Annotated in this window: 53 protein-coding genes (2 of these 53 only partly in view); 35 read left to right on the top strand and 18 right to left on the bottom strand. The window is 64.7% G+C overall.

The genetic code is table 11. From position 1 onward, the window contains the following. A protein-coding gene (locus tag ACNJYA_RS26075) for a M20/M25/M40 family metallo-hydrolase (RefSeq protein WP_212259617.1) crosses the window boundary here: on the top strand, positions 1-1,274 show its 3' portion. The gene continues 121 nt to the left of window position 1, outside the view; 1,274 of the gene's 1,395 nt are visible here — the last part of the coding sequence; its start codon lies off the left edge, out of view; the stop codon is at positions 1,272-1,274. 291 nt (positions 1,275-1,565) lie between these two features. Here the strand turns inward: ACNJYA_RS26075 and ACNJYA_RS26070 are convergent, their stop codons facing one another. Then, entirely contained in the window at positions 1,566-2,345 is a 780-nt protein-coding gene (locus ACNJYA_RS26070; RefSeq protein WP_212256968.1) for a class II aldolase/adducin family protein, read from the bottom strand. 193 nt (positions 2,346-2,538) lie between these two features. Next, entirely contained in the window at positions 2,539-4,188 is a 1,650-nt protein-coding gene (locus tag ACNJYA_RS26065) for a glycosyltransferase family 39 protein (RefSeq protein WP_212256967.1), read from the bottom strand. Between the two features lie 329 nt (positions 4,189-4,517). On the opposite strand from ACNJYA_RS26065, the gene ACNJYA_RS26060 reads away from it, so the two are divergent. Together ACNJYA_RS26060 and ACNJYA_RS26055 are read left to right on the top strand one after the other, a co-directional pair. Beyond that, entirely contained in the window at positions 4,518-5,390 is an 873-nt protein-coding gene (locus ACNJYA_RS26060) for a DUF308 domain-containing protein (protein WP_212256966.1), read from the top strand. A 145-nt stretch (positions 5,391-5,535) separates the two neighbouring features. After that, complete coding sequence (locus tag ACNJYA_RS26055; protein ID WP_172784182.1) at positions 5,536-5,952, top strand: MucR family transcriptional regulator; 417 nt, start codon at positions 5,536-5,538, stop codon at positions 5,950-5,952. 131 nt (positions 5,953-6,083) lie between these two features. Here ACNJYA_RS26055 and ACNJYA_RS26050 read toward each other — a convergent pair whose 3' ends face one another. Both ACNJYA_RS26050 and ACNJYA_RS26045 read right to left on the bottom strand, forming a co-directional pair. Further along, positions 6,084-6,512: a SufE family protein gene (locus ACNJYA_RS26050; RefSeq protein WP_212256964.1), complete on the bottom strand. Its 429-nt coding sequence runs from the start codon at positions 6,510-6,512 to the stop codon at positions 6,084-6,086. A 68-nt stretch (positions 6,513-6,580) separates the two neighbouring features. Next, positions 6,581-7,024: a DUF5330 domain-containing protein gene (locus ACNJYA_RS26045; RefSeq protein WP_212256963.1), complete on the bottom strand. Its 444-nt coding sequence runs from the start codon at positions 7,022-7,024 to the stop codon at positions 6,581-6,583. Between the two features lie 412 nt (positions 7,025-7,436). On the opposite strand from ACNJYA_RS26045, the gene ACNJYA_RS26040 reads away from it, so the two are divergent. The 3 genes from ACNJYA_RS26040 to ACNJYA_RS26030 are packed head-to-tail and all read left to right on the top strand — an operon-like array spanning position 7,437 to position 10,426. Then, positions 7,437-9,299, top strand: a complete 1,863-nt coding sequence (locus ACNJYA_RS26040) for a PAS domain-containing sensor histidine kinase (protein WP_212256962.1) — start codon at positions 7,437-7,439, stop codon at positions 9,297-9,299. After that, a complete protein-coding gene (locus tag ACNJYA_RS26035) occupies positions 9,292-10,023 on the top strand; it encodes a peptidoglycan-binding domain-containing protein (protein WP_439363737.1) in 732 nt (243 codons plus the stop codon). Before ACNJYA_RS26040 ends, ACNJYA_RS26035 begins: the two co-directional genes overlap by 8 nt. 58 nt (positions 10,024-10,081) lie before the next feature. After that, positions 10,082-10,426, top strand: coding sequence for a DUF1491 family protein (locus tag ACNJYA_RS26030; protein WP_172784189.1), 345 nt, complete (start codon positions 10,082-10,084; stop codon positions 10,424-10,426). Positions 10,427-10,577: 151 nt separating this feature from the next. Here ACNJYA_RS26030 and ACNJYA_RS26025 read toward each other — a convergent pair whose 3' ends face one another. Continuing rightward, positions 10,578-11,555 carry a DUF2336 domain-containing protein gene (locus tag ACNJYA_RS26025; RefSeq protein ID WP_439363736.1) on the bottom strand — a complete coding sequence of 326 codons (978 nt, stop codon included), beginning with the start codon at positions 11,553-11,555 and terminating at the stop codon, positions 10,578-10,580. 251 nt (positions 11,556-11,806) lie between these two features. Here ACNJYA_RS26025 and ACNJYA_RS26020 point away from each other — a divergent pair, with 251 nt between their 5' ends. The 6 genes from ACNJYA_RS26020 to ACNJYA_RS25995 all read left to right on the top strand — a co-directional run bounded on the left by ACNJYA_RS26020 (position 11,807) and on the right by ACNJYA_RS25995 (position 17,838). Beyond that, the gene (locus ACNJYA_RS26020; protein ID WP_172784191.1) at positions 11,807-11,995 is read left to right on the top strand and encodes a hypothetical protein; all 189 of its coding nucleotides are present in this window, start codon (positions 11,807-11,809) and stop codon (positions 11,993-11,995) included. 16 nt (positions 11,996-12,011) lie between these two features. Then, positions 12,012-12,773 (top strand): hypothetical protein, encoded by a 762-nt coding sequence (locus ACNJYA_RS26015; RefSeq protein ID WP_212256960.1) that lies wholly within the window; start codon positions 12,012-12,014, stop codon positions 12,771-12,773. Positions 12,774-12,949: 176 nt separating this feature from the next. After that, positions 12,950-16,369: a CHAT domain-containing protein gene (locus tag ACNJYA_RS26010; RefSeq protein ID WP_439400950.1), complete on the top strand. Its 3,420-nt coding sequence runs from the start codon at positions 12,950-12,952 to the stop codon at positions 16,367-16,369. 25 nt (positions 16,370-16,394) lie between these two features. Then, positions 16,395-16,838: a hypothetical protein gene (locus ACNJYA_RS26005; protein WP_172784193.1), complete on the top strand. Its 444-nt coding sequence runs from the start codon at positions 16,395-16,397 to the stop codon at positions 16,836-16,838. Then, entirely contained in the window at positions 16,835-17,071 is a 237-nt protein-coding gene (locus tag ACNJYA_RS26000; protein ID WP_439400949.1) for a hypothetical protein, read from the top strand. Before ACNJYA_RS26005 ends, ACNJYA_RS26000 begins: the two co-directional genes overlap by 4 nt. Positions 17,072-17,073: 2 nt before the next feature. Then, complete coding sequence (locus ACNJYA_RS25995; protein WP_439400948.1) at positions 17,074-17,838, top strand: hypothetical protein; 765 nt, start codon at positions 17,074-17,076, stop codon at positions 17,836-17,838. A 27-nt stretch (positions 17,839-17,865) separates the two neighbouring features. On the opposite strand, the gene arsC is transcribed toward ACNJYA_RS25995, so the two are convergent. From arsC to ACNJYA_RS25975, 4 genes are read right to left on the bottom strand one after another with little or no spacing between them, the layout of a single operon-like run. Continuing rightward, positions 17,866-18,267, bottom strand: coding sequence for an arsenate reductase (glutaredoxin) (gene arsC, locus ACNJYA_RS25990; protein ID WP_260382913.1), 402 nt, complete (start codon positions 18,265-18,267; stop codon positions 17,866-17,868). Then, positions 18,264-18,965: an aquaporin gene (locus ACNJYA_RS25985; RefSeq protein WP_439400947.1), complete on the bottom strand. Its 702-nt coding sequence runs from the start codon at positions 18,963-18,965 to the stop codon at positions 18,264-18,266. Before ACNJYA_RS25985 ends, arsC begins: the two co-directional genes overlap by 4 nt. After that, positions 18,965-19,492, bottom strand: coding sequence for an arsenate reductase ArsC (locus ACNJYA_RS25980; RefSeq protein WP_439400946.1), 528 nt, complete (start codon positions 19,490-19,492; stop codon positions 18,965-18,967). The genes ACNJYA_RS25985 and ACNJYA_RS25980 overlap by 1 nt, the downstream gene beginning before the upstream one ends. Next, on the bottom strand, positions 19,485-19,847 hold the full coding sequence (locus ACNJYA_RS25975) for an ArsR/SmtB family transcription factor (RefSeq protein WP_212256954.1): 363 nt from the start codon (positions 19,845-19,847) through the stop codon (positions 19,485-19,487). The genes ACNJYA_RS25980 and ACNJYA_RS25975 overlap by 8 nt, the downstream gene beginning before the upstream one ends. Positions 19,848-19,971: 124 nt before the next feature. Between ACNJYA_RS25975 and ACNJYA_RS25970 the strand changes: the two genes are divergently transcribed. From ACNJYA_RS25970 to ACNJYA_RS25930, 9 genes are all read left to right on the top strand, one after another. Continuing rightward, positions 19,972-20,289, top strand: coding sequence for an ArsR/SmtB family transcription factor (locus tag ACNJYA_RS25970; protein ID WP_439403474.1), 318 nt, complete (start codon positions 19,972-19,974; stop codon positions 20,287-20,289). A 48-nt stretch (positions 20,290-20,337) separates the two neighbouring features. After that, entirely contained in the window at positions 20,338-21,699 is a 1,362-nt protein-coding gene (locus ACNJYA_RS25965) for an NAD(P)-binding domain-containing protein (RefSeq protein ID WP_439400945.1), read from the top strand. Beyond that, positions 21,696-22,871, top strand: a complete 1,176-nt coding sequence (locus ACNJYA_RS25960) for an MFS transporter (protein ID WP_439400944.1) — start codon at positions 21,696-21,698, stop codon at positions 22,869-22,871. Before ACNJYA_RS25965 ends, ACNJYA_RS25960 begins: the two co-directional genes overlap by 4 nt. A gap of 60 nt (positions 22,872-22,931) precedes the next feature. After that, positions 22,932-24,119 (top strand): MFS transporter, encoded by a 1,188-nt coding sequence (locus ACNJYA_RS25955; protein ID WP_439403473.1) that lies wholly within the window; start codon positions 22,932-22,934, stop codon positions 24,117-24,119. A 151-nt stretch (positions 24,120-24,270) separates the two neighbouring features. Continuing rightward, positions 24,271-24,633 (top strand): hypothetical protein, encoded by a 363-nt coding sequence (locus tag ACNJYA_RS25950; RefSeq protein ID WP_439403472.1) that lies wholly within the window; start codon positions 24,271-24,273, stop codon positions 24,631-24,633. Positions 24,634-24,729: 96 nt separating this feature from the next. Beyond that, positions 24,730-25,122 carry a FixH family protein gene (locus tag ACNJYA_RS25945; RefSeq protein ID WP_439400943.1) on the top strand — a complete coding sequence of 131 codons (393 nt, stop codon included), beginning with the start codon at positions 24,730-24,732 and terminating at the stop codon, positions 25,120-25,122. Positions 25,123-25,201: 79 nt separating this feature from the next. Then, positions 25,202-26,623: an efflux RND transporter periplasmic adaptor subunit gene (locus ACNJYA_RS25940; protein ID WP_439400942.1), complete on the top strand. Its 1,422-nt coding sequence runs from the start codon at positions 25,202-25,204 to the stop codon at positions 26,621-26,623. Continuing rightward, the gene (locus ACNJYA_RS25935) at positions 26,620-29,811 is read left to right on the top strand and encodes an efflux RND transporter permease subunit (protein ID WP_439400941.1); all 3,192 of its coding nucleotides are present in this window, start codon (positions 26,620-26,622) and stop codon (positions 29,809-29,811) included. The genes ACNJYA_RS25940 and ACNJYA_RS25935 overlap by 4 nt, the downstream gene beginning before the upstream one ends. Before the next feature lie 62 nt (positions 29,812-29,873). Then, the gene (locus tag ACNJYA_RS25930) at positions 29,874-30,353 is read left to right on the top strand and encodes a DUF411 domain-containing protein (RefSeq protein ID WP_439363734.1); all 480 of its coding nucleotides are present in this window, start codon (positions 29,874-29,876) and stop codon (positions 30,351-30,353) included. Positions 30,354-30,659: 306 nt separating this feature from the next. Here the strand turns inward: ACNJYA_RS25930 and ACNJYA_RS25925 are convergent, their stop codons facing one another. Both ACNJYA_RS25925 and ACNJYA_RS25920 read right to left on the bottom strand, forming a co-directional pair. Continuing rightward, the gene (locus tag ACNJYA_RS25925; protein WP_439363733.1) at positions 30,660-31,067 is read right to left on the bottom strand and encodes a GFA family protein; all 408 of its coding nucleotides are present in this window, start codon (positions 31,065-31,067) and stop codon (positions 30,660-30,662) included. A 132-nt stretch (positions 31,068-31,199) separates the two neighbouring features. Next, positions 31,200-32,282, bottom strand: coding sequence for a Cj0069 family protein (locus tag ACNJYA_RS25920; RefSeq protein WP_439363732.1), 1,083 nt, complete (start codon positions 32,280-32,282; stop codon positions 31,200-31,202). Between the two features lie 456 nt (positions 32,283-32,738). Between ACNJYA_RS25920 and ACNJYA_RS25915 the strand changes: the two genes are divergently transcribed. The 9 genes from ACNJYA_RS25915 (at position 32,739) to ACNJYA_RS25875 (ending at position 40,529) form a co-directional block, all read left to right on the top strand. Continuing rightward, positions 32,739-33,623, top strand: a complete 885-nt coding sequence (locus ACNJYA_RS25915) for a DUF1259 domain-containing protein (protein ID WP_439363731.1) — start codon at positions 32,739-32,741, stop codon at positions 33,621-33,623. 161 nt (positions 33,624-33,784) lie between these two features. After that, positions 33,785-34,378 carry a family 16 glycoside hydrolase gene (locus ACNJYA_RS25910; RefSeq protein ID WP_439400940.1) on the top strand — a complete coding sequence of 198 codons (594 nt, stop codon included), beginning with the start codon at positions 33,785-33,787 and terminating at the stop codon, positions 34,376-34,378. 28 nt (positions 34,379-34,406) lie between these two features. Beyond that, positions 34,407-34,907 carry a GlcG/HbpS family heme-binding protein gene (locus ACNJYA_RS25905; RefSeq protein WP_439363728.1) on the top strand — a complete coding sequence of 167 codons (501 nt, stop codon included), beginning with the start codon at positions 34,407-34,409 and terminating at the stop codon, positions 34,905-34,907. A 210-nt stretch (positions 34,908-35,117) separates the two neighbouring features. Continuing rightward, positions 35,118-35,588, top strand: a complete 471-nt coding sequence (locus ACNJYA_RS25900) for a DUF2147 domain-containing protein (protein WP_439363727.1) — start codon at positions 35,118-35,120, stop codon at positions 35,586-35,588. A gap of 187 nt (positions 35,589-35,775) precedes the next feature. After that, complete coding sequence (locus ACNJYA_RS25895; RefSeq protein WP_439363726.1) at positions 35,776-36,606, top strand: oxidoreductase; 831 nt, start codon at positions 35,776-35,778, stop codon at positions 36,604-36,606. A gap of 9 nt (positions 36,607-36,615) precedes the next feature. Beyond that, positions 36,616-37,632: an AraC family transcriptional regulator ligand-binding domain-containing protein gene (locus ACNJYA_RS25890; protein ID WP_439363725.1), complete on the top strand. Its 1,017-nt coding sequence runs from the start codon at positions 36,616-36,618 to the stop codon at positions 37,630-37,632. A 93-nt stretch (positions 37,633-37,725) separates the two neighbouring features. Then, positions 37,726-38,880, top strand: coding sequence for an L-dopachrome tautomerase-related protein (locus ACNJYA_RS25885; RefSeq protein ID WP_172784213.1), 1,155 nt, complete (start codon positions 37,726-37,728; stop codon positions 38,878-38,880). A gap of 129 nt (positions 38,881-39,009) precedes the next feature. After that, positions 39,010-39,858, top strand: a complete 849-nt coding sequence (locus ACNJYA_RS25880) for an SDR family NAD(P)-dependent oxidoreductase (protein WP_172784214.1) — start codon at positions 39,010-39,012, stop codon at positions 39,856-39,858. 62 nt (positions 39,859-39,920) lie between these two features. After that, complete coding sequence (locus ACNJYA_RS25875) at positions 39,921-40,529, top strand: class I SAM-dependent methyltransferase (RefSeq protein WP_172784215.1); 609 nt, start codon at positions 39,921-39,923, stop codon at positions 40,527-40,529. A 7-nt stretch (positions 40,530-40,536) separates the two neighbouring features. Here the strand turns inward: ACNJYA_RS25875 and ACNJYA_RS25870 are convergent, their stop codons facing one another. From ACNJYA_RS25870 to ACNJYA_RS25850, 5 genes are all read right to left on the bottom strand, one after another. Beyond that, positions 40,537-41,319, bottom strand: a complete 783-nt coding sequence (locus ACNJYA_RS25870; RefSeq protein WP_212256936.1) for a sulfite exporter TauE/SafE family protein — start codon at positions 41,317-41,319, stop codon at positions 40,537-40,539. A 193-nt stretch (positions 41,320-41,512) separates the two neighbouring features. After that, entirely contained in the window at positions 41,513-42,151 is a 639-nt protein-coding gene (locus ACNJYA_RS25865) for a cation transporter (RefSeq protein WP_439363723.1), read from the bottom strand. Positions 42,152-42,495: 344 nt separating this feature from the next. Beyond that, positions 42,496-43,080, bottom strand: coding sequence for a DUF1254 domain-containing protein (locus ACNJYA_RS25860; RefSeq protein ID WP_172784216.1), 585 nt, complete (start codon positions 43,078-43,080; stop codon positions 42,496-42,498). Further along, positions 43,077-43,655 carry a DUF1214 domain-containing protein gene (locus ACNJYA_RS25855; RefSeq protein ID WP_172784217.1) on the bottom strand — a complete coding sequence of 193 codons (579 nt, stop codon included), beginning with the start codon at positions 43,653-43,655 and terminating at the stop codon, positions 43,077-43,079. The genes ACNJYA_RS25860 and ACNJYA_RS25855 overlap by 4 nt, the downstream gene beginning before the upstream one ends. 9 nt (positions 43,656-43,664) lie before the next feature. Then, complete coding sequence (locus ACNJYA_RS25850; RefSeq protein ID WP_439363722.1) at positions 43,665-45,941, bottom strand: transglycosylase domain-containing protein; 2,277 nt, start codon at positions 45,939-45,941, stop codon at positions 43,665-43,667. Between the two features lie 292 nt (positions 45,942-46,233). Between ACNJYA_RS25850 and ACNJYA_RS25845 the strand changes: the two genes are divergently transcribed. The 5 genes from ACNJYA_RS25845 (at position 46,234) to ACNJYA_RS25825 (ending at position 53,157) form a co-directional block, all read left to right on the top strand. Further along, positions 46,234-46,743, top strand: coding sequence for a YcgN family cysteine cluster protein (locus tag ACNJYA_RS25845; RefSeq protein WP_172784219.1), 510 nt, complete (start codon positions 46,234-46,236; stop codon positions 46,741-46,743). A gap of 135 nt (positions 46,744-46,878) precedes the next feature. Then, complete coding sequence (locus ACNJYA_RS25840; RefSeq protein ID WP_439363721.1) at positions 46,879-48,012, top strand: patatin-like phospholipase family protein; 1,134 nt, start codon at positions 46,879-46,881, stop codon at positions 48,010-48,012. An 11-nt stretch (positions 48,013-48,023) separates the two neighbouring features. Then, on the top strand, positions 48,024-50,045 hold the full coding sequence (locus ACNJYA_RS25835) for a S8 family peptidase (RefSeq protein WP_439363720.1): 2,022 nt from the start codon (positions 48,024-48,026) through the stop codon (positions 50,043-50,045). Between the two features lie 11 nt (positions 50,046-50,056). After that, positions 50,057-51,379, top strand: a complete 1,323-nt coding sequence (locus ACNJYA_RS25830; RefSeq protein WP_439363719.1) for a hypothetical protein — start codon at positions 50,057-50,059, stop codon at positions 51,377-51,379. Between the two features lie 194 nt (positions 51,380-51,573). Continuing rightward, positions 51,574-53,157 (top strand): MDR family MFS transporter, encoded by a 1,584-nt coding sequence (locus ACNJYA_RS25825; RefSeq protein ID WP_260382931.1) that lies wholly within the window; start codon positions 51,574-51,576, stop codon positions 53,155-53,157. Positions 53,158-53,160: 3 nt separating this feature from the next. Here ACNJYA_RS25825 and ACNJYA_RS25820 read toward each other — a convergent pair whose 3' ends face one another. Together ACNJYA_RS25820 and ACNJYA_RS25815 are read right to left on the bottom strand one after the other, a co-directional pair. Continuing rightward, positions 53,161-55,656, bottom strand: coding sequence for a GAF domain-containing protein (locus ACNJYA_RS25820; RefSeq protein WP_439363718.1), 2,496 nt, complete (start codon positions 55,654-55,656; stop codon positions 53,161-53,163). 104 nt (positions 55,657-55,760) lie between these two features. Beyond that, on the bottom strand, positions 55,761-56,252 hold the 3' portion of the coding sequence (locus tag ACNJYA_RS25815) for a thiamine pyrophosphate-requiring protein (RefSeq protein WP_260382933.1). The gene runs 1,143 nt beyond the window's last position; only the last 492 of its 1,635 coding nucleotides appear in the window; its start codon lies off the right edge, out of view — the gene reads right to left on this strand; its stop codon occupies positions 55,761-55,763.

Raw genomic sequence — 56,252 nt, 5'->3', positions numbered from 1 at the left:
ATGATTGCAAGGCTGCCGCCGAGCATCTCGCCAAGGACATCGCCAGCCTCGGTGTGGCCACCGAGGTGAGGCCGACCGCGGGCCATCCCGCCGTCGTCGGCAGGACCGGCGCGGGCGGACGGCCGCACGTGCTGTTCTACGGCCATTACGACGTGCAGCCGGTCGACCCGCTCGATCTCTGGCACCGTCCGCCGTTCGAGCCCGTCGTCACCGATCATGCCGATGGCCGCAAGATCATCGTCGCGCGCGGCGCCGAGGACGACAAGGGCCAGGTGATGACGTTCGTCGAGGCCTGCCGTGCCTGGAAGAAGGTGACGGGCTCGCTGCCGGTCGACGTCACCTTCCTGATCGAGGGCGAGGAGGAGGTCGGCTCGAAGAACTTCGTGCCCTTCATCGAGGCCAACAAGGACGAGTTCAAGGCCGACTACGTGCTGGTGTGCGACACCGGCATGTGGGATCCGAGCACGCCGGCGATCACGACCTCGCTGCGCGGCCTGCTCTATGAAGAGCTGAAGATCACCGCCGCCAATCGCGATCTGCATTCCGGCGTGTTCGGCGGCACCGCGATGAACCCGATCCGCCTGCTCACGAAGATCCTGGGCGGCCTGTTCGACGACGACAACCGCATCACCATTCCCGGCTTCTATGACGGCGTGAAGGACACGCCGCCCGACATCCTGGCGCAGTGGAAGAAGCTCGATTTCACGCCCGAGAGCTTTCTCAAGCCGATCGGGCTGTCGCTCCCGGCTGGCGAGAAGGGCAGGCTGCTGGTCGAGCAGGCCTCGACGCGTCCGACCTGCGACGTCAACGGCATCTGGGGCGGCTATATCGGCGAGGGCTCCAAGACCGTGATTCCCTCACATGCCTCGGCCAAAGTCTCGTTCCGTCTGGTCCAGGGCCAGGACCCGCAAAAGATCCGCAAGGCCTTCCGTGATTACGTGACGGCGCGCATTCCCGGCGACTGCAAGGTCGAGTTCGGCGACCATTCCGCCGCGCCCGCGGTCGCGCTCGACTGGACCATGAAGCCGCTTGCCGCCGCCAGCAAGGCGCTGACGGAGGAATGGGGCAAGGAGACCGTGCTGATGGGCTCCGGCGCCTCGATCCCGATCGTCGCCGACTTCAAGCGCACGCTCGGCCTCGACTCGCTGCTGGTGGGGTTTGGCCTCGACGACGACAACATCCACTCGCCCAACGAAAAATACGACCTGCAGAGCTTCCAGAAAGGGATCCGCTCCTGGGCTCGCATCCTCGCCGCGCTGGCGGAGGTGAAATAGGCACGGTGCCGTAGGGTGGGCAAAGGCGCAACGCGCCGTGCCCACCATTCGTCCCGGATCGCGAGAGAAGGCGTGGGCACGCTCCGCTTTGCCCACCCTACAAGACCTCTTCCCGTCATTGCGAGCGCAGCGAAGCAATCCAGAATCTTCCGCGGCGACAGTCTGAGTGCTTCGCTGCGCTCGCAATGACGACCGGCCTCAAATAAAAACGCCGCCCGGGATTGGGCGGCGTTTCATTCCAAAAGGCGTAGAGGTTCGTTGAGTGTTACTCTACGCCAAATCCCGAAAATCTCAAGACCTGTAGCCGGGATTGACGCGGTCGAGCTTGCGCAGCAAGGGCGGCCACACGAGGTTGTTCGCGCGCAGCTCGGCGCGGTCGCGGTTGGATAACAGCTCGGTGTTCTTCTCGATCGCGATCTCCTCGACCGGATAGACCGGCGTGCCCAGTGCGCGCGTGCGCACCTGCATCGAGCAGGCGCGTTCGAGGTGGTACATGCGCTCGAAAGCGGAAGCGACCGAGCGGCCGACCGTCAGCGTGCCGTGATTGCGCAGGAGCATGTGGTTGTGGTCGCCGAGATCCTTCTGCAGCCGCGGCCGCTCCTCGTGGTCGAGCGCGATGCCTTCATAGTCGTGATAGGCGAGGTCGTGGGTGACGAGCTGGGCGGTCTGGTTCAGCGGCAGCAGCCCTTCCGCGCTGCTCGACACCGCGGTGCCGTCGAGGGTGTGGAGATGCAGCACGCAGATGGCGTCTTCGCGCACCTCGTGGATTGCCGAATGGATGGTGAAGCCGGCGGGGTTGATGCTGTACTCGCTCTCGGAGAGCTGGTTGCCGTGCAGGTCGACCTTGACGAGGCTGGAGGCCGTGATTTCCTCGAACATCAGCCCGTAGGGATTGATGAGGAAGTGATGGTCGGGGCCGGGCACGCGCGCGGAGATGTGGGTGTCGACCAGATCGTCCCAGCCGTACAGCGCGACCAGGCGATAGCAGGCGGCGAGATTGATCCGTTGCTGCCACTCCGCCTCCGTCATGTTGGAGGGCACTTCCCTCACGCGGGCTTCTGCTGGCGACATGGCTGATCTCTCCGAACGTCGTTGTTGCGGGAAGCGAGCGTAGTCGCGGGTGAGGCTGGCGGCAAGGCGCAAGGAGCGTGGCTGTCGCGCGTAGCCCGCATGGAGCGAAGCGGAATGCGGGGCAGCTCGCACGACGCCACAGGTCCCCGGATTACGCTTCGGTCCATCCCATCTACGGAAACGGAGAATAATCCTACGGCGCCGGGATCGAAAGCAGGCTGGAAATGCCGCGGCCGCGGATGTCGTAGACGCGGGCGAACACCACGTCGTCGCGCTTGATCTCGACCATGACCGGCGCCGTGAGGCCCTTGCAGTAGAACTCGCCGAGCGTCATGGCGAAATCGGCGGCATTGGAATCCCAGCCGATGGTGAAGTCCGGCCCGAGCGCGACCTGGGCCGGGCGCTGCGGTCCGCACACCGCGACCTTCCATTTGCGGTTGATCGGTGGCACTTCCTGGCGCTCGACGAGCTGCTCGCGCAATCCGTCCGAGGCCTGCTTCAAGGCGAGACCCCAATAGTCCAGCATGAAGCGGTCGTCGGCGCCGCGCACCGTGCCCGCGATGTGGTTGAAGTGCGTGTACTGGTAGGGGTGCAGCCGGATCATCTCGGCGAGCGACAGCGCGAGGCCGAAGCAGAAGGTGGCGAGCACGACCGGCTGCCAGGTGCGGTGGTTGGCGCGCAGGCGCTCCATGGTCCAGGCGAAGGCGACGCCGCCGAGCACCGCCATCGGCGGGATCACGAAGACGAAATGGCGGATGCCGTTGTAGAGCGCCGGGCGCTTCACCATCGCGATCGCGAGCGGCAGCGTCGCAGCCAGCGTCAGCATCAGGAGGATGGTCTTGCGGCGCGCCGGAACCTCGCGCCGCGGCAGCATGGCGAAGGTGCTGACGATGGCACCGCCCATCAGCACCAGCATCACCTCGGGCAGCTGCAGCGCGAACAGCGTCGGCAGATACGACCAGGGCATGTCGGGCACCGACACGATCGCGCCGTCGAACATCTCCTTCCATGGCTTCTCGAAGAAATGCGAGAAGTAGGTCAGCGCCTCGAAGGGATTGCCGGGCTCCATGATCGACCACGGCCAGATCAGGCCCATCACGAGGTAGCCGAGCACGAGGCCGGGCAGCAGCACATAGACGACATGGGCGAAGCGGCGAACCGACTCGCGCAGACCTTCGCTGCGCAATTCCTCCAGCAGCAGCGGCATGAACCCGACCGTGGCGTAGACCAAAGCGAGCCCGCCGAGAACGCGGCAGCCGAGCGAGAGGCCGGCCCCCAGGCCGACGATCAGGATCGTGCGCGGCGACGGCTGCGGATATTCCTCGGCGAGCCGCACGAGGCCGAGCATGAGGATGATCATGGCGACCGCGAAGGGCGCATCCTTCGGGTTCATGAACATGTGGCCGTAGAAGATCGGGCAGAGCGCGAGCAGGAGCAGCGCGGCGAGGCCTGCGAGCGGTCCGCCGATGCGGCGGCCGAGCCGCCACGTCACGGCAAGCCCGATCACGCCGACGATGGCACCGACCAGACGGCGCGTCTCGAACAGCTCGAGCGGAATGACCTTGTGCAGCAGGGCCGCGACCATGTCGAAGCCGCCGCCATACATGTAGAGATTGGCGAAGGAGAGCGCCGCGGTATCCTTGAAGCCGGAACCGAACATGCGCAGCAGCAGGTCGGCGTATTCGGCGTGGGTGTAGTCGTCCCAGCCGAGCCCGTAATCGCGGAAGGTCAAGCCTGCAATGACGGCGACCGCGGCCAGCACCAGCATGGCGAGATCGTCGCAAGTCCGCTCGACCGAGCGCCGTGAAGGCGTGTCGATCGCCGAAGTCGTGATGGATGTCATGGCTATCGGTGCCCCGGAATCCCCTCTTGGCCCTGCTGGTGCGCGCGGGCCTCAACCCCGGACTCCCTATAGCGCAGTTCCATTACCAAGTAATTGGGCATTATGGCTAAATTCCTGATGCGACGCAGCAATTCCGGTTGGCACCAATTCCGATGACTTGAGAGCAGCTCTAGCAGTAGCGAGCCGCAGCTGAAGGGAATGTGAATAAGTCCCTGATTTCCTTCCCTTTAGGAACACCGCCCAGAATTGGCCGTTGGCGTGGAACAGCGTATGACGGTATCGTGGCGTAGCGGTTCTCGCGTGCAGATGCGCGGCCGGGGGTGAGTTCGATGAATTTGGCATTGCTGATCGTGGGGATTTGCGCCGTCCTGGCGGGTCTCCTCGCGATCATTTTCGGCATGACGATCAGGGAATTCAGTCTCGGTGGGACTCTCATAATCTCCGGCACCATTGGCGTCTGCTCCGGAATGTTACTGGTCGGCCTGCGTCTGGTGCTGCTCGAGCTCAAGGGCCTCGCCCGCCGGCTGGCCGGTGCGGTCGTGCCATCCGAGGTTCGGGTCAGGCCCGTGCTGCCGGGTCTCGCCGCGCCTGGCGCAGTCGCCCCCGAGCCGGTGCCCGCTGCGGCGGTGAGAGCCGAGCCGGCGCCGCCGCCACCGCCCGCAAGTCCGCCGCCGTGGCAGAGCGAAGCTGCTGCGCGCGAGCGTCCGCGTGCCGAGGCACCGCAGCAGGAACCGGAAGCACCGACGCCACCTGCCGCTCCGGAAGCGCCGCGCCGGCGCAACCTGCTGTTCGCCTCGACCTCGCGCAAGGAACGCGAGCGCGCCGAGGCGAAATCCGGTGAGGCGGCGCCGCCGCCTGTGGAGCCCAGTGAGGCCCCGAACCTTCCGCCAGCGAGCTTTGACGTGGCCTGGCCGAAGCCGGACCGTACGCGCCCGCCAGAACCGCCGGCCGCCCCGCGCCGTCCGCCGCCGCCGCCGCCGCGCTCGCCGTCGACCTTCGCGGAGACCGCTCCGGCGCCGGCGCCCGAGCCGCCGCCGCCCGTGGAGTCCGCACCACCCGTGACGGTGCTCAAGTCCGGCATCGTCGATGGCATGGCCTATTCGCTCTATTCCGATGGTTCCATCGAGGCGCAGATGCCGGAGGGCATGATGCGCTTTGCCTCGATCGACGAGCTCCGCGCCCATCTCGACCAGCGCGGTTGAGGCGGCCGGCATTCAAGTAGAGCGGCGCCCTTCACCAGTAATCAGCGCATCGCCCTCAGTCGTCGTGTTTCAGCCGAATGTATTCTTGACAGGGAATACTTCGGTGTCGTCAATCCCGTGACCACAAGCGGGAGAAGGGGGGCGCATGTCGGATGCGGGGGCGAAGAATTTCATCGAGCTGACCGCGAGTATCGTGTCGGCCTATCTCAGCAACAATCCGACGCCGGCGGCCGAGATTCCGAACCTGATCAATCAGGTGCACGGCGCCTTGGTGCGGGTCTCGTCAGGCCGCACCGAAACCGCGCCGCTGGAGCCGGCCAAGCCGGCCGTGTCGCTGAAGAAGTCGATCGCGCCCGATTATCTCGTGTGCCTCGAAGACGGCAAGCGCTTCAAGTCGCTGAAGCGCCATCTGCGCACGCAGTACAACATGACGCCGGAGCAATACCGCGAGAAGTGGGGCTTGCCGGCCGACTATCCGATGGTGGCCCCGAACTATGCGGTGGCGCGCTCGCAGCTCGCCAAGCAGATGGGTCTCGGGCAGCAGCAGCGGAAGCGGAAGTAGTCGGGGGATCTTGTAGGGTGGGCAAAGCAAAGCGTGCCCACCAGCTCCAGCGCAATCGAAGAAAAATGGTGGGCACGGCGCAAGGGCGCGTTTGCCCGCCCTACGGCGCTCCTCACGCGAGGGGGCGTTCTTTACGAAACTTCGGCGAGCGCTTCTTTCGCATCGGTCTTGATGCGCTCGACCATCGAGCGCAGGCCGTTGGAGCGCTGCGGCGTCAGATGGTCGCGAAAGCCGAACTCGTTGAACACGGCGATCGCGTCGGTATCGAGGATCTCCCGCGGCGTGCGGCCCGAATACAGCGCGAGCACGATCGCGACCAGCCCGCGCACGATGTGGGCGTCGCTGTCGCCGCGATATCTCAGGACCGGCTCGCCATTGCCGCGGTCGACCAACTTCTGCAGCCAGACCTGGCTGACGCAGCCCTGCACCTTGTTCTCGGCCGAGTGTTCCGCCTCCGGCATCGGTTCCAGAGTGCGGCCGAGCTCGATGACGTACCGGTAGCGGTCGTCCCACTCGTCCAGAAGCTCGAAATTGTCCCTGATGTCGTCGATCGTCGTCATATCGGCCCACAGTTCCTGTTAAGGCCAATATAGAGATGCGAAGCCCTGAAATCGATAGGGTTTGGGCGCTAATTCGCCGGCCCTGGTCCGCGCCATTCGAGCGCAAGATCATCCTGGGTCAGGGTATCGCGCGGCGCCTCGCTCGCGGCAAGATCGCCTTCGCCGGCCAGCGCGATCGAGCCGGTATGGTCGGGCGCCTTCTTGTTGTCGTTCTTGCTGCCGTCGTTCTTGTCGTTGGTGATCTGCTCTTTCTTGTCGTTGATGATCTGATAGAGCTTCTTCGCGCCGTCCTGGGCGCGCTGGCCGATGATGGTCGCGGCCTGGCCGCCGACCTCGCAGGCCGCCGGCTGGCGCTTGCAGAACTGGGTCATGTCGGAAACGGCCGCGGTCGCGGCCTGCACCGCATCGGCGGCGCCGATCTGCGGCAGCTTGTCCGATTCGGGCGTCTTGTCCCGCGGCAGGAGCACCAGCACCAGCCCGAGCCAGAATGTGATGCGGAGCAGAAAGCGCATCTTATCGACCTGTACGTTAGATCCCGCCGCGGCGATCCCCGCAGAGCGCGTCGGACCTAGCAACCCTCGATAAATCGCAAGTGATTGCCTTGAGCTTAATTCGCGGAAAATAGACGCAAAAAACTTTGCAGAGCCCGGTCTCGTAAATTTTCCATTGATGCCGCGGCCCGTGACCTTCCGGAGAAGGTCTATCCACCATTTCGAAACCATGCGGAGGACCGTGAAACCCTGTGTTCACCATCCGCAGCGAAGACGTCGCCAAATCGTCTAAAAAGCTCCGCGATAACGCGGTGTCCGGCCGCGCGCTGTGCCGCCTTAGCACTCGTTTAAGGTCGCTCTGACACGGTGGCGCAACGACAAGGAGGCGTTCCGGCGCGTCTTCTCAAGACGATTGAGCCGAAGCGCGAGACCCGTGACAGTTTTGAGTATCATCCGCGATTGTCTCGATGCACTGCTGCATCCCTCCGCGCGCTACGATGCGCTGACGCGCGCGCGCCATCGCGCCTTCATGGCACCGCGGCTGCTCGGCAGCCTCGCCGCCTTTGCCGCATTCCCGGTCTATCTCGCCATGCGCGGCGCGCCGAGCGCGATCGAGGTCGCGGCCTTCGCCTGGCTGATCGCGCCGATCATGTTGTCCTGGTTCCTGTCACGCACTGGCCGCTACGAGGGTGCGCATGTGCTGTCGTCGCTGGCGCTCGCCGGCCTGATCATGGCCGTCGCGGTCACGACGGGCGGCATCGAATCCTTCGCCGCGGTCTGGCTGGTCGTGGTTCCGCTCGAAGCTGCGCTGTCGGCTTCGCGCCGCGTCGCGGCTTTCGCCTCGCTGCTCGCGCTGTCCTGCGCCGGAATGCTGATCCTGGTCAGCCAACTCGGCTGGCTGCCGGTGGCGGAGCCGAGCGCGGCCGAGCGCGGCGTGCTGATGGCGTTCGGCGTTGCCTCGGCTACTCTCTATGCCGCGGGCCTCGCCTTCGGCGCGGAATCGCTTGCGCGCACCAGCGTCGCGCTGCTGTCGCGCGAGGAGGAGCGCTATCGCCTGCTCGCGCGCAACATGAGCGACGTTATCTCACGGCATCAGCGCAACGGCGCGGTGCAGTTCATCTCGCCGGCCGCCGAGACCATGCTCGGCATGCAGGTGGCGCAACTGCTCGGCCACGGCCTGTTCGACCGCGTCCATGTCGCCGATCGGCCGGCTTATCTCACCGCGTTGTCGGATGCGGCGCGCGGCGAGGTGCGCAGCGTCGAGTTCCGGTTGCGGCGCGAGCCCGTCTCCGAGAGGGGTCAGGTCGATTTCATCTGGGTCGAGATGCGCTGCCGTCCGCTCGACCAGGACAGGGCGCGTGACGTCACGTGCGAAGCCGAAGTCGTCGCCGTGATGCGCGACGTCACCGACCGCAAGCTTTTCGAGCAGGCACTGGACCAGGCGCGCAGCGCCGCCGAGGCGGCCGATGCCGCCAAGACGCGCTTCCTCGCCACCATGAGCCACGAGCTGCGCACGCCGCTCAACGCCATCATCGGCTTCTCCGAGATGATCGCGCAGGAGCAGAGCCTGATGCTGGGTGCGGCCCAGCGCAAGGAATACGCCCAGCTGATCAACGATTCCGGCCAGCACCTGCTGTCGGTCGTCAACGGCATCCTGGACATGTCGAAGATGGAATCGGGCACATTCGAGATCGCGTCCGAGCCGTTCGCGCCGCGCGCCTCGCTGCTCCATTGCTGCAATCTGCTGGCGCTGAAGGCGCGGGAGAACGGCATCGACCTGATCACCGACGCGCCGCAGGACCTGCCCGTCATGACTGGCGATCCCAGGGCTTTCAAGCAGATCGTGCTCAACCTCGTCGCCAACGCCATCAAGTTCACCGAGCGCGGCGGTCAGGTCTGCGTCTCTGCCGCGGTGTCCGGCTCGCAGCTGACGCTGCGCATCAGCGACACCGGCGTCGGCATCGCGCCCGACGATCTCAAGCGCATCGGCGCGCCGTTCTTCCAGACCGGCACGACCTATCAGCGCCGTCACGAGGGCACCGGCCTTGGACTTTCGATCGTGAAGAGCCTCGTGGCGTTGCATCTCGGCGAATTGACGGTACAAAGCCGGTTGGGCGAGGGCACGGCGGTCACCGTCAAGCTGCCGCTCGTCTACACGCCGCCGCAAGTCAAGCCGGCCGAGCGCAAGATCGCGACGCTGACGCCGGCGCTGCGCCAGGATATTCAAGACCAAGCTCACGACCAGTCCCAGGACCAACCTCAGGATCAACCCGCTCTGGTGAAGAAAAGTGCCTAAGAAGTCTGCCAAGGACGAAGCCGCTCCGCGCCGCCGTGGCGCCAAGGCCGCGGTCATCGATGTCGAGACCGAGCGCAACCTCGTGATGCGCGTGCTGCTGCACAGCCCCAAGGATACGCTGGCCGGTCTCGTCGCCGTCGCCGCGATCGCCGCGATCGTCGCCAATGCGCTGTTCCTCCAGACCGGCCGGCACCCCGCGCCGATGTTCGGCACGGTGATCAATCTTCCCGCGCCGTCCTCCGTGCCGCTGTCGAACCCGTTGCCGCGTCCGCGCCCCGTCGGCGCCGATACCTCGCCGCTCGAGCCGCGCGCGACCGAGTTCCGCGTCGAGCCCAAGCCTGCTGAGCCCAAGCCTGCCGAGTCCAAGGCTGCCGAGCGTGCCGCCGAGAAGGCGACCGAAAGGCCGGTCGAGGCGACCGCCTCGACGCGCTCCAACGATCCGATGACCAATCTGGTCAAGGCGACGACCTCGACGCCGCCGGCGGCCGTGCGTCCGCCGGCGCCGATCCCGGCGCAAAGCCCGGCCGCGCGGCGCATTGCCGGCGTGCAGCGTGCGCTGTCCGAATATGGCTACGGCAATTTGAAGATCACGGGCAGCATGAGCAGCGAGACCCAGTCCGCGATCCAGAAATTCGAGCGCGAGCACAAGATGCAGGTCACCGGTCAGGTCTCCGACCGCCTGCTGCGCGAGCTCGCCGCTGCGATCGGCCACCCGGTCGAATGATTGTCACGCTTCGGAGCGAGGCTGGTGCTGATGGCGGCACTGGCCTATCGTGCGTTTCATGCGATTGAAATCCAACATTTGGGTCGCGGCCTATTTGCGCCGCTGCCAGACCGAGGGCGTGTTCGGCGCCGTGCGGCGACGTGGTGCCGAGGAGGCGGGCGCGGTGTTCGTCAAGGTGTCGCTGCTCGACGGCAATGCGATGCTGTACGCGCCGGCGCCGCAGACCGTCTATGACGACGGCCGGCCCATCGATCGCTTCTTCGTGCCGGTCGCGCCGCAGCCGCTGCCGGAGCACACGATCGAGGAGCGGCTGACCAAGGAAATCCGGTTCGATCCGGATGCCTGGATCGTCGAGACCGAGGATCGCGCCGGGCGGCATTTTCTGGAATTGGCGAAGGCTTAGCGCCAACCGTCATTGCGAGGAGCGAAGCGACGAAGCAATCCAGAAGCTCTCTGCGGAGGGACTCTGGATTGCTTCGCTACGCTCGCAATGACGCGCTTGGGGCAGGCGTCGCGCACTCTCCATCCAATGTCGCTGCGTCTGAAGGCCGGCCTTATCGCTCCGACGACCCGCCGGTACCGGTCTTCACCCCGGGCGCCGAGCCCGGCTGCACGCCGGGGCGCGTCTGGCTTGCGCCGGCACGGGCGCGCTGGCGTTCGCCGTCGTGTAGCGCGGATTGATACTTCGCGCGGGTGACGGCGAGCGTCGAGCCGCGCCAGGCCGCCAGCATCACCAGCGCCGATCGCTCGGGGAGGCGGTCGTAGAGCCGCGACAACCGGTACACCGTGTTCACGGACGTTCCGATCTCCGGCTTGAAGAACAACAGGATGCGCTGGAACACCGGGCTCGGCATGTCGAGCGCGCGCGCGGCGATCGCAAGCGCCTCGCCGCCGGCATCGTCGACGATCTGGGCTGCGACGCGCGAGGGCAGGATCAGGCTGTCGCCGAGCTCGAAGGTGAAGTTTTCGATATCGCCCGCGATCGCCGCCATCTCCAGGATCTGGATCGCGCGCTTGGCGCGCACGGTCGGAATCCGGGGGGCGGCCTTCAGCGGGGTCTGCGCCAGATTGTGCAGGATCAGCGCGCGCTCGGAGGCGCCGGCGCGGAAGAACATGTCGTGGATCTCGGCCGCCTCTTTTGGCTGCATCGCCATGTTGGCGGCCATGCGCTGCTCGGCCTCGGTCGGCACGCGTGCCGATGCGGGCGTGCGCGGCGGAGCGGGGATCTCCCGGGCCAATGGAACCCTGCGGCCTTCCTGGGTCGCGACCAGGCCGAGCTTCTGCAGGATCGGGACGGGCGTCTGCGGATAGACCGCGAGCCGCGCCTTGACGGCCGCGCGCGTCGCATCGTCGACCTGGTCGATCAGCCGCGTGGCGAGCTCGACGAACTGCCGCTGCTCGTCGTCGCTGTGGGTGCTCGTCTGGACGTAAAGGTCGGTCAGCACGCGCAGCAGCGTCGGACGGACGTCGACACCTTCGCGACGGGACAGGGTCATCAGCCCGTCGAATCCGGGAAACAGCGACTTGGTCATGGAGGCGTACGCAACTCGGGAAAGAGACTTGGGGGCGAGCCTAGCGCAGGTTCTTTTAAAGCCTCGTTAAGGAAAACGATGCGTGAAGCCGGCCCTGCAAATTCAGCAATTGTCGTGCCGCAACGGGACGGCGCGGTCCGTGCGGTTACGGTCGAAGGGGCGCGTTTACACCCCGTTAACCATGAACTGATCTTAATGAAATGCATGTTGCAGGGGCGCGTTCGGTCGCGCGGCAATTGAAGAGAGCTGACATGGGGACCATCATCGAATTTCCGGCCGGTCGCCGGGTGGGCTCGTCGGGGGATGTCGCTCCGCGCGCGGACATGGGAACGGTCGTGATCCTTCCCGTGATCCGTATCGAGCGTGAGGCGGACGAAACCAGTGGCGATCGCGGGCCGGAGCAGGGCACAGCGCCGGGGCGCCGTCGTCGCCGCCGCTGACATCCGGCTTCATGCAATGCCGGGCTCCATCCGCCAGATCCGGCCTGTCCTATCGGCCGTCCTGCTCACGCTGCTGGGCGCCTTGCTCGCGGCGTGCAGCGGCGGCGACTTCGGCCGCACCCGCGAGAGCATGCGCAGCGACGACATGCATCGCTGGCTCGGTGCGGAGGTCACCTCCAGCGTCGGCCTGAAGCCCTCGCAATTCCAGCTCACCGACGAAGAGCGCCAGCTTCGCGATCTCGCCTATCCCATGATCGAGCCGCCGCTGTCGCGCCCGGCATGGAAGAGCGTGTTCGGCGACTACAAGGCGCTGCCCTCGCCGTGGCGGCAGAAGATCGTGTTCGACCGCACCATGTACGGACGCACGCTGATCGACGAGCCGCACCGCTCGCATTCCTCGCGCTATGCGCAGCTGATCGAGGACGTGCGCAACGACATCACCCGCTTCGAGCCGTTCTTCGCCAGCGCGATCCGCGTCATCGACCTCGACAGGAAGCGCGATGCCAGCATGGCGCGCGTCTCCGCGCTCTCGCCGAGGGAGAGGGACGATGCGGTCGCGCGCATGCAGGAGAATTCGCTGATCGTGCAATGGGTGCAGCAGTGCCTGGAGCAGCGCGTCTCGTCCTACCGCTGGGCGCTGGAGCGCCTGGTGATCCAGGCCCCCGACGGCATGGCCGCCGATGCCGACCGCCTGATCGGCGAGCTCGCCGCCCAGACCGCCAACCCGCCGGTCGCAGGCCAGCCGCCTTACGGCCGCGCGGTGATCTCGAAGGGCTGAGCGCCGGTCCTCACGCCTGCCAGTTCCGCCGGGACGGTGCTGCCGCACGCGCGCCCGCCGCGGGCCTCGCGGTTCAGCATAATGGGCGAATCGCCCCGATTGGCGCTTGTTCTCCCCGGCCGTAGCGATAGGATTGCGCTGTTACACCAAGTCATTTTGCACGAAGGTCTTTTGCGATGAGCAGCAATTCCGGGATGCGGCTTGAGGTCCGTCGAAATTCCACACTTGCGCGAAAACTGCCAATTCTTGCCATTCTCTTCGGATCAGCCGGCCCGGCCGCCGCGCTGACCCAGGAGGCCGCGCTCGAGAACTGCCGGATGACGGTCGGCAAGCCGATCGTGCAAGCCTGCATGCAGGCACAAGGCGGCCGCAAGGCCGGTGCCGATATCGAGGGTTGCCGCGCCAAGGCCAAGCCGCAGGTCAAGGCCTGCGTGATGGCGGCTCTCAACGCCGCCAATGGCCGGGCCAATGTCGCCGTCGAGCTGCCGAAGGAAGCGGCGCCGAAGCTGGAGCCCGGCACCGCACTGCCGAAGGGCTTCATCGCGCCGCCCCGCACCATCGCCGACATCACGGCGATCCTCGATAGCGAGAAGCCGAACGAGAAGCTGATCGTGGAGCTGAAAGCGGACGCCGATTCCACGCCAAAGGGCAAGGAATCGCGCGAAGATCTCGCGCAGTTCTATTTCGATCGAGCCAATGCGCGTGCGCAGCTTGGTCGGCTTGCTGAATCCATTGCGGATGCCAGCAAGGCCGTCGAGGTCGGCCGCGGCGCCGTCGAGCCTCGGCTGATGGGCCGCATGCAGCAGCTCCTCTCGCTGCAATACGCCGCAGCCGGCGACCCAAAGCGGTCGATGGATGTGATTCAGAAGTTGTTGCGTGAGACCGCCACCCAGCCGGGCGCAAAAGGATACCAATTGAGCGCCAACCGGTCCGTTGTCGGCAACCTCATCCAGATGGGCGATGTCGCCCAGGCGGAAGCCTATCTGCGTCGCACACAGGCCGCAATCCAGGAGGCGCGCACCAGCGGTCTTCCGGGGTGGCGCACCTCCTATGCGCGTTTCGGGCAGAACTGGGAAGGGGAGCTCGAAGCGACAAAGGCGATGATCTTCGAAGCGCGCGGGCAGTTCGCGGAGGCCGAGGCTGCCTATCGCGTGGCCGAGCAGCGCAAGCGGGCCGGCATGAAGGGCGTGATGGAGTCGGACAATCCCCCGGCGGAAACCGTCTTCCTGCAGTCGATCGACAACCTGGTGCTCAGTCAGGCCCGCATGAAGGCGCGTCAAGGCCGGCTCGCCGAAGCCGAGGTCGACGCCCGACGTGCTCTGCTGGCGCGACTGAAGGACACCGGCAAGTACAATCCGGTGACGCCGCGCTACGTCATGGGCCTCGCCGGCATTCTGGTCGAAGAGGGCCGCTACGAAGAAGCCGAGCAGCTCGGCCGCGTGGCCCTGGAGATCAACAAGACCGTCGGTGTTCCCGACGATTCTCAATCCACCGTGCAATGGCTGTCGCAACTGGCCGGCATCCTGGCGCTCCAGCGCAAGACGCCGGAAGCCAACGCGATGTACGCGGCGATCGACAAGGCGATTGCGAATTGGGAGCCGCAGCGCCGCCAGGTGTTCGAGCTCAATCCGTCGCGCATTCTCTCGCTCTACGCCTCCGGCCAGCTCGAGGCCGGCATCGCTGCGGCCGAGCAATTGGTGAAGAAGCAGGTCGGCCGCGTCGGCGAAAATCATTTCGATGCCGCCTCGGCGCGCGGCACTCTGGCGGTCGGTCTGATGCGGGCGCGGCGCGATGCCGAAGCGATCCGCGAGTTCAAGGCCGCCATCCCGATCATGATGGCGAGCGCGCGGGAAAATGCCGACGACGAGAACACTACTGTGGTCGCCGCACGCAGCCAGCGCCTGCAGAGCATCGTTGAAAGCTATTTCGTGCTGCTTGCACGAACCGAAGCCGCAAGCGGCGGGGTCGGCGAGGAGACCTTCAGTCTCGCGGACGCCATCCGCGGCCGCTCGGTTCAGCAGGCTCTGGCGGCATCGAGCGCGCGGGCGGCCGCCAAGGATTCGGCGCTGGCCGATCTCGTCCGCAAGGAGCAGGACCTCACCAAGCAGGTCAACGCGCAACTTGGAACGCTCAACAACGTGCTGGCGCTTCCGTCCACCGAGCGGGACGAGAAGGGCGTGCAGCAGATCCAGGCCTCGATCGCCGCCTTGCGCACCGAGCGCGACAAGGCGCGCCAGGAGATCAAGCAGAAGTTTCCGGTCTACGCCGATCTCGTCTCTCCCAAGCCGCCCAGCGTCGCCGAAATCCGCGCAACGCTCGCCGACGGGGAGGCGATGTTGTCGTTCTATTTCGGCCAGAGCGGCAGTTTCGTCTGGGCCGTGCCGAAATCGGGCCCGGTGGCGTTCGCCGCGGTCAACGCCAGGATCGGCGATATCGAGACCAAGATACGCAAGCTGCGCGAAGCGCTCGAGCCGCAGGCGGCGATGATCTCGGACATTCCGCCGTTCGATCTCAAGCTCGGCCACGAGCTTTACGAGCTGTTGCTGAAGCCGGTCGAGAGCGGATGGAAGCCGGCCAAGAACCTGATCGTCGTGACCAACGGCGCTCTCGGGCTTCTGCCGCTGTCCCTGTTGCCGACGGCACCGGCGGAGGTGGCTGCGGACGAGGACCCGCTCTTCGTCGGCTATCGCAACGTACCGTGGCTGGCGCGAAGCCATGCCGTGTCGACGGTGCCCTCGGCCGCGGCGCTGCGCACGCTGCGGCAATTGCCGCCGGGCAAGCCCGGTCGCGGCGACCTCGTGGCCTTCGGCGATCCCTATTTCAACCGCGAGCAACAGGCCGAGGCGGAAGGCGGCGGAGAGAAGATTCAGGTCGCCGACGCCGGCGGCAATATCACGCGCGGCGGTCCGCTGAAGCGGCGCAACAGTCCCAAGCTCGAAGGCGTCGACAGCGCCGAGCTCGGTCTGTTGCCCCGTTTGCCCGACACCGCCGACGAGTTGAAATCGATCGCGCTGGCACTGCAGGCGGATCCCTCGAAGGTGTTGTTCCTCGGCAAGAGCGCGACCGAGAGCGCGGTGAAGACCATGAATCTGTCCGGCTTCAGGATCCTGGCCTTTGCCACCCATGGGCTCGTCCCGGGCGAGCTGAACGGGCTGACGCAGCCGGCACTCGCTCTGTCGTCGCCGACGGTGACGGGCGAGGGCGGCGACGGCCTGTTGACCATGGAGGAGATCCTCGGCCTCAAGCTGGATGCGGACTGGGTCGTCCTGTCGGCCTGCAATACCGGGGCCGGCGCCGGCGCCGGTGCAGAGGCCGCATCCGGGCTCGGGCGCGCCTTCTTCTACGCCGGAACGCGCGCGCTGCTGGTGACGAACTGGTCGGTGCATTCGCAGTCGGCGCGGCAATTGGTGACTGACCTGTTCAAGCGGCAGGCCGACGATCCCAAGCTGTCACGCAGCGAGGCGCTGCGCCAGGCGGCAATGGCCCTCGTCGATGGTCCGGGTTATCTCAACAGCGAAGGCAAGACCGAGTTCGCCTATGCGCATCCGCTGTTTTGGGCGCCGTACACGATCATCGGCGATGGCGGCTTGCGGTGACGAGACGGGAAGGGGTGCAGAGGAAATGAAGCGGAATGTCTTGCTCGGAATTGCGGCTGCAGCCTTGCTGGTCTCGGCGCCGTCGCGTGCGACGCAGTTGATCACGGAGGAGGAAGCCAAGCTGCCGCCTCCCAAGGGAGCGGTTGAAGTCCAGCAGCGCGGCATCCTGCGTGGCCCGAAGGTCGAGTTCGTCTCGCCGGGTGACGCGGCGAGCTCGCCGCTGCGGCTGGTGTTGAAATTTCAGTCCTATGGCGGAGCAAAGGTCGACCCGGACTCGGTCAAGGTGATCTTCCTCCGCACGCCTAACGTCGACCTGACTCCCAGGGTGAAGCCCTTCGTGCAGGCTGATGGCATCAACATGCAGGATGCGGAGCTGCCGCCCGGCGAATACACGGTGCGCGTCGATATCAAGGACAGCGATGGCCGGCCAGGCACGGCCGTGTTCACTCTGAAGGTCGCGCCCAAGTGAGCTTTGCCCAAGTGACCTCTCAAGTGACCTCTCAAGTGACCTGCCCTTACTGCCGGTCCGAAAGTGCCGAGGGTGCGCTGGTTTGTGCCTCGTGCGGGCGCGACATCGCCGTTCCTGCCACGCTGCTTGCCGAGCGCGACGATCTCTTGCGCAAGCGGGAGGATCTGCGCGATGAACTGAAACGGGCCAGAGACGAGATCGAAGCGATCATGAGACGAAGGAAGTCGCGCTAGCGATGGAGTGCCCGTTCTGCGCCGAGACGATCAAGGACGAAGCCATCGCGTGCAAGCATTGTTCGCGGGACTTGCGCGTCGTGCGGCCGACGCTTCTCGAGATCGACGAGATCGTTGCGGAGCTGGACAAGCTCAGGCGCGATCTCGATCGCGTCAACGTCCGTCTCGAGCGCTACAACAATCCGTTGCGCTATTACGGAACGCATGCGGTGCTCTATGTTGCGATTCCATCCCTGCTGCTGGTGATCGCGCATGTGCTGGTGACCATCACCTTCAACCTGTCGCCGATCCCGCTTCGGATCGCGTCGATCGCCGTACCGCTCTTGTTCGGATTCGTCGCCTATCCGCTGCACAGGGTCTACGTCCTGGCGGCATTCGTGCTCGCGTTTCTCACCGCGAGTGTCAGCATCCTGGCGATGCTGACGATCACCGGGATCCACGATCATGTCCCGATCCTTCCAACGGTATGGATCGAATGGCGGGAGGTGTTCGAATATGGCGCCAGTATCCTGCTCGCCTTCGTCTCGGGTAACATTCTCAGCGTCGTGATCTTCCAGATATTGCCGCGTGTGCTGACCCAGGGCGGCAAGCCGAACGCGTTCGCCTTCCGCATGGCGCGTCTATTGGGGCAGCATGTCGGTGAGGAGCAACTGCGCCGCCGCGCCCGCCTGATACAGGACCTCATGCAGACCGTGGGGCCACTGGTCGGCGTTGCCGCGACCGCTGTCGGCTCGATCTATGCGGGCTTGAAGGGCTTGCTGGGATAGCTGACCTTCCGACGCGCGCTTGCAGGCCTATCGCGCTTCCACCACTTCGCCGTCTTCCTTCACGAAGCGGCCGAGCGGATTGTCCAGGAGATCGATCACGGCTTCCGACGGCCGGCACAAGCGCGTGCCCTTTGGCGTCACCACGATCGGACGGTTGATGAGGATGGGATGGGCGAGCATGAGATCGAGCAGCTCGTCGTCGCTCCATTTGGGATCGTCCAGGCCGAGCTCCTTGTAGGGCGTTCCCTTCTCGCGCAGCAGCGCGCGGACCGTAATGCCCATGGTCGCGACCAGCTCCTTGAGCTCGTCCCGCGAGGGCGGCGTCTTGAGATATTCGACCACGACGGGCTCGGTGCCGCTCTGCCGGATCATCGCCAGCGTGTTGCGCGAGGTGCCGCAGGCGGGGTTGTGATAGATCGTGACGGTCATCGAATTGTCTCCGTGATTGCAACCGAGGCGGACGCGCGTGAGCGTCCGAGCAGCCAGTTCATCAGCAGCATGCCGGCGAACGCTCCGCACAGCTCGGCAATGACGAAGCCGGGCAGGTCGGCGGGACGAATGCCTGAGAACGTGTTGGTCAGGGACCTCGCAATGGCCACGGCCGGATTGGCAAACGAGGTGGAGGCCGTGAACCAATAAGCCGCGGTGATGTAGAGGCCCACCAGCCAAGGCACGGCCGTGCGCTGAAAACGGATGCCGGCCAGGATCGTCGCAACCAGCCCGAACGCGGCCACCGCTTCGGCGAACCATTGCGGCCCTCCGGTTCGGACTTTCGTCGAGAGTTCGAGCAGCGGCAGCCCGAACATCAGATGCGCCGCCACCGTTCCCGCGATCCCGCCAGCGATTTGCGCGACAATATAGAACGCAGCCTCGTGTCCCGGCAGCTCGCGCTGGCCGGTGAAGACGAGCGTCACCGCGGGATTGAAGTGTGCGCCGGAGATCGGACCGAGCACCGTGATCAGGACGACCAGGATGGCGCCGGTCGGCAAGGTGTTGCAGAGCAGCGCCAGCGCGATGTCCTTGGTCAACGTTTCCGCCATGATGCCGGAGCCGACCACGGTGGCGACGAGAATGCCCGTGCCGAGCGCTTCGGCCGCAAGGCGCCGTGAAAGATCGAAACTGTCCATCAGCCGGCCTTCGGTGCCAAATCGGTTGCACCTTCGGAGCGGCCGATTTCGCGCAGCTTGGTGCCGAGCGAAAGCTTGTCGATGCTCCTCAGCGGGAGGTTCGCGAATGTAGCGATGCGGTTTCTCAGATAACGAAACGCGGTGACGAATGCCGCCTGTTTCTCCAGTTCTGAACCCTCTGCTGCGGCAGGATCCTCGATGCCCCAATGCGCCGTCATCGGCTGGCCCGGCCAGATCGGACAGGCCTCACCCGCTGCGTTGTCGCAGACGGTGAAGACGAAATCCATCACCGGTGCATCCGGAGCGGCAAACTCCAGCCAGCTTTTCGAGCGCATTCCGTCGGCGGGATAGCCCATGTGTTCCAGCGTGCGCAACGCCAGCGGATGGACTGCGCCTTTCGGGGTGCTGCCGGCGGAGAAGGACTGAAAGCGGCCGCCGCCGTCCTTGCGCAGGATCGACTCAGTCAAGATCGATCGTGCCGAATTGCCGGTGCATAGGAACAAGACGTTAAACCTGTGATCAGACACGGCTTCGCTCCTTTCGTTTTGGCGAACAGCACGATTGCAAAGTCTCGACGACGGGGTCGCAAACTTCCGGCCGTCCGTCGCAGCAATCGCGCAGCAGGAAGACTGCGACGTCGCGAAACTCGCCGAGATTGGCGCGATAGACGATCGAGCGGCTGTGCCGCTCGGAAGATACGAGGCGGGCGCGGCTCAGAATCGACAGATGCGCCGACAGCGTGTTTTGCGGGACTTCCAAGAGGCGCGCGAGGTCGCCGGCCGCAAGACCTTCAGGTTCGTGCCTGACTAGCGTCCGGAACGCCTCCAGACGGGTCGGTTGAGACAGCGCGGCGAGCGCCAGGACGGCTTGCTCTGTTTCCATACATCCAGATTTATGGAATTATCGAGGCCGCGTCAATCTGGAAACGTCCGGGCACCGCTCCAAATTTCGAACATTCTAGAAATACCGTTTGACACTCGATGTGCAGGCGCGCATCATGGCGTTCATGAAGATCGACGACGCGGCAGCGCGCCTGGAAGCCCTCGGAAATCGGACCCGCCTGCAGATTTACCGGGCGCTGGTTCGGGCGGGGCATGCGGGCATGCCGGTCGGCCGCCTGCAGGACAAGCTGAAGATTCCAGCCTCGACGCTGTCGCACCACATCAAAACCTTGGTCTCGGTCGGACTGGTCAGTCAGAGCAGGGAATCGACGACCCTGATCTGCCGCGCCCATTTCGATGCCATGCGGGGGCTGGTCGACTTCCTGGCCGCGGAGTGCTGTGCAGACGAAGCGGGATGTAAGGATGCCCAGACGGCAGCCTGATTCATTTTGCTAATTATTCGATAATTCTAGAAGGATGGAGTATTGGGAATGGACAAGACCGTAGCCATCATCGGAGCGGGGCCGGTCGGCCTCGCAGCCGCCGCTCATGTGCTCGAACGCGGCATGTCCCCTGTCGTGCTCGAGGCCGGACCCGAAGCCGGGCATGCCGTGCGGCAATGGCAGCACGTCCAGCTCTTCTCGCCCTGGGAATACAACGTCGACAAGGCCGCGGCGCGCCTGCTTGCGCCGACTGGATGGAATTCGCCGGACCCGAGCTCCTATCCGAGCGGCGGCGAACTGATCGATCGCTATCTCGCGCCTCTGGCCACGCGAACGCCGCTGCGCGAGACGATCCGGACCTCGAGCCGCGTCACGGCGATCAGCCGCGCCGGCTTCGACAAGGCGAAGACGAAGGGGCGGGGCCAGGCGCCGTTCGAAATCCGCTACCGGAACGGCAAAGGCGACGAGGTGATGCGCGCCGATGCCGTCATCGACGTCTCCGGCACGTGGTTCTCGCCCAATCCGGCCGGCAGCAACGGTCTGCCGGCGTTCGGTGAACGCGAATGCGCCGGCCGCATCGCCTTTGGCATGCCGCCCGTGTGCGGCACCGCTCGCAGCAGATACGCCGGCAAGACCGTGGCGGTGCTCGGTGCCGGCCATTCCGCCCTGGGCACGCTGATCGATCTCGCGCAGCTCGCCGAGGAGGCGCCCGGCACCAAGCCCGTTTGGCTGCTGCGCGGCGAGGATCCGGCAAAGGCCTTCGGCGGCGGCCGCAACGACAAGCTTGCCGCGCGCGGCGAGCTTGGCTCAGCCTTCGCCGCGCTCGTGACTGCCGGAAAGATTGCGGTCGAGACCGGCTTCGGTGTCACCCATATTTCGGAGCTCGAAGGCCGCCTCAGGATTTCGGCAGGCGCCAGTTCTGCTGCGCCGAGTGTGGTTGCCGATGAGCTGGTGGTGTCGACCGGCTTCCGGCCCGATCTCTCGTTCCTGTCCGAGCTGCGGCTGCGGCTCGATCCGGCGATCGAGGCGCCCCTCGCGCTCGCGCCGCTCATCGACCCCAACGAGCATAGCTGCGGAACGGTGCGGCCTCACGGCGCGCGCGAGCTGGCGCATGATGAGCCGGGCTTCTATCTTGCCGGCATGAAATCCTACGGCCGCGCGCCGACCTTCCTGATGATGACCGGCTACGAGCAGGTCCGCTCGATCGCCGCCGACATCGCCGGCGACAAGAAGGCCGCGGCAAGGGTCGAGCTCGTGCTGCCGGAGACCGGCGTCTGTACACGCGCCGGCGTGGAGTCCGCCAGCGCAGCGGGATGCTGCGGTGGTCCGCCCAAGGCCGAACCCTCGGCCTGCTGTGCCGCCGATGAATCCGCCAGGAAGGCGGGCGGTGTGGGATGCGGTTGCTCATGAGCCGTGGCACTGCGGGCCCGCTCACCGTCGTCATCGCGCTCGGCAGCGCGCAGACCATCGCGTGGGCGTCGAGCTACTATCTTCCTGCGATCCTGGCTGCGCCGATCGCGGGCGATCTCGGTCTTGCGCCGACCTACGTGTTCGCCGCGCTGTCGGGAGCGCTCATCATCTCCGGCCTGCTTGGTCCGAGAGTTGGGCATGCCATCGATACGTTCGGTGGGCGTAGCCTGCTTGCGATCTCTAACCTCGTTTTCGCGGCGGGCTTGCTGCTGCTGTCCGCGGCCTATGGCCTAGCGGCGCTGATCACAGCCTGGATCCTGCTTGGGATCGGCATGGGCATGGGCCTCTATGAGGCCGCGTTCGCGACGCTTGCGCGCATTTACGGCGCCGATGCGCGACGAACGATCACCGGCATCACCCTGATCGCGGGTTTTGCCAGCACGCTCGGCTGGCCGCTCACGACCTGGCTCGCCACGGAATACGGCTGGCGCGCGGCCTGCCAGCTCTGGGCGGTGATCCACATCGGTCTTGCCTTGCCGCTCAACCTTTCGCTGCCCCGTGCCGCTCCATTGCACCAGGAGGCGGGACCGAGCACGGGCGCAAGCCGGCAATCCGGCCGGCAGAGCGAAACCTTCGTCATGATACTGCTGGCGTACATGTTTGCGGCCGCAAGTTTTGTCAGCTCCGGAGTCTCGGCCATTCTGCCCACCATGCTGGTCGCGTTCGGCGCCACGCCAGCACAGGCGTTGTTGGCAGGAGCATTGGTCGGACCCGCGCAAGTCGGTGCCCGCCTTCTGGAAGCAGGATGGCTTGGCCGGTTTCATCCGCTGCTGTCGGCGAGGCTCGCCATGCTCATGAATCCCATCGGCGTGCTTGCGCTGGTCGCAGGCGGCCCTTGGCTCGCACCGGCCTTCGCGGTGCTGTATGGCGCCGGCAACGGCATCATCACCATTGCCCGTGGTACGCTGCCGTTGGCGCTGTTTGGGCCGGTCGGGTTCGGCAGGCGTGTCGGGATGATTTCGCTGCCTTCCAGGGCAACGGGCGCTTTCGCGCCCCTTGCGCTGGGACTGATGGTGGAGCATCTCGGCAGCAGCGCGCTCTGGATCAGCGCCCTGGCCTCGGTCTCTGCGTTCTTCGCCCTTCTGCTGCTTCGTGGGGATCAGACGGCATGAGTCCCTGTCCGACGGGAGGAGAACATTCGTAGCTTGCGCGGCTGGCCGCTGATTGCGGTGATGTGTATCGGCCAGCTCGGCAATCTGCTGCCGCACGTGACGTTGTCCGCAAATCTCGCCCAGCATCTGATGCCGGCGTGGGGGTTGTCGGCCGCCGAGGGCGGGATGATGGCGAGCGGCTATGCGTTTGGCTACATGCTGGCGGTGCCCGTGCTCACGACGCTGACCGATCGCATCGACGCACGGCTCGTGCTCCTCTGCGGCTCTGTCGTCAGCGGAGTAGCGACCGTTGCGTTCGGCATCTTCGCGCAAGGGTTCTGGTCGGGGACCATCATCTGGTCGCTCGCCGGCCTTGGTTTTGCCGGTGCCTACATGCCCGGGCTCAAGGCACTGACGGACCGGTTGCCCGCCGGCGACAGCTCGCGGGCGGTCACGCTCTACACGTCGAGCTTCTCGGTGGGCGTCGGCCTGTCGTTCCTGATCGCGCAAGTCCTCGCCGACGGCTGGGGATGGCGGACCGCGTTTTACGTGACCGGCATCGGCCCCATCGCGATGGTGGTCGCGTGTCTTTTGATCGAGAGCCGCAGTCCCGCTCCAAGAACAGGACGCCTTTTGAACTTCGCGCCCGTTTTCGCCAACCGCGAGGCGCTCGGCTACATCTTCGGCTACGGCGCGCACTGCTTCGAGCTCTACGGCATTCGCACCTGGCTGGTCGGCTTCTGGACCTACGTCGTCGCGCATCAGGGCGCGCCCTCGTGGCTGAGCCCGGTCCTGATGAGCTTCTGTTTTGCAGTGATCTCCATGCCCGCCAGCATCCTCGGCAACGAGGCCGCACTGAAGTTCGGGCGACATCGGGCGATCACCGTGGTGATGATCGCTTCGGCCTGCGTTGCGCTCGTCATCGGCCTGAATGCGACGGCTCCGGCATGGGTGCTGGCGCTGCTGCTGGTGATCTATGGCCTGACGGTGCCGGCGGATTCCGGTGCGTTGACGGCCGGCATGTCGGCTGCAGCTGTCTCGGAGCATCGCGGCGCGACCCTGGCCCTGCATTCGACCGTCGGGTTCGGCCTGTCGGCGATCGGAGCGTGGGGAACCGGGGTTGCCCTCGATGCCGCTGGCGGTCCGCAGAGTGCAGAGGGCTGGTTGCTGGCCTTCACCGTGCTCGCGACCGGGATCGCACTCGGCCCGCTCGCGTTGCTATGGTCGCGGACGGCTCGGTCCGACGAGCTGGTATCGAGGTCGCAATAGGCGAGCAGGATGCGGGCGATCGGGCTGACAGGGATCCGAGCCTTGCTCACGAATGCTTGACCCGGATCAAAGAATGCTTTCGGCCGCAGACTATGTTACTCAGGCTGCATTGCGGGTTCCAAAGGGTATCCAAAAGGTTAAAGCACGTCTGATGCGGATCGTTCGGACCATCCTGGCACTCGCCATCGCCATATCCCTGGCGATGCTGCCGGCTGGTGCGTCCGCTTCCAGCCTTACGATGTCGTCGGGTGATATGCAGGCGGCCATGCAGGTCGGCGGCGACGGCGATATGTCGATGGACGATTGTTGTCCCGACATGAAGGGAACGGGCTCCGACAGCAGCTACACGTGCGGGATGGGCTTCTGCTGTGTCGGCGGTACCGTCGCACTTGCGGACATTCGTCCCCTGGCTTTCGAATTCCTTGCCGTCGCGGCAGCGGAAGCGGCTATTCCCGCCGATCAGGTCGTCGCCTCCCGCGGCGGCAGTCCTCCCTTCCGGCCTCCTCGAATCTGATCTCCGTAAAAGACGCGCGCGGGCACGCCCCGCGCGACGACGGCTGATGTGCGCGTTCCTGCGTCGCGGTCGAGATCAATTCATGAGGACAGGACAATGCTTTCCAAGTTCAGCACTGCGGCTGTTGCCGCCACCCTTTCGCTTGCCGCCTCGGCCGCGTTGGCGGGCGCCGGCGACTATGCTTTCGAGCCGGTCAATCCCGAGATGAAGAAGGGCGACGACGTCACGCTCGCCGTTCGTTTGACCAACAAGCAGACCGGCAAGCCGGTGCCGGACGCCGTCATCTTCAAGACGCGCGTGGACATGGCGCCGGACGGTATGGCCGAGATGGAATCGGCGGTCGCACCGCTGCCGTCCAAGGAGCCGGGCGTCTACGCCTTTAGGACGGACCTGCCGATGGCCGGCCGCTATCAGGTCACACTCTCGGCGAAGGTGCAGGGTGAGGCCGAGACGGTCACGGGCAAGGTCGTCGTCAAGGCGATCAAGTGAGCTTTCGGGCGCCGCCGGATGGAGCCCGAACTTCTCTTTCCCATTCACATGGACGCGCTCTGAGCGCGCGAATTCAACCATGAAGACGTTGCGTCTCTTGACTGCTCTCGCTCTCGGCGGCGGTCTCGCCCTTGGCGCGTACTGGTCCTCGAACGAGGGGCGCTGGTCGGTCCATGCCGAAGTGACCCCGGCTGCGGGGCCAGCGGACCGAACTCCGCTCTACTATCGCGATCCCAGTGGCGCGCCGCTCTGGTCCGCCGGGCCAAAGAAGGATGACCGCGGGCGGGACTATCTGCCGGTCTACGATGACGACAAGGCCGCCCAGGCAGAGCCGAGACCAGCGCAGGCGGCTTCATCGCGCAAGATTCTCTACTACCGCAATCCCATGGGCTTGCCCGACACCTCGCCGGCGCCGAAGAAGGACCCGATGGGGATGAACTATGTCCCCGTCTACGAAGGCGACGCCGTCGATGATGGCACGGTGAAGCTGTCGCCCGGCAAGATCCAGCGCAGCGGCGTGAAGTCCGAGCCGGTCGCGCGGCGATCAGTCCGTGCCCTGGTCAAGGCACCCGGTACGATCCAATTGGACGAGCGCCGCGTCTCGGTGATCGCGATGCGCGCCGAGAGCTTCGTGCAGAAGATCGCGGACGTCACCACCGGCACCCGCGTCAAGGCGGGCCAGCCGCTGATGGAGATCTACAGCTCGGCGGTCGCCTCCGCGGCGGCCGAATACCTCGCGACCATCACCTCCAAGACCGTCGGCGGCGTCGAGATGTACGGCCGCGGCTCGCGGCAACGGCTGGTCAATCTCGACGTCCCCGAGCGGGTGATCGCCGAGATGGAGAAAACGCATGTCTCGCCCGTCACCATCCTTTGGTCGGCGCCGCGCGACGGGATCGTGCTCGAGCGCAACGCGATCGAAGGCATGCGCGCCAATCCCGGCGACGTGCTGTTCCGCATCGCCGACACCTCGCTGGTCTGGGCGCTGGTCGACGTCGCCGAGCGCGATCTCGGCAACATCGCGGTCGGGCAGTCCGTTGCGGTGCGCGCGCGCAGCTTCCCCGGCCGCAGCTTCACCGGCAAGATCGCCGTGATCTATCCGCAGGTGAACCGCGAAACCCGGACGGTCCGCGTCCGCATCGAGCTCGCCAATCCCGAGGCGGTGCTGTTGCCGGACATGTATGTCGATGCCGAGGTCGATACGGCAGATGGCGCGCCCGTCCTGGCGATCCAGGACAGCGCGGTGCTCGACACCGGCACGCGGCAGGCCGTCCTCGTCGACAAGGGGGACGGGCGCTTCGAGCCGCGGGAGGTGAAGCTCGGCCGTCGCGGCGGCGGCTTGATCGAGGTCCGGGATGGCCTTGCCGAAGGCGAAGCGGTGGTCACGTCCGCCAACTTCCTGATCGATGCGGAAAGCAACCTGAAGGCCGCGCTGAAAGGCTTTGCCGAGGCTGCGCCTCAAGCCTCCGACGCCGGCCATGCGACGGGAGAGCATAAATGATCGCCCGCATCATCGCCTGGTCTGCGCGCAACCTGCTGCTGGTGTTGTTCGGCACCGGCTTTGCGGCCGCCGCCGGCCTCTACGCGCTGCTTCATCTACCGCTGGATGCGATCCCCGACCTTTCGGACACCCAGGTCATCGTCTACACCGAATATCCCGGTCAGGCGCCGCAGGTGATCGAGGACCAGGTCACCTATCCCCTGACGACGGCGATGCTGACCGTGCCGAAATCGAAGGTGGTGCGCGGCTTCTCCTTCTTCGGCGTGTCGTTCGTCTACGTGATCTTCGAGGACGGCACCGACATCTATTGGGCGCGCTCGCGTGTGATGGAGTTTCTGAACAGCGCGACATCGCGGCTTCCGGTCGGCGTCACCCCGACCATCGGGCCCGATGCGACCGGCGTCGGCTGGGTCTACCAATACGCCGTGATGTCAAAAGAATTGAACCTCGCCGACACGCGCACCATCCAGGACTGGAATCTGAAATTCGCGCTGGCCAAGGCCGAGGGCGTTGCCGAAGTCGCCAGCATCGGCGGCTTCGTCAAGCAGTACAACGTGGTGCTCGACCCGCAGCGCATGCGCGACCGCGGCATCAGCATGCAGAAGATCCGGGAGGCGATCCGCGCCAGCAACGCCGACGTCGGCGGCCGGACGGTCGAGCTGTCGGAGTTCGAATACGTCATTCGCGGCAAGGGCTACATCAAGGGCATCAACGATCTCGGCAACATCGTCCTGAAGACCAGCAACGGCACGCCGGTGCTGCTCCGGGACGTCGCCAATGTCGAGCTCGGGCCCGACGAGCGGCGCGGCATCGCCGAGCTGAACGGTGAGGGCGAGGTCGCAAGCGGCATCGTGCTGCAGCGCTTCGGCGTCAACGCGCTGGACGTCATCGAAAACGTCAGGAAGCGCTTCAAGGAGATCGCGAGCAGCCTGCCGAAGTCGGTCGAGATCGTCCCGGTCTACGACCGCTCGGGCCTGATCTATTCGGCGATCGACACGCTCAAGCACACGTTGTTCGAGGAGAGCATCGTGGTCGCGCTCGTCTGCATCGTGTTCCTGCTCCATGTCCGCAGCGCGCTGGTCGCGATCCTGATGCTGCCGGTCGGCGTGCTGATGGCGTTCGGTGCCATGAAGCTGCTGGGCCTCGGATCCAACATCATGAGCCTCGGGGGCATCGCGATCGCGATCGGCGCCATGGTGGATGCCGCGATCGTCATGATCGAGAACGCGCACAAGCACCTCGAGCGCGCCGAGCCCGGTCAGTCGCGCGTCCAGATCCTGATCGATGCGGCGTCCGAGGTCGGCCCGGCGTTGTTCTTCAGCCTGCTCATCATCACCGTCTCGTTCATGCCGATCTTCACGCTGGAATCGCAGGAGGGGCGGCTGTTCAGCCCGCTGGCGTTCACGAAGACCTTTGCGATGGCGGCCGCGGCCCTCTTGTCCGTCACTCTGGTGCCGGCACTGATGGTGATCTTCGTCCGCGGCAGGATCGTTCCCGAGAGCAAGAACGTCATCAACCGCTTCCTGATCTTTATCTACCGGCCGGTCATCAAGGGCGTGCTGCGCGCCAAGACGCTGGTGATCCTGGCCTCGCTCGTCGTGCTCGCCGTCACGATCTGGCCGGCGCGGCAGCTCGGCACCGAGTTCATGCCGACGCTGAACGAGGGCACGCTGCTCTACATGCCGACCACGCTGCCCGGCATCTCCGTGACCAAGGCGGCCGAGCTGATGCAAACGCAGGACCGCATCATCAAGTCGTTCCCGGAGGTCGAATCGGTCTACGGCAAGGCGGGACGGGCGGCGACCGCGACCGATCCGGCGCCGACCGAGATGTTCGAGACGGTGGTCAGCCTGAAGCCGAAGGAGCAATGGCGGGCAGGCGTTACCGTCGACAGCCTGATCGCGGAGATGGACAAGGCGCTGCAGTTTCCGGGCGTCTCAAACGCCTGGACCATGCCGATCAAGGCGCGCATCGACATGCTGTCCACCGGCATCCGCACTCCCGTCGGCGTCAAGGTGATGGGCACCGACCTCGTCGAGATCGATCGGCTGGCGAAGCAGGTCGAACGCGTGATCAAGGCGGTCCCGGGCACCGCATCGGCCTACGCCGAGCGCGGCATCGGCGGCTATTATCTCGAGATCGTCCCGGATCGCGAGGCGCTCGCCCGTTACGGCATCCTGATCCAGGACGTTCAGGACACCATCGCGGCCGCGCTCGGCGGTCAGACCGTCACGACGACGGTGGAAGGGCGGCAGCGCTTCACGGTGAACATGCGCTATCCGCGCGACCTGCGCGACAATCCCAAGGCGATCGCCAGCGATATCCTGGTGCCGATGCCCGCAGGCGGCGCGGTGCCGCTCGGCGAGGTCGCGAAGGTCGAGCCGGCGCGGGGCCCGACCTCGATCCGGACCGAGAACGGCCAGCTCGCGACCTACGTCTATGTCGACATTCGCGATCGCGACATCGGCAGCTACGTCGCCGATGCGCAACGCGCCGTGACTGACAGCATCCAGTTCCCGCCCGGATATTACGTGGTCTGGAGCGGCCAGTACGAATATCTGCAGCGCGCCGCGGCGCGCCTGAAGATCGTGGTGCCGGTGACGCTGACGATCATCTTCCTGCTGCTGTACCTGAATTTCAGGGCCATGACCGAAACCCTCATCGTCATGCTGTCGCTGCCCTTCGCGCTGGTCGGCGGCATCTGGATGATGTGGTGGCTCGGCTTCAACCTGTCGGTCGCCGTCGCCGTCGGCTTCATCGCGCTCGCCGGCGTCGCCGCCGAGACCGGCGTCGTGATGCTGATCTACCTCGAGCATGCCCTGGCCGAGATGAAGGCGACGTGCAGCGCCGAGGGCAGGGGCTTCACCCGGCAGGATCTCCACGAGGCCATCATGGTGGGCGCGGTCGAGCGCGTGCGTCCCAAGATGATGACGGTCGTCGCCATCATGGCGGGCCTGCTGCCGATCATGTGGAGCACCGGAACCGGGTCGGAGATCATGCAGCGCATCGCGGTGCCTATGATTGGCGGCATGATATCGTCGACGCTGCTGACGCTGATCGTGATCCCCGCGATCTTCGGATTGGTGAAGGGCGTCCGCTTGCCGCCCAAGCGCGAGGACAAGGCGCCATCGACCGAGACGCCAAAGCCGATCGGCGCCAGATTGCGCGTCGTGGAGCCGGCCGGATGACACGAGCCATGATGCACGATCATGTGTTGAAGCTCTGGAGTGACAGCGAAAGGAATCCGAAGATGAAGCAACGCGCCTGTTTGATGACCCGCCGGTCGCTTGTCGGGCTGATCGCCGCGGCCGCTCTTGCAAGGCCGGCCGCGGCGGCGCCCGACGCAGCCACACTCACGGTGCACCGTGATCCGAGCTGCGGCTGCTGCGCCGGCTGGGTGCAGCATCTGCGGGATGCCGGATTTACCGTCCAGGTGGAGGAGACGCCCGACCTCGACCCGATCCGGGCTCGTCTCGGCATCCCATCGAACCTGGTCGCCTGTCATACGGCAGAGGTCGCCGGTTATGTCGTCGAGGGGCACGTGCCGGCTGCGGCCGTGCGGCGCCTTCTCTCCGAGCGTCCCAACGCGAAGGGACTCGCCGTGCCGGGCATGCCGGTGGGCTCGCCCGGGATGGAAGGCGGCACGCCGCAGCGTTACGAGGTCGTGCTGTTCGGTGCCGATGGCCAAAAGCCGTTCATGCGCTTCATCGGCGCGCAGGCGATTGATTGACCAAGGCGCGCTACCATACCGGCATGATGCACCGGGCTGTGCGGGGGCTATCCATTGAGAGCTCTTCCCTGCGGCCATCCTTCGAGACGCCCGCTTTCAGCGGGCTCCTCAGGATGAGGGCGGAGTGCGCGGCAGCGGTTTCAACGAACACTAATGCCGATGAGCCTCATCCTGAGGAGGCGCGTAAGCGCCGTCTCGAAGGACGAGGCGTGCGCACCGGCCGTGCTACAAGTCGTATGCGATAGCCTTGGGGGCTGCCTTGGTGCTGTGCGGGGGACACATTAGACGGTGCAGCGCGATGCTAGCCTATGGCTGTGGCGGATAGCGCTCGAACGCCGGCAGTTCGTGCGCATGCGCCATCCAGCGCAGGCGCTCGGCGACCTGGATCTGCATCGTGGCAGGCACGGCCTCGGGATCGTCGTAGGTCGCGCTCTGGATGTCGATGATCCCCGGCATCATGTTGGCATTGACGTAGAACAGTCCGGTTCCGCAGTCGCCGCAAAAGTGCCGCCGCCCGTGTTCCGAGGAGCGGTAAACCTTCGGCTCGCCCTTGGCCACCTTGACGGCGCTGTCCGGGTACATCGTCCAGCCGACGACCGGAGCCCCGGCATGAAGCCGGCAATCGCGGCAGTGACAAAGCGCGTGCACGATCACCTCGCCCTCGACCTCGTAACGGATTGCTCCGCAGTGACAGCCGCCCGTGATGGTGCTCATGCGTTCCTCCGATCGAAGTCGAGTTTTCAGATCGATAGCTCTCGCGCCTGGCGGCTTCAACAACGCAGTCAATTTGCGATTGCGTCGTACTGTCGCCTGACAGCTGCTGCCATTGCGGCTCTGCCCGCGAGGCTATCCTTGCGCCCGTGTGCTCTCAGGTAGCCGCAGGCGTTGCCTCACCGTCCGCGCGATCGCCGCCGGCGCTTCCTCGGGGATCGCAAAGCACGAGCTCGCGTTGATCTCGCAGAGCACATAGGTGTCCGCGCCGGCCGCATCTGTCGGCCCGTACAGGAAGTCCGCGTCCCAGATCACCGGCAATGACGAGGGCTCATCGATGCCGAGCGTTGCCATCATCTGCGGCGTCCATTCGTCCTCCATCGACCGCCGCAGCGCCTGGAATTGCGGAGCATCAGGCCCGTGCATGATCCGCGGCCCGGGCTGCGCCTCGGGCGTATCAGGTCCCTCCGGCGGCGGCGGGATCAGCGCCTTGATCTTTTGGTGTCCGAAGCCGGCGACTTTGGCGCCGCTCATGTAGCAGCGGACCATGCCGTCGGGCAGGCGTGGCTGAAACGCCTGGTCGATGATGCAGCCGCCCCAGCCGAAATAGGGCTCGCACCGGGCGAACAGGGCGTCCATCGGCATGTCCTCCGGCATGCTGCCGCGCTGCGCATGCAGCACGCGAACCATGCCGTCCGTGCCGGGCAGCGCCTCCACCTTCCAGACGCCCTGGCCGCCATTGCCGCGGTTCTGCTTCAGCACGCGTGGGCCGCTGGCACGAAGGTTCGCCGGAAACTGGCCGCGGAAGCCTGCGGCGGTGTCGTAGCGATGCGTGTCGGCGCCCCAGCCCAGATGCCGTGTCCGGTAGAGCACTTCCTTGACGCCCATCTTCAGGATGACGTCCGGATGCGCGCTCACCCATGGTCCTTGCGCTGCGACGTCGCGCAGCAGGGCGTCGAGATCGGCGCGGGTCTTGCCTTGATGGATCGGATCGACCCAGACCAGCACGCCGTCGGCTGCGAGCAATTGGTCGCGGACCGCGCCCGCAAAGCTCTCGTCGTAGATCGCCGGGAAGGCGTCGATGCCCGCGGCGGCGAGCGCCTCGAAGACGCGGACGAAGCGGCTGTTCTGCGCCGTCGTCTCGCGCCGCGCGGCAGCGTCGCCGCGCGAGAGGATGGCTAGGGTTCGGAGGGGAGGGGAGTGACGTTCGGTGTCCATGCGCAAGCTCCACGTATTTGCGTGCTGCGCAGAGCTTGGACCTGGGTCTCACGGGGAGTCTGCATCGTCCCCACCCGGAGAATGTATGTGAAACCGCCTCGTCGTTTCAAGATGGGCTGGCGAGTTCCTTTCGCAGGGGCAACTCTTCGTGACGTGGCGCGGCCGTGCGCCGGTTGACAGCCCGGTCTTGCGGGTTTTTAGTCGGCGCGACGGGGATGTGCGATCTCCCCGCGAGGCGACATGCCCAAGCATCGCGTCCTGATCACCAAGGGCGCCGCATGTCATCACACACCGCAGCTCCATTCCACAATCCGCCCGACTTGCCGGGATCGGCCGCCGCATCGCCATGGCATGCGCCTCGGCGGCGAGTCTGCTGCGTCTGGCGCGGCGGTCGGAGCCCGCCTCACCATCCGACATCACCTGGGGCAGGGACCCAGAGCTCAAGGGAGCTGATCCATGCATAAGACTGTTTCGGCACTGATCGGCGTCGCTGCCTGCTTCATCACGAGCGCTCACGCGCAGGGCATCGACTGGCAAAAGGTCGATGAGACACTGGGGCGAAAGCCGATGGTTGCGGACGATGTCCATCGCTACGGCTTTCCGCGCACCGATCTCACCGTGACTTTGGATGGTGTCACGATCAAGCCGGCGCTGGCGCTTGGCGGCTGGCTCGCGTTCAAGCCCGCGCATGGCGGAACCATGGTCATGGGTGACCTCGTGCTGCTCGAGAGCGAGGTCAACCCTGTGATGGCGAAGATGATTGCGAGCGGTCTCGAGATCACCGCCGTGCACAACCATCTGCTGCGCGCAAGCCCGGCGACCTTCTACATGCACGTCGCCGGACATGGCGACCCGGTCAAGCTGGCGTCGGCAATCCATGATGCCCTCGCCGAAAGCAAGACGCCCCTGAGCGTCGCCGCGGCAGCGAACTCGCCCTCTATCGATCTCGACACGGCGAAGCTCGATCAGATCATTGGCGTCAAGGGGCAGGCCAATGGCGGCGTCTACCAGTTCAACGTCAAACGGCGAGACCCTGTCTCCGAAGACGGCATGCTGCTGATGCCGGTCGGCGCGATGGGCGTCGCGACCGCAATCAATTTCCAGCCGACCGGCGGCGGAAAGGCGGCCATCACGGGCGACTTCGTCCTGACCAGCGACGAGGTGAATCCGGTCATCGTGGCGCTGCGGACACATGGCATCGAGGTGACGGCGCTGCACAGCCACATGCTGAACGAACAGCCGCGACTCTTTTTCATGCACTTCTGGGCCAACGACGACGCGGTCAAGCTTGCCGAAGGCTTGCGTGCGGCGATCGAGAAGACCGCCAGCAGCAAGAGCTGAGCCAAGGCATAGAAAATGCAGCGTGAGGCGTTTCAATGATCGAATGTCAGAGGTTGGGACAGCCGACGATGCGCGCCGCTTTGGCCTTTCGGTCGCGGCCGTCTGCATGGGCCAGTCTCGTCCTGGCGCTTATGCTGGCTTTGCTGATGGGAGGGAACGCCATGGCCGAAACCCTGAATTTCGACAACGCTCCTGCTGGATCGGCGCCGGCAGGCTGGACTCTCACGATGACCGGCAAGGGTGAATCGAAATGGACCGTCGAGGCGGAGCCCACGGCGCCGAGCAAGCCCAACGTCCTCAAGCAATCCGGACGGGCGACTTTTCCCGTCGCCATCAAGAGCGATACCAACATCCGCAACGGCTTCGTAGAAGTGAAGTTCAAGGCGGTGTCCGGGTCCGAGGATCGCGCCGCGGGAATCATCTGGCGTGCCAAGGACGCCGACAATTATTACGTCGTCCGGGCAAACGCGCTAGAGGACAACGTGGTGCTCTACAAGACGATCAAGGGCATACGAAGTTCGCTGGAGATCGTCGGACGCAAGGGGGGCTACGGCGTCAACACGCCGGTGCCATCCGGGCAATGGCACGCGCTGCGTTGCGACTTCGCGGGAAATCGGTTCAAGGTGACGTTTGACGGAAAGCCATTGTTCGAGGTTGAGGACGCCACCATCACGGACGCCGGCATGATCGGCCTGTGGACCAAGGCAGATAGCGTGACCTTGTTCGATGATCTGACATATGGTGAGACCAAATAGAAATTGTCCACCTCTGTCGGAGATGACCATGAGCTTTCGCCGTCTGTCGGTCGCGACGATGCTGCTGGCTGCGTTTGTCGGCCCAATGCGGGCGGAAGAGACCCTCGTCACCTACAAATCGCTCAGTCCGGAGCTGGCGCTCGATCTCGCGCGTGCCGCGTTGGATAGCTGCCGCAGCCGTGGATATCAGGTTGCCGTCGCCGTCGTCGATCGCTTCGGTATCACGCAAGTGATGCTGCGCGATCGCTTCGCTGGCTCTCACACGCCCTCGACCGCATCCGGCAAGGCGTGGACGGCGGCGTCGTTCAAAACCAGCACGACCGAACTGAACGCGATCAGCCAGCCCGGCATGATGCAGTCAGGCATTCGTAGTCTTCCCGGAGCGGTCATCATAGGGGGAGGGCTGATCGTCGAAGCAGGCGGCTCTGTGGTCGGAGCGGTCGGCGTTTCCGGCGCTCCGGGCGGTGACGCGGACGAAGCGTGCGCGAAAGCCGGGATCGAGGCCATTCGCGACAAGCTGGAGTTTTGAGGGGCGGAGGATTTCAGATCATCCGCTAAGTATACGTGTCCGTCTGCAACGCGATCGAGAACCCGTCGCCGATCGCGGCATTGATTGGCACGTCTCGCAATCCCGCTGGCGCCTTCTGCCGCTGCCAACGCTGTTCCTGAAATCTAAGACACCTGCGAGACCAGCGAGCGGCCTGATCGCTCCTGCCAACCGCAGACCAAGGAACAGACCATGCAAGCATCCCCACTATCCCGTCGATCCGCCATCTTCCTGCTGATGGCAACCCTGAACATCGGACTGATGCCGATGGCGCATGGCGAGGCGCCGGTCCCCGACGCGATCGTCGGGACCTGGGAGGCAGACGACGGCACCGTGAAGCTCGACATGTTCAAGGCCGGCGCAGAATTCCAGGCGCGCATGCTCTACGGCAACGAGATCGTGGAGGCGGACAAAGTCACCTTCAAGAAGGACGCCAAGAACCCTGACCCCGCGCTGCGTTCGCGGTCGCTAAAGAACATCGTCTTCATCACGGGCTTGCACTGGGAAAATGGCGAGTGGAGCGGCGGCTCGATCTATGACGCCTCATCGGGACGCACCTACAACTGCAAGGCAGCCGTCAAGGACGGCAAGATGCATCTGCGAGGCTATCTCGGCCTGCCGGCGATGGGACAGACCCGCACATTCCACCGCGTTCGCGGATAGCGGCATTCCGTCAATCCCTAGCCGTTCTGCCGAAGCGCGGTCACCCGGACCGCGCTTTTTTCCTGCGAGACCAGCAGCTTGAGCGGTCGCCAGGATTGGCGCTTTGTGCAACTCTATTGGCGCGCTTGGTCAGTCAATCCGTACCGAGGAGGCGGCAGGATAAGGATCGGAACGAAGAGAGGTTGACATGTTCGAAAGATCGAAAAGAACCGCGCTCGTCACCGGAGCCTCCTCCGGCATGGGCAAGGAAATCGCAAGGCGTCTGATCAAGGACGGCTTTCAGGTCTTCGTCGCCGCGCGGCACGTCGACAAGATGGATGACCTCGTCAAGCTCGGGGCGCGGTCTCTGCGAATGGACATCTCGAATGAGAGCGAGATCCAGGCGTCGGTCGATGCCATCCTGCGCGAGGTGGACGGGATCGATGTGCTCGTCAACAACGCCGGCTTCGGCCTCTACGGTCCCGTCGAGGAGGTCGGCATCGACGAGGCGCGTTACCAGTTCGAGGTGAACCTGTTCGGCGCCGCCCGCCTGACGCAGCTCCTGCTGCCGAAGATGCGCGAGAAGCGCGCAGGCACGATCGTCAACATCACCTCGATGGGCGGCAAGATCTACACGCTCCTGGGCGCCTGGTACCACGCAACCAAGCATGCGCTGGAAGGCTGGTCCGACTGCCTGCGGCTTGAACTGGCGCCATTCGGCATCAAGGTCGTCGTCGTCGAGCCCGGCCTGATCGAGACGGGATTCGGCGATGTGGTCGCCAATGGCCTGCTCAAACGATCGGGTGAAGGCCCTTACGCCAAACTGACCCAGGCGGTCGCGAAATCGACCCGTGAAGCCTATGGACAGGGACGCGGCACCAATCCGAGCGTCATCGCCGACATCGTGTCGAGGGCGGTGACGGAGCCGAAGCCGCGCACGCGCTACGTTGCAGGCAAATATGCGCTTCCCATGATCAAGATTCGCGAATGGTTCGGCGATCGCATGTTCGATCGCGTCATCATGAGCCAGATGCGCTAAGGTTCAGTCATGAGCGGAACGGCGGCGGACAGGTGCAAGATTCCCCGGGCCTTTTGGCAGGCCGTTGAACATATCGGCGTGCCGCCGGCCGTGCTGTTGCGGCAGGCGAAGCTGCCGGCAACCTTGCACCTGAACGATCAGGGGCAGGTCACCACGGTGCAATATTTTGCGCTCTGGCGAGCGCTGGAGGAGCTGAAGCCGGAGCCGGGGCTCGGCTTGATGCTGGTGCAGAGCGTCGAGACGGCGGTGCATCCGCCGTCGAGCCTCGCTGCTTTCTATGCAAGGGACTATCGCGATGGACTGAACCGCCTCGCGCGCTTCAAGCGGTTGTGCTCGCCCGAACAGCTGCACGTCGAGGATGGCAAGGACGAGTGCGTCGTCACGACGGAGTGGCCGTACGCAACGGATCCGGAGCCCGCGATTACGACCGACGTGACCTTCGCCTCGCTGGTCGAGCTCGGGCGCCGTGGTACGGGACAGCATCTGACGCCGAAGCGGGTCGAGCTGGTTCGTCCTCGCTCCAAGAGCGACGTCCACCAGAAATATTTCGAATGCCAGATCCGCTATGGCGCGGCGCGGAACCTGCTGGTCCTGAAATCCGCTGACCTCGATCGTCCGTTTCCCGGGCACAACAAGGAGTTGCTCGAAATCCTGACGCCGGCATTGGCGTCGGCCTTGGGCGAGCTGGAGGCGCGCAGCTCCGTCAGGGAGCAGGTGAAGGTCGTCCTCAAGCGGAGCCTTGCGAGCGGACGGCCCGAATTGTCCGACGTCGCGCGCGATCTCGGCTTAAGCGAGCGGACTCTTCAGCGCCGCATCACCGAGGAAGGAACGAGCTTCCGCGAACTCCTCGTCGAGGCGCGTCAGGAGCTCGGGCGGCAGCTTCTGTCGGATCCGACGGCTGACATCGACGAGGTCGCGTGCCTTCTGGGTTATCAGGACGCAAGCTCGTTCTATCGCGCTTTCAGGTACTGGGAAGGCGTGACGCCGAGCCGCTGGCGCGAGCTGCACGGCAACAAGATTCACTAATCATCCAAAATCCGAACGCAGCTGACATTGAAGTGACGGCGAGAGCGTCTCCTCAATGAACGCTGGATTGTTGCGATCAAGATGGAGCGATCGATGGGAAGGCAATCAAGCAAAAGTATGAGGCGCATTGCGTTGCGCGCTGGTTTCGTTCTGACGCTTGCAGTGGCGGGCGCGCTGGCGTTCGTCAAATTCGAGTATGGAGGCGGTACGCTCTATCCCGACATCGGCTCTGACAACCCGCAGGGGCTGACCAAGCTTGAGAAGCTGATTCAGCTCGACTACCCGCCTGGCAACGTGGCCGTCGCTCCCAACGGACATGTCTACTTCAACTACCATCCCATCGCTCGCGCCGGGCGATTTTCAGCCGCGACGATGTTCGAATGGGCTGACGGAAAGATCACGCCGTTTCCATCGATGGAGAGTCAACGGGATTTCCAGGGAAGCTTCGGCATGACCATCGACCACCAGAACCGTATCTGGCTGATCGAACCCGCCAGCCTCGATTTCCAGCACACGCGTCTGTGGGCCTTCGACCTGACGACGCGCGAACGCGTCGCATATTTTGAGTTTCCCGGTAAAGAGGCTCAGTTCGCGCAGGATCTGCGAGTGACCGCCGATGGCAAATACATCCTTCTGGCTCACACCGGCATCCTGCGGTTCACCGCCCCGAAGCTTATCGTCTATTCCGTGGAGGACCACAGCTTCCGGACTGCGCTGGCGGAACATCCCTGCACTTTGCCAGAGAATTGGCTGATGCAGACGCCGTTTGGCGTCTACCGCATGGGCTACGGTCTCGTGAATGTCGCCGCCGGGCTCGATGGAATCGAGATCAGCCCCGATCAGAAATGGGTCTATCTCGCCGGCATGACCAATTCGCATCTGTGCCGGGCCCCACTTTCCGCCGTCGTGGACAAGACTCTCGCACCTTCGGACGTTGCTAGGAAGGTGGAAGTTCTAGGGCCTAAGCCCATGAGTGACGGCATCACGGTGGACACGGCGGGCCATGTCATCCTGACCGATGTCGAGCACGGCGGCTTGATGGCATTCGATCCCGAGACCAAAGACATCAAGACATTGGTGCGCTCGCGCGATGTGATATGGGCCGATGGTGTGGCGGCTGGACCGAGCGGCTCTCTGTACTTCACGGACAGCGCGCTGTCGGCCTACATGGGCCAATTTGCCGGACCACCGCCTCGGGACCGATTGCTCGCCCGTCAGCCGTACTTCATCTACCGGCTCAAGCCGTAGGCCGCGGCCGCTCCTGCATCCTCTTTGGCGCTTGCTGCAGCTTCGGTGGCGCCGTCTGTCACTGCCGTGTGTCCACGCCGACGATACGAAAAGCTGGAAAGTCGGCGTTCAACCAATCGAGGATATCGCATGTCTGGCAAAGTCTGGTTCATCACCGGGGCATCCCGCGGCTTTGGCCGCGTCTGGGCGGAGGCCGCCCTCAAGCGTGGCGACAACGTGGCTGCCACCGCCCGCGTTCTGGCTGACGTGGCCGATCTTTCGGAAGTCTACGGCGATGCCGTGCTGCCGATCGCCCTGGACGTGACCGATGCCCATGCGGTGCAGAATGCCGTGACCCGGGCTCACGCGCATTTCGGACGGCTGGACGTCGTGCTCAACAACGCCGGCTACGCGCTGGTCGGGGCGATCGAAGAGGCACACGAGGCCGATGTCCGTGCTGAGTTCGACACCAATTTCTTCGGTACCCTTCGCGTCATCCAGGCCGCGCTCCCCTTGCTGCGACGGCAGGGCAGCGGCCACATCATCGGCGTGTCCAGCGTTGCGGGCATCGTCGCCGGGCCCATCACCGGGTTCTACAACGCCTCGAAATTCGCGATCGAAGCTCTCCATGAAAGCCTGGCCCAGGAGGTCAAGGGTTTCGGGTTGAAAGTCACGCTGCTCGAGCCTGGCGCCTATGCGACGGGGTTCGCCAGCACGGCCTCGCTCAGGATCGCGCCCGTCATCAACGCCTACAGCAACACGCGGGCGGAGGTGTTTGCCGCCGGCGCCAAGCTGGATTTTGGTGAGCCGGAGGCGACGGCCGATGCGATCCTGAAGATCGTCGACGCCGAGAATCCGCCATTGCGGTTCTTTGTCGGAACCGAAGGTCTGCCGCGCGCCCGGGCCGCCTATGCCGATCGCCTCGCGATGTGGGAAGCGTGGGAACCCCTTTCCAGCGCGGCTCAGGGCGAGGCCCGGCAACACAACATCGCATCGTAGTCGCACCAGCCCTTTCCGGACAGGATCGCTCCCTTCGCCAGCGGGAAACAGAGAGGATCGCAATGAACGCGACCGCAGTTGCAGACTTCTTCCAGTTCTTCCGCTCGTACCTGTCCAATCCCTGGCAGGTCTCCGCCATCGCGCCATCGGGCCAGTCACTGGCGCGCCTGATGACGCAGGAGATCACGCCGGGGACTGGGCCGGTGATCGAGCTCGGGCCGGGCACCGGGATCTTCACCAAGGCGTTGCTCCGGCACGGCGTCGCGGAGCGTGACCTGTTGCTGATCGAATACGGTTCGGATTTCGTCCGCCTGTTGCAGGAGCGCTTCCCGAGAGCGCGCGTGCTCTGGATGGATGCGCGCCAGCTAAGTCAGTACGAGCCGTTCATGGCGCCAGCCGCGGCCGTCGTCAGCGGCCTTCCGCTCCTGTCGATGTCGCCGCGCAAGGTGATCGCGATCCTGACGGGCGCCTTCCGCCACATGCAGGAGGGCGGCACGCTCTATCAGTTCACCTACGGACCGCGCTGCCCGGTGCCCCGGCCCATCCTCGACCGTCTCGGGCTGAAGGCGAGCCTGGTCGGGCGAACCGCGCTCAATATTCCGCCGGCATCGGTTTATCGCATCCGTCGGCGACGGCAGTTGCAATCGCAGGCCGGAACGCCTTATGCCTGAGGCCGTCTCACTCGTGCCGCCAGATTTTCACTGCCGAAACGACCAGGATCACAGCCAATCCCGGCAGAAGAATCGAATTCGGGACGACGCCAAGAAGCAGACCGCCGATGAATGTGCCGATGATGGATCCAATCGCCATTGCGAGCATGAACCGCCAATTCGCGCGCAGCACCGAAAAGCTCTGATCGCGACTATAGCGCGCAAATCCCACCAGCATTGTCGGCAGGCTCACCGCCAGTGAGAGGCTTCCTGCCAGCTTCACGTCCGCGCCGAACAACAGGATCAGGGTGGGGATCAGGAATTCACCTCCGGCAACGCCGAGTAACGATGCCACGATCCCGATCATAAAGCCCGCTGCGATGCCCGCGACGATCAGGCTCGCGCCGGTCAGCGCCGGAATGGTCGCGGCCTCGTTGCCGTGTGCGAACAGAAGCATGCCCGCGATCACGAGCAGCAGGACGGCAATGATCCTGTACAGCGTCCCGGACTCGAGACGCGTCGCCCAGGACGCCCCGGCGTAGGCGCCGACAAGGCTGCCCGCCAGCAGGTTCAGGATGATCGGCCAATGGGCATGTATCTCCGCGAACGGAACGACGCCTGCGCGAAACGGCAGCGCACTCGCCACCACGATCAGGCTCGTCGCCTTGTTGAGAACCACGGCTTCAAGGCCGCGAAACCTGAATAGACTGATGAGCAGCGGCAGCCGAAATTCCGCGCCACCAAGACCAATGAGGCCGCCCAGAGTGCCGATGATTGCGCCCGAGCCGAACGCGGCGGAATTGTTTCGCATGGACACGACAGAAAAATGCGCTGGTGCGCAAATGAACGAGCCCGTAATCCGTCGTGGCGGGGAGCTTCACACCTGCTTACGGCAGGGCGTGGGGCGAGCAGGACCTTAGTCGGTTATGCCGCCCCCTGTAAATATGGCCCCTGTTCGCCCAAGTTGAGATCGACACAGCGGAAAGAAGCGGGAAAGAACGGTATCACCCTGCGGACAGGCTTACGGGTTCACGCAACTCCGGCAATGACTGTCGAAGAATCTGGAATGCAGACCAGAGGAACAATCCAGCCATGATGGCGGCCACGATGAGGTCGGGCCATTTGGACGTTGTGAGCCACACGGCTGCTGCCGCGATCATCACCGCGACGTTGCCGATGGCATCGTTGCGCGAGCATAGCCAGACTGAACGCACGTTGGCGTCTCCGTCCTTGTATCTTATCAGGAGGAGCAGGCTGGTCACGTTCGCGGCGAGGGCCAGGAAGCCGATTGCACCCATCAGCTCGGCGCGAGGAATGCCAAGCACGAGAACATGGTAGGCAGTCGAGCCAAATACCCACACGCCCATCAGAAACAGCGTGAAGCCCTTGAAGAGAGCGGCCTTCGCCCTGGTGGCCGCAGCCGCTCCGATTGCTGCGAGCGTGATCCCATAGGTCAGTGCATCGCCCAGGAAATCCAAAGCGTCGGCCTGTAGTGCATTCGATCCGGCGAGGTGTCCGCCCCCTGTCTCGACGAGGAACATGCCGGCATTGATCCCAATCACAGCCCAGAGCCGCCGCTTGTAATCGGGCGAGAGCCCCTCAAATTTGACGTCGCTGCCGCAGCAGCTACCGCAACTCGCCATGGCGATCTCCGTATGGACCATGGTCCATTAACACATTCGGGAGCGACAGGCTCCCTTTCCACCCGCCGTATGGACCGGCAGGGATCATGGCACTCTGTTCTCCGGCATGAAAAAACCCGCGGCGGATTTCTCCGCGCGGGTGTGTGACGCGCTTTTCGATGCTGGCATTCTGCCAGTGTTTTGCCCGACGAGTCAAAGCCGAGCAATGCGACGGGGAGGGACCGTCTCGGTCCGGCAAACGCCCGCCTGATGCCAACTCAAAATAGCGAATGATTTCAACACCCCCGCTACTGTGCATGGGGTTGTTTTCGCACTTTTGTTCTAGCTCGCCGAAACGGCCGCGCTCACCGCCGTCCGCGCGGCGCCTCGGCCTTGGCTGGCGGCTCGGTCTGCGGAGCGCAGGTCGCAGCTTGAAGCGAGCCTTGCGCCTGCTGCATCAGGCCGGGCTCGGGGGCGAGCGCCTTCATCAGGATCAGGCCGGTCGTGGTCGGGGAATCGATGATCAGGCGGTCGGCCGCGGTGACCTCTTCGTCCTCCGGCAGCTCGTTGTGCTGCGCCTCCGTCATCAGGTCGAGCTCGATCACCTTGCGGCCCGCGGAGCGGTCGTTGATGGCGTAATAGGCGATCTCGTTGCGGGTGTAGAACGACACCGAGGTGTAGGCCTGGCTCACCGGCACCGTCAGCTTGATCGGCCCGCCCGACAGGTCGTAGCGGCAGATCGCCAGCGCGAAGGCCGGATCCATGAACGGCATCGGCGAATTGTTGGGATCGGCGAGGGGAAGCTGGGTGACGGCGTTCACCCTGGTCATCGGCGTCAGCCGCGAATAGGCATCCTGGGTGGCGATCCGCGGCAGCGCCAGCACGCTGACGAGATGGACCACGAGGCCCAGCACCACGCCGGCAACGATGGTGAAGACGAGTCGGATCATGAGCAGCCCACCGTTGTGATGCTCGGCATCGGCGCATCGCGCTGGGTGCGCGTCGCAACGCCGACCGGCGTGTCGTAGAGACGCAGCATCAATGCGTAACGCTCGATGCCGCCGGTCGGCAGCCAGTTGCCGGCGCGCGAGCGCGAGGCGATCCGGATCTCGAACGAGCCGTCGGACGAGCGCACGATCTCCTGGCTGGTGAAGCCGTAGCGCTGCAGCGAGTTGGCGACGAGGTGGCCCTTGCGGTCGTACAGCGTCAGCGTCCAGAACCGCGCCGGCGGCGTCACGCCGGACACGATCACGTCGCAGCGGCCGTCGAGCGCCTTCTTCTTGTCGTCAGTGGTGGCGGTGAAGGCGACGCCGTCGCCGGTGCCGATCGGCAGCTCGCCGTTGCGGACGATGGTGGCGCGCGAATAGGGGTCGACGTCGGCGGTGCCGGTGCGCGGCCGCGCGGTCCAGGCGCCGATGGTCAGCGCGCCGATCTCGGTGCCGCGCGTCGTGGTCATCCACGTCGCGCCGACGCCGACGACTGTCGCAAGAAGAAGCGCCGTCAATGTGATCAGGATCAGCCGCACGGGTTTCGATCAGTTCTTGCGCGGGGCGGAGGTGTTGGCGTTCTCTTCCGCATAGTTCTGCGGGAAGGCGAGCGCGCTCGTCGACGAGGACGGCTTGCCGTCATTTGCCGTCGACTTGTTCGCAGCCTTGGCCGCATCATCCAGCAGCTTCTCGACGCGCACCAGGATGTCGGCGCCGCGCTTGGTCAGCACCGGCGGCGGACCGGGCTTGGTCTCCAGAACCTTCGGCGCCGCACTGGGGTGCGCGGCCATCGGCTGCGGCGGCAGCTTCTGGCCCATGCCGATGCCGGGGATCTCCCGGACCTCGACGCCTTGATGCGCGGCGAGCATGATGTCGTGCCAGGTCTGCGCCGGCAGCGAGCCGCCGGTCATGCGGTTGGTCGGCGAGTAATCGTCGTTGCCGTACCACACTGCGCAGGTGAAATTGCCGGTGTAGCCGACGAACCAGGCATCGCGATACGCATTGGTCGTGCCGGTCTTTCCCGCCGTCGGAATGCCGTCCAGCGCGGCGCGCCGCGCGGTGCCTTCGCTCACGACGTGGCTCATCATGCCGGCCATGTCGGCGGCGACGGAGGCGGGGATCGCCTGCCGCGGCTTCGGTCCGTCGCGGTCCCAGCGCCAGACCAGGTCGCCGGCGCCGGTGCGCACTTCGAGCACCGAATGCGGCGTCACCGCCTTGCCGCGGTTGGGGAAGGTCGCGTAGGCCACCGCATGCTCGAGCACGGTGACTTCGTCCGAGCCGATCGGCAGCGAGGGCGTGTCGGGCAGCGGCGCCTTGAGGCCGAAGCGGCGCGCGACCTCGACGATCTTGGCGCGGCCGACCTTGGCCGGGTTCGGCGCCTTCGGCTCGCTCTTCCGGCCAATCTCGATCGACAGCTTCACCGGCACGACGTTGATCGAGCGGGTGATCGCCTGCGTCAGCGTCACTGAGCCGGAATAAGAATGGCCATAGTTCTGCGGGCACCAATTGCCGATGCAGACCGGACCGTCGACCACGACCGAGTTCGGCGTGTAGCCGTTCAGCAGCGCCGTGGTGTAGACGTAAGGCTTGAACGAGGAGCCCGGCTGGCGATAGGCATCGGTGGCGCGGTTGAACTGGCTGGCGCCGTAGTCGCGGCCGCCGACCATGGCGCGGATGCCGCCGTCGAGATCGGCGACGACGGTCGCCGCCTGCGTCGCGTGATAGTCGCGGCCGAACTGGCGCAGCTGGTTCTCGACCGCGTCTTCCGCCGCCTTCTGCACGTTGGTGTCGATGGCGGTGCGGACGACGAAGACGCGCTCGGTGTAGGACTTCGGGAAGGTGTCGACCAGCTTGCGCATCTCGTCGAAGGCGTAGTCGAGATAATAGTTCGGCGAGGCCTCGTCGCGGCGGTCGACTGCGAAGGCCGGGTTGCGGCGGGCGCCGAACACCTGGCCCTCGGTCATGAAGCCGGCATCGACGAGGTTGTCGAGCACGACGTTGGCGCGGGCGCGGGCGGCGGGCAGGTTGATGTGCGGGGCATACTTCGTCGGCGCCTTGAACAGGCCGGCGAGCATCGCCGCTTCCGCCAGCGTCACGTCGCGTGCGGACTTGTTGAAGTAGAAATGCGCCGCGCCGTCGACGCCGAAAGTGCCGCCGCCCATATAGGCGCGGTCGAGATAGAGCTTGAGGATCTCGTTCTTGGTCAGGCGCCATTCCAGCCAGATCGCGAGGAAGGCCTCGTTGACCTTGCGCTCGATGGTGCGCTCGTTGCTCAGGAACAGGTTCTTGGCGAGCTGCTGGGTGATCGAGGAGCCGCCCTGGCGCACGCCGCCGGCTTGCGCGTTGGTGACGAGCGCGCGCGCGGTGCCGGCGATGTCGATGCCGAAATGCTCGTAGAAGCGGCGGTCCTCGGTCGCCAGCGTCGCCTTGATCAGGACGTCCGGAAAGTCTTCCAGCGGAATGGAGTCGTTGTGCTTGATGCCGCGGCTGCCGATCGGATTGCCGTAGCGGTCGAGGAACGTCACCGCGAGGTCGGACTTCTTCAGCCAGTCCTCGTCTGCGGTCTCGCGGAAGGCGGGAATGGCGAGGGTGAGCATCACGACGAGGCCGCCGAGCCCGAGGGTTGCGGCCTCCGACAGCGGCTCGATGAATACCCAGCGCTTCCACCGCCCGACATAGAAGCGGTCCATGAAGGTCGAGTAGCGCTCGTAGAGCTCGCGGATGCCCTTGGCCGAGGAGAACAGCGAGGAGTCGATGCGCGCATCGAGATCCAGGAAGAAATTCCGGACCCTCTGCTTCCAATGCGGTGGTATGATCTGGCGCACCTAGAACCCTTGAGGCTTGCTTCGAAAGCGTTCAAGCACCCGGCCGGGGCGGCCTCGAGACGTCTTGCGGGAATGTTGCGGCAAACCCAAGGCGCCCGGCCAGCATCCGAGGGACTTGCTGTTCCTTCTAGCCGAGCGGGCCCCATAAACCAATGGTCACGCTCGCGATTTTGAACAACAGGCCTAATTGACCCCGGTTCATTACGGGCCTCAAAGGGGCCTCGCTTGCACCCCTGCCGCCGCGCGCCCTAGATGGCGTTGCCGTAGCTCTTTCGAACCGTTGTTGAGGCGCATGACCGCAGCTCCCAAACGACCTTCCGGACAGGAAGGATTCTTCTGGAAAACCAAGACGTTGGAACAGATGTCGGGGGCCGAATGGGAAAGCCTGTGCGACGGCTGCGGCCGCTGCTGCCTGAACAAGCTCGAGGACGAGGACACCGGGCAGATCTACTTCACCCATATCGGCTGCAAGCTGCTCGATGGGATGAGCTGCGCCTGCAAGGACTATCCGAATCGCTCCGACAAGGTTCCGGACTGCGTCCGCCTGACCCCGGCCAATGTCCGCACCCTGAACTGGCTGCCGCCGAGCTGCGGCTACAAGCTCGTCGCCGAAGGGCGCGACCTCTATTGGTGGCATCCGCTGGTTTCGGGTGACCCCAACACCGTGCACGAAGCCGGCGTCTCCGTGCGCGGCCGCGTCGAGGGCAGCGAGGAGGAGGTCCCGGACGAGGAGCTCGAGGACCACATCGTGCACTGGCCGGCGACCTTGCCGAAACGGGCGCGTCTGAAGAAGCGACCTTGAACAGCTGTGCGTAGAGGTCGCACGGAGACACGCTTCACATTCAAGGGTTGAGGTGATATTCTGGTTGTAGATTTTGATCTGGATATACTTAGGTTGTTTGAATGATTGAGGTACCCTAGAATTTTTGGGGGTCCGATGAATACTGATCCGGTTGATCCGATACCGACGGACGACGAGAACAAGCCATTAGAACCAACCACTGCGCTTTGCCTTTCCGGCGGAGGATATCGCGCGATGGTGTTTCATATCGGCGTCCTGTGGCGGCTGTACGAAACGGGACTGCTGCAGAATATCAAGCGCATATCGAGCGTTTCCGGTGGGTCGATCACTGCTGGCATGTTGGCGCTGGCGTGGCCCGAGCTCAGCTTCAAACCTGGCAGCATCAACAGCGATTTCATTCCGAAATTTGTCGCGCCGTTACGCACCTTCGCAGGCGTCACGATCGATGCCGAGTCGGTGATCCTGGGGGCGCTGTTGCCAGGCAGCATCGGCGACCGTATCGCCGACGCGTACGACGATCACCTGTTTCACGGCAAGACACTGCAGGACATGCCTGACGAGCCGCGCTTCGTAATCAATGCAACGAACGTGCAATCAGGCGCGCTCTGGCGTTTCATGAAGCCTTATATGCGCGACTACCGCGTCGGCGAGGTGAAGAATCCCAAAATTCCGCTGGCGCAAGCCGTAGCGGCTTCCTCCGCTTTTCCCCCGGTCCTCTCTCCATTCGAATTGCGTCTCAAGGACAGCGATTTCGTGCCCGGTACGGGACTCGACCTGCAGCGGCCTCCATTTACCACGCGCGTCGTTCTCAGCGATGGCGGCGTCTACGACAATCTCGGCCTTGAGACGGCATGGAAGCGCCACCAGACGGTTCTGGTCAGCGATGCCGGCGGCAAGATAGAGGCTGAAGAGCAACCGGAGACGGATTGGCCCCGGCATTCCTACCGCGTCCTCAATCTGATCGACAATCAGGTGCGTTCGCTGCGCAAGCGGCAGGTCATCGACTCCTTCAAGTCGGGAACGCGCAAGGGCGCCTATTGGGGCATCCGCACCGACATCGCGGACTACGGGCTGGCCGATGCTCTGCCGTGTCCTTTCGAGCGTACGTTGCAACTTGCGGAGGTGCCGACACGTCTGAAACGGCTGGACGCGACGACGCAGGAAAGATTGATCAATTGGGGCTACGCCGTGTGTGATGCGGCCCTGCGCAAGCATGTTGTGGCGGTCAGGCCAGCGCCTGCCTTTCCCTATCCGCAGTCTGGTGTCTGAGGAAGACGACAATGGCGGACGACAAGGGGCGTAAGCGGCGCGCAAAACCGCAAAGCGGCACACCCAAAAGCCGCGGGCCGACTTGGCCGGTCTCGGCCGACGGAAGACCCAAGCAGTTCTCTATTCCGCCCGAAGTGGTCGAACATATCCTCCTGGGTCCCCGCGACGACAGGCGCGTGCTGCAGGACTCGCCGCTGCTCGGCGATGTCTGGGCGGCTTACGCGCTCGATCCGGGCATCGCCCAGGACGTTCTGATTACGCCGCACAAAAATGCGACCGCGGTGAGCGTGGCCCGTACCATCGCAGGCGCGCTGAAACTGCCGGTCGAATCTGCCCCGCCTGGCCGGCCTCCAACAAAGGCCAAGGTCGCCTATTTGCAGGGGCTCGTCGGTGCGCGGCTCTATTTCGACCAGGTGCTTCGCATCCTGGTACCGCGGACACAATGGTGGCGCGAGCCGAAGGTGGCCGAAAGGATCGAAGGCGTAGATGCCGGCGACAATCAGGGGACGATCAAAAAGCTGCTCCAGCAAGGGCCGAGGAGGTCCAACGCGCCGCGCGAACGCACATTGGACAATGCCACGTCGCTCCAAAGGTATATCGCGCTCGCCGGATTGATCTACTGGATTTGCAAGCTGGAACGTCCCGTCGGTTGGGACGAACCGCTTGAGCCACTGACCTTTGAGCAGGCATTGGAACGATACCGGGACTATGCCGACGAGATTCTCTCCGACATGTTCGCACTTTATGAGGTAGTCAAGGCGGACGAGAACGTTCGGCAGCAGAACGACATCGTCGATGCCAGGAGCGAGCCGGCGGAAGAAAGACCAGCTTGTATTTTCCAGGTATCGCTCAACCGATCGGCCGTTCCCGCGCTCGATCGGTCGGTGCCGGCGGTCAAGGCCGACGCTGCGAGGTCGCTGTTCAACGTCCAGTGCAAGAATATCGTTTGGGCAGTTCTTGATTCCGGTATTCAGAACAATCACGACGCGTTCATGACGTCCGGCGAGAAGCCGGCGTCGCGTGTCAGGAAAATCTTCGATTTCACGAATATTCGCGAGATCGTCAGCAGTGAGACGGGTGACGTCGATGCTCAAACCCGCGAGAAGCTGATCCGAGCGTCCGGGCTCCCTGAAGCCGAGGTGGACGTCAGCCTGGAGAAGATTGCCGAAGACTTCGAGAAGGAGCGCCCCATCAACTGGGCGACCGTCGAAAGGCTGATCACGGTCAAGAGGCCGGATCCAAACGACAAGTCTGAAAAGCTGCCCAGTTCGCACGGGACCCACGTTGCGGGAATCATCGGAGCGGACCAGAGGGACGGCAAATACGCTGGCGGCATGTGCCCGGACATCGGACTCTACGATTTCCGCGTGCTGGGTGCGAGCCTGGAGGAGACCGAGTTCGCCGTCATCGCTGCCATGCAATACATCCGTTACGTCAACGAGCGGCATAACTACATCACGATTCACGGCGCGAATCTCAGCCTCTCAATTCCGCACAACGTGCGCAATTTTGCATGTGGGCGGACGCCGATTTGCAACGAATGCGAACGTTTGGTCGAAAGCGGAGTGGTGGTCGTGGCCGCAGCAGGCAATCGCGGCTTTCAGAAATTCGAAACGAAGGATGGTCCGTTCGAAAATTATGCCGCCTTCAGTATCACCGATCCCGGAAATGCCGACGGCGTCATCACCGTTGGATCGACCCACGGGAATTGGCCGCATACATACGGAGTCAGCTTCTTCTCGAGCCGCGGTCCGACCGGCGATGGCCGCGCGAAGCCGGATCTCGTCGCGCCCGGTGAGCGGATTCTATCGACCGTTCCGAATGATGATTGGGCTCCGGAATCGGGCACCAGCATGGCGGCTCCCATGGTTAGCGGAGCCGCGGCGATGCTGCTCGCCCGATACGAAGAGCTGATCGGGCAACCGCGCCGAGTCAAACGCATCCTGTGCGACAGCGCGACGGATCTTGGCCGCGAGCGCAGCTTTCAGGGGCACGGCATGCTCGACGTGTTGCGGGCACTTCAATCGATCTGAGGAGGAATGCGATGCATTTTAGCCTTGACGTCTTGCGCGCCCGCAAGGGCGATTGCCTGATCCTTCATTTCGGAACAGCTGACGATCCGCACCTGATGCTGATCGATGGAGGACCTGCCAAGGTCTATAAGCCACATCTGGCGCCGAGAATCGCGCAGATTCACCGTTCGCGCGAATTGGAGCCGAATGATCCCTTGCCGATAGACGTTGTGATGGTCAGTCACATCGACGACGATCACATTAGGGGCATTCTCGAACTAACGGCGGATCAGCTGGGGAACAGTCCCGATCTCCGTCTCAAGGTCGCCAGCTTGTGGCACAACAGCTTTGACGATCTGCTCACGACTGCGCCTGAAGAACTGTTGTCCGGGTTTGGGCCGGCGTCATTCGAGGCAGGCACTGCGCGAAGGCCGGATTTTGACTCAATCGAGCCCGACGAAGAATCCGACGAGGAAGAGGTGCATCAGACAGTGGATGTTCTCGCCGGCATATCGCAGGGCCGTCAATTGCGTGATGATCGGGAAGTGTTGCAGCGACGCTCGCCGGCGCGTCGGCAGTGGAAACTGAACCACAAATTCGACGGCGAGCTGATCCTCGCGACCGAGGATACGGACGCGGTCATGTTGGATGGTGGCCTCAAGATGACCGTGGCCGGACCGATGCAGCCCGAATTGCTGGCCCTCCAGGAAGCCCATGACAAATGGCTGCGGGAGCAAAAGCAGGGGAAGAAAAGCCCGGAAGCAATGCTGGCGGCATTCGTCGACAAGTCGGTGCCCAATCTCTCCAGCATCGTCGTTTTGGCCGAAATGGGCGGCAAGTGCATGCTGCTGACCGGCGACGCGCGTGGTGACAAGGTCTTGGAGGGACTTGAGCTGGCCAGGTTGCTTGCCCCCGGAAAGACGCGCCACGTCAATCTTCTCAAGGTGCCGCATCACGGCAGCTCCAACAATCTGGAGCAGGTCTTTTTCGAGCGCCTGCCTGCCGACCACTACGTCTTCTCGGGTGATGGCGAACACGGCAATCCCGAACGTGAGACGCTGGAAATGCTGCTGGAAGCGCGGGGCGTCGACGCCGAATACACAATCCACCTGACCTATCCGATTGACGAGATAGATATCGAGCGCCAAGCCGACTGGGAAAAGGAGCAGGCCAAGGAGAAGGCGCGCAAGAAGAAGAATCCGGCGACCAAGAAGCCGGTTCGAGAAAACTGGTCGCCGGAAAAGCACAGCCTCGGCGCTCTGTTCCAGAGCAATCCCAAGTTCGGCAAGAAGGTGGTCATCGTTGATCCCGGCAAACCACATCTGATCAACTTGCTGGACCCCATCAGGCTTTAGTGGGCTCGGGGGCGCTCAGGCTCCAAGCAGTACCTCAATACGGCCCGGCTCTGTCGATCCCGGAACCGCGAGGATGCATCGGCGGGATGCACCCATGCGCCGCGGTGCCTGCCTGGGAAGAACTTTCCTCTCTACATTGCCTGCATAGAACGAATCCTTCGCGGCGTTGCGCCGCGTCACGACGTCCGATCGAGATGAACAAGTTCGACCGGCAGAGCAATTCTGCCGACATCCAGGCCTTGCCCGACGATATTGCCGAAGAGCTGTCCCGCCTGCCGAGCGAGGTCATCAGCGTCGACGACGCGCCGTCGATCGCCCCACCGGTGCCGCTGAGCTCCGACGAGGTCCGCACCATCGTCATCAGCCTGATGCTGACGATGTTCCTGGCAGCCCTCGACCAGACCATCGTGGCGACCGCGCTGCCGACCATCGGACGCCAGTTCCAGGACGTCTCCAATCTCTCCTGGGTGATCACCGCCTATCTGCTCGCCTCGACCGCGGTCGCGCCGGTGTTCGGGACGCTCAGCGACATCTACGGCCGCCGCGTCATGATCATCATCTCGCTCAGCCTGTTCGTCGCGGGCTCGGTGCTGTGCGCGATCGCGCCGAACATGCCGATGCTGATCCTGGCACGCGGGCTTCAGGGCCTCGGTGGCGGCGGCATCATGCCGGTGGTGCAGACCGTGATCTCCGACGTCGTGAGCCCGCGCGAGCGCGGGCAGTATCAGGCCTATTTCTCCAGCGTCTGGATGGTCGGCGGCATCCTCGGCCCGGTCATCGGCGGCGTGTTCGCCGAGCATCTGCACTGGTCGATGATCTTCTGGATCAACCTGCCGCTTGCGGCCGCAGCGCTCGCATTGCTGCTGCCCAAGATGAGCAAGATCCCGGTGTTCCATCGCAAGCGCAAGGTCGACTGGCTCGGCGGCGTCTTGCTGATGGCCGCCGCCGTGGTCTTCATGCTGGTGCTGACCTGGGGCGGCACGCGCTATCCCTGGCTGTCGCCGACGGTGCTGGCGATGGTGGGCGGCGCCGTCGCGCTCGCGGTGAGCTTCGTGTGGCACGCCCGGCGGGCCGACGAGCCGTTCCTGCCGCTGCCCTTGCTGACGGGATCGGTGGCGCCGTTCGCGCTGACCGCCGGCGGCTGCGGGCTCGGTGCGATCACCGGCCTCACCGTGCAGCTGCCGCTTTATTACGAGCAGGTCTACCATTTGAGCGCCAGCGAGGCGGGGCTTGCGCTGATCCCGCTCGCGGCAGTCTCGACCGTTGGCGCCGCCGTCGCCGGCCGCACCATGGCGCGGGCCAAGCACTATAAGCGCGTCGCCATCATCGGCACGTCCTGGGCCGCGCTGTGCGGCCTCGGCCTCACGGTCACCACCTTGCCGCTGTGGGGGCTGCTGCTGCTGATGGCCGCGTTCGCGCTGGGTCTCGGCACGACTTTCCCGGTCTGCGTGGTCTCGCTGCAGAACTCGGTCGCGCGTCCGCAAGTCGGCACCATCACCGGCGCGATGAACTTCTTCCGCTCGCTGATGTCCTCGTTCACGGTGGCGGCCTTCGCCGCGATCCTGCTCATCGCGCTCGGCACCGACATCCCGCTCGCCGGCGAGCACCATGCCGCAGGCAGCGTAGCGATTCCCGCCGACGACATGCGTCATGCGTTCCGCTACGTCTTCGGCGCCGCCACCGCACTGATGACGATAGCCGCGCTGTGCCTGATCGCGATGGAGGAGCGCCCGCTGGCCGGACCCTCGGCCAAGCAACCCGTCGAGATGGCCGAGTAAGGCTCAGCGGCCTGCGTCCGGGAAGCCGCTCTTCCGCGGCAGCCGGATCGTGAACTCCGTGAACGCACCGAGCTCCGTTGCGACGTCGATCGTGCCGCCGTGCTGCTTCACGACGATGTCGTGGGTCATCGACAGCCCGAGGCCGGTGCCTTCGCCGGCCGGCTTGGTCGTGAAGAACGGATTGAACATCTTCTCCTTCACGTCGTCGGCAATGCCGGTGCCGTTGTCACGAATGGAGATCTCGATCTGGTCGCCGCGGTCGCGCGTCGCGGCGGTCACCATCGGCTCGTAGCCGGCGGCGCCGTCGGCCTTGCGCCGGGTGACCGCGTGGAAGCCGTTCGAGATCAGGTTCAGGAGCACGCGGGTGATCTCCTGCGGAAACATTTCGGCGTGTCCGGCCGCGGGATCGAGCTCGCGCTTCAGCGTCACGTGGAAATTCGGCTTCTCGGCGCGTGCGCCGTGATAGGCGAGGTTGAGGCTTTCCTCGACCAGGGCGTTGATGTCGCTCAGCCCATGCTCGCCGACGCCTTCGCGCGAATGCAGCAGCATGTTCTTGACGATGGAATCGGCGCGGCGGCCGTGCTGCACGATCTTGCCGAGGTTGTCCTGCAGAAGCCCCGTCAGCTCGTCGACCTCGCTGCGGACGTTCTCGGGGAGGGGGACCGGCGCGAGCGCCTCGTTCAGCTCCTCGGTCAGCTCGGCAGACAGCGAGGCAAAATTGTTGACGAAGTTGAGCGGGTTCTTGATCTCGTGCGCGATGCCGGCCGTGAGCTGGCCCAGTGATGCCAGCTTCTCGGTCTGGATCAGCCGGTCCTGCGCGGCGCGCAGATCATCGAGCGATTGGGCGAGCTCGCTGGTGCGGGTCGCAACTTCGTTGAACAGTCGGGTATTCTCGACCGCGATCACGGCCTGATCGGCAAAGGTCTTGAGCAGGTTGATCGCCTTGTCCGGGAAATGACCGGGCTCCCGCCGTGTCACGGCGATGGTGCCGATCGCAACGCCGTCGCGCAGCATCGGCACCACCAGGATGCTGCGATAACCGCGCGTTCGCGCCAGCTCCTTCATGGCCTCGGTCAGACCAGGCTCGTTCTGCATGTCGCTGCGGAAGGCAAACTCGCCGCTCGTCGCCACGCGGCTGTGAATGCCCGACGATGACAAGGGTGTCGGAAATGAGCTCAGCAGATCCGCATTGCCGGCATCATTGTCGGTCGTGAAGGCGGCCAGATGCAGCATGCCGTCGACGACGCGGGTGACGGTGGAGGAATGCGCTCCGATCAGCGCCTTGGCGCTGTCGGAAATGGCCTGGAACACCGGCGTGACATCGGACGGTGAAGCCGCGATCACCTTGAGAATGTCGGCAGTCGCAGTCTGACGTTCAAGTGCTTCCCTGGTGGCGTTGAACAGGCTGACATTCTTGATCGCGATCACGGCCTGGTCGGCGAAAGTCTGCAGCAGGCGCACATGATGCTCGGCGAAGTTGCCGGTCGCGCGTCGCGTCGCGATGATGATGCCGATGGCCTCGCCTTCGCTCATCAGGGGCGTAAACAGCATGCTGCGATAGCCGCGGGCGCGCGCGATGTCGCGCGCGGCGGGCTCGAGCTCGGTGTCGGGCAATTGTGCCGCGGCACCATTGGCCACGAGCTGATAGGGCGGGAATTGCGCGAACCGCACCGGAAACGAGGCCTGGAGCACGCGATCGCCGGTCGGATCGGTCGGGGTGAATGCCGCGAGGTGCGCGGCGCCGTCGATATAGCGCAGCACCGCGGTGGAGAAGCCGCCGATCAGCCGGTTGGCATTGGTCGCGATCGCCTCGAACACCGGCTGCACGTCGGACGGGGAGGCCGCCATCACCTTCAGGATGTCGGCCGTCGCGGTCTGGCGTTCGAGCGCCTCTCTCGTCTCGTTGAACAGGCGTGCATTCTCGATCGCGATCACGGCCTGGTCGGCGAAGGTCTGCAGCAGCTGGACCAGGTCGGGCGCGAATGCGCCCGTTACGGCGCGCGTGACGCTGATCATGCCGACCGGCGCGCCCCGGTTCATCAGCGGCATGAACAGCACACTGCGGAAGCCGCGCAGCCGCGCCAGCTCCCGGTTCAGTTCCGGAACGTCGGCAGCCTCGCTGTCGGGAAACTGGATCGTCTCGCCCTCGCGCACGAGGGCAAAAGTCGGGAAGTCCGTGATCTTGCGCGGGAACGACGCCTTCAGCCCTGCGTCCGCCTCCGGGCTGGTCGGCGTGAACGCCACGAGGTGCAGTTCGTCGCCGATGAACTGAAGCACGGTGGCGGAGAAGCCGCCGAGCAGGCGCTTCGCGCTGGAGGCGACCGCCGCAAAGACCGGCCGCGCATCGGACGGCGATGCCGCGATGGTGCGCAGGATCTCGGCGCTGGCGCTCTGGCGATCCCGCGCAGTCGCAAGCTCAGCGCGTAGCTGCGCATTCTCGGCCGCGGCCAACTGCAATTGGCGTTCGAGTTCCTCGATGTCGTGCGAAAGCGTGGTCATTCCTCACCCAGCTTGATGCCGCGACGTGCGCGGCACCGGGCCGGATTATCACATCTTTCGCGGCCGGAGCCAGCGCTCGCAGCCATGCCCCGCACCGGCCCGCCTCACGTCCCCGGCCGCGACACCTCGGTCTCCTTGGCTGTGATGAACTCCAGCAGCACCGGGACGCCCTCCCTCGTCTTCTGGATGCCGCGCTTGATCGCGGGCACGATGTCCTCCGGCCGCGTCACCCGCTCGCCATGGCCGCCGAAGGCGCGTGCCATCGCGGCGTAGTCGCCGGAGATGTCGGTCGAGCGATATTTTTCGGTCGAGATCGGCATCACCTTCAGCTCGATCGCCATCGAGAAATTGTTGAGCAGGATCGACATGATCGGGATGCGCTCGCGCACCGCGGTCTCGAAATCCATGCCGGTGAAGCCGATCGCAGCATCGCCCCAGACGTTGATGCAGAGCTTGTCGGGCCTTGCCAGCTTGGCGCCCATCGCAAGACCGAGGCCATAGCCGAGCTGCGTCGTCTTGCCCCAGCCGAGATAGGTGAGGGGCTTTACTGCTTTCCAGAACGGCGAGAGCTGGTCGCGCGGACTGCCGGCATCGTG

The sequence above is a fragment of the Bradyrhizobium sp. BLXBL-01 genome (genome assembly GCF_051853025.1).
Taxonomy (GTDB): Bacteria; Pseudomonadota; Alphaproteobacteria; order Rhizobiales; family Xanthobacteraceae; genus Bradyrhizobium.
This window is presented reverse-complemented; position numbering and strand designations above follow the sequence as displayed.

Excerpts from the sequence above, each read along its gene's own strand:
- ACNJYA_RS25910 (WP_439400940.1), top strand. The coding sequence starts at position 33,785 with ATGGCCGAAACCCTGAATTTCGACAACGCTCCTGCTGGATCGGCGCCG.
- ACNJYA_RS25955 (WP_439403473.1), top strand. The coding sequence starts at position 22,932 with ATGTGTATCGGCCAGCTCGGCAATCTGCTGCCGCACGTGACGTTGTCC.
- ACNJYA_RS25925 (WP_439363733.1), bottom strand. The coding sequence starts at position 31,067 with ATGAGCACCATCACGGGCGGCTGTCACTGCGGAGCAATCCGTTACGAG.
- arsC (WP_260382913.1), bottom strand. The coding sequence starts at position 18,267 with ATGACCGTCACGATCTATCACAACCCCGCCTGCGGCACCTCGCGCAAC.
- ACNJYA_RS25875 (WP_172784215.1), top strand. The coding sequence starts at position 39,921 with ATGAACGCGACCGCAGTTGCAGACTTCTTCCAGTTCTTCCGCTCGTAC.
- ACNJYA_RS25970 (WP_439403474.1), top strand. The coding sequence starts at position 19,972 with ATGAAGATCGACGACGCGGCAGCGCGCCTGGAAGCCCTCGGAAATCGG.
- ACNJYA_RS25975 (WP_212256954.1), bottom strand. The coding sequence starts at position 19,847 with ATGGAAACAGAGCAAGCCGTCCTGGCGCTCGCCGCGCTGTCTCAACCG.
- ACNJYA_RS25985 (WP_439400947.1), bottom strand. The coding sequence starts at position 18,965 with ATGGACAGTTTCGATCTTTCACGGCGCCTTGCGGCCGAAGCGCTCGGC.
- ACNJYA_RS26045 (WP_212256963.1), bottom strand. The coding sequence starts at position 7,024 with ATGCGCTTTCTGCTCCGCATCACATTCTGGCTCGGGCTGGTGCTGGTG.
- ACNJYA_RS25840 (WP_439363721.1), top strand. The coding sequence starts at position 46,879 with ATGAATACTGATCCGGTTGATCCGATACCGACGGACGACGAGAACAAG.
- ACNJYA_RS26020 (WP_172784191.1), top strand. The coding sequence starts at position 11,807 with ATGGGGACCATCATCGAATTTCCGGCCGGTCGCCGGGTGGGCTCGTCG.
- ACNJYA_RS26070 (WP_212256968.1), bottom strand. The coding sequence starts at position 2,345 with ATGTCGCCAGCAGAAGCCCGCGTGAGGGAAGTGCCCTCCAACATGACG.
- ACNJYA_RS25915 (WP_439363731.1), top strand. The coding sequence starts at position 32,739 with ATGCATAAGACTGTTTCGGCACTGATCGGCGTCGCTGCCTGCTTCATC.
- ACNJYA_RS26060 (WP_212256966.1), top strand. The coding sequence starts at position 4,518 with ATGAATTTGGCATTGCTGATCGTGGGGATTTGCGCCGTCCTGGCGGGT.
- ACNJYA_RS26005 (WP_172784193.1), top strand. The coding sequence starts at position 16,395 with ATGAAGCGGAATGTCTTGCTCGGAATTGCGGCTGCAGCCTTGCTGGTC.
- ACNJYA_RS25830 (WP_439363719.1), top strand. The coding sequence starts at position 50,057 with ATGCATTTTAGCCTTGACGTCTTGCGCGCCCGCAAGGGCGATTGCCTG.
- ACNJYA_RS26030 (WP_172784189.1), top strand. The coding sequence starts at position 10,082 with ATGCGATTGAAATCCAACATTTGGGTCGCGGCCTATTTGCGCCGCTGC.
- ACNJYA_RS25905 (WP_439363728.1), top strand. The coding sequence starts at position 34,407 with ATGAGCTTTCGCCGTCTGTCGGTCGCGACGATGCTGCTGGCTGCGTTT.
- ACNJYA_RS25885 (WP_172784213.1), top strand. The coding sequence starts at position 37,726 with ATGGGAAGGCAATCAAGCAAAAGTATGAGGCGCATTGCGTTGCGCGCT.
- ACNJYA_RS25920 (WP_439363732.1), bottom strand. The coding sequence starts at position 32,282 with ATGGACACCGAACGTCACTCCCCTCCCCTCCGAACCCTAGCCATCCTC.
- ACNJYA_RS26010 (WP_439400950.1), top strand. The coding sequence starts at position 12,950 with ATGAGCAGCAATTCCGGGATGCGGCTTGAGGTCCGTCGAAATTCCACA.
- ACNJYA_RS26025 (WP_439363736.1), bottom strand. The coding sequence starts at position 11,555 with ATGACCAAGTCGCTGTTTCCCGGATTCGACGGGCTGATGACCCTGTCC.
- ACNJYA_RS25845 (WP_172784219.1), top strand. The coding sequence starts at position 46,234 with ATGACCGCAGCTCCCAAACGACCTTCCGGACAGGAAGGATTCTTCTGG.
- ACNJYA_RS25895 (WP_439363726.1), top strand. The coding sequence starts at position 35,776 with ATGTTCGAAAGATCGAAAAGAACCGCGCTCGTCACCGGAGCCTCCTCC.
- ACNJYA_RS25890 (WP_439363725.1), top strand. The coding sequence starts at position 36,616 with ATGAGCGGAACGGCGGCGGACAGGTGCAAGATTCCCCGGGCCTTTTGG.
- ACNJYA_RS25820 (WP_439363718.1), bottom strand. The coding sequence starts at position 55,656 with ATGACCACGCTTTCGCACGACATCGAGGAACTCGAACGCCAATTGCAG.
- ACNJYA_RS25865 (WP_439363723.1), bottom strand. The coding sequence starts at position 42,151 with ATGGCGAGTTGCGGTAGCTGCTGCGGCAGCGACGTCAAATTTGAGGGG.
- ACNJYA_RS25880 (WP_172784214.1), top strand. The coding sequence starts at position 39,010 with ATGTCTGGCAAAGTCTGGTTCATCACCGGGGCATCCCGCGGCTTTGGC.
- ACNJYA_RS25860 (WP_172784216.1), bottom strand. The coding sequence starts at position 43,080 with ATGATCCGACTCGTCTTCACCATCGTTGCCGGCGTGGTGCTGGGCCTC.
- ACNJYA_RS25960 (WP_439400944.1), top strand. The coding sequence starts at position 21,696 with ATGAGCCGTGGCACTGCGGGCCCGCTCACCGTCGTCATCGCGCTCGGC.
- ACNJYA_RS25995 (WP_439400948.1), top strand. The coding sequence starts at position 17,074 with ATGGAGTGCCCGTTCTGCGCCGAGACGATCAAGGACGAAGCCATCGCG.
- ACNJYA_RS25945 (WP_439400943.1), top strand. The coding sequence starts at position 24,730 with ATGCTTTCCAAGTTCAGCACTGCGGCTGTTGCCGCCACCCTTTCGCTT.
- ACNJYA_RS25965 (WP_439400945.1), top strand. The coding sequence starts at position 20,338 with ATGGACAAGACCGTAGCCATCATCGGAGCGGGGCCGGTCGGCCTCGCA.
- ACNJYA_RS25940 (WP_439400942.1), top strand. The coding sequence starts at position 25,202 with ATGAAGACGTTGCGTCTCTTGACTGCTCTCGCTCTCGGCGGCGGTCTC.
- ACNJYA_RS25950 (WP_439403472.1), top strand. The coding sequence starts at position 24,271 with ATGCGGATCGTTCGGACCATCCTGGCACTCGCCATCGCCATATCCCTG.
- ACNJYA_RS25930 (WP_439363734.1), top strand. The coding sequence starts at position 29,874 with ATGAAGCAACGCGCCTGTTTGATGACCCGCCGGTCGCTTGTCGGGCTG.
- ACNJYA_RS26015 (WP_212256960.1), top strand. The coding sequence starts at position 12,012 with ATGCCGGGCTCCATCCGCCAGATCCGGCCTGTCCTATCGGCCGTCCTG.
- ACNJYA_RS25900 (WP_439363727.1), top strand. The coding sequence starts at position 35,118 with ATGCAAGCATCCCCACTATCCCGTCGATCCGCCATCTTCCTGCTGATG.
- ACNJYA_RS26050 (WP_212256964.1), bottom strand. The coding sequence starts at position 6,512 with ATGACGACGATCGACGACATCAGGGACAATTTCGAGCTTCTGGACGAG.
- ACNJYA_RS25870 (WP_212256936.1), bottom strand. The coding sequence starts at position 41,319 with ATGCGAAACAATTCCGCCGCGTTCGGCTCGGGCGCAATCATCGGCACT.
- ACNJYA_RS26055 (WP_172784182.1), top strand. The coding sequence starts at position 5,536 with ATGTCGGATGCGGGGGCGAAGAATTTCATCGAGCTGACCGCGAGTATC.
- ACNJYA_RS25825 (WP_260382931.1), top strand. The coding sequence starts at position 51,574 with ATGAACAAGTTCGACCGGCAGAGCAATTCTGCCGACATCCAGGCCTTG.
- ACNJYA_RS25835 (WP_439363720.1), top strand. The coding sequence starts at position 48,024 with ATGGCGGACGACAAGGGGCGTAAGCGGCGCGCAAAACCGCAAAGCGGC.
- ACNJYA_RS26065 (WP_212256967.1), bottom strand. The coding sequence starts at position 4,188 with ATGACATCCATCACGACTTCGGCGATCGACACGCCTTCACGGCGCTCG.
- ACNJYA_RS25935 (WP_439400941.1), top strand. The coding sequence starts at position 26,620 with ATGATCGCCCGCATCATCGCCTGGTCTGCGCGCAACCTGCTGCTGGTG.